46 protein-coding genes (1 of these 46 running past the window's edge) are annotated in these 57,671 nt (G+C 70.0%); 23 read left to right on the plus strand and 23 right to left on the minus strand.

Annotation, left to right across the window (positions count from 1 at the left end; genetic code table 11):
- Positions 1-579: 579 nt before the first annotated feature.
- Positions 580-2,595 carry a M23 family metallopeptidase gene (locus ACS5Q7_RS22855; protein WP_478341562.1) on the plus strand — a complete coding sequence of 672 codons (2,016 nt, stop codon included), beginning with the start codon at positions 580-582 and terminating at the stop codon, positions 2,593-2,595.
- A gap of 6 nt (positions 2,596-2,601) precedes the next feature.
- Here ACS5Q7_RS22855 and gluQRS read toward each other — a convergent pair whose 3' ends face one another.
- Positions 2,602-3,456, minus strand: coding sequence for a tRNA glutamyl-Q(34) synthetase GluQRS (gene gluQRS / locus ACS5Q7_RS22860; protein ID WP_478341563.1), 855 nt, complete (start codon positions 3,454-3,456; stop codon positions 2,602-2,604).
- Positions 3,453-3,725, minus strand: a complete 273-nt coding sequence (locus ACS5Q7_RS22865) for a hypothetical protein (protein WP_478341564.1) — start codon at positions 3,723-3,725, stop codon at positions 3,453-3,455. Before ACS5Q7_RS22865 ends, gluQRS begins: the two co-directional genes overlap by 4 nt.
- A 373-nt stretch (positions 3,726-4,098) precedes the next feature.
- Here ACS5Q7_RS22865 and ACS5Q7_RS22870 point away from each other — a divergent pair, with 373 nt between their 5' ends.
- From ACS5Q7_RS22870 to ACS5Q7_RS22880, 3 genes are all read left to right on the plus strand, one after another.
- Positions 4,099-4,599 carry a Ros/MucR family transcriptional regulator gene (locus ACS5Q7_RS22870; RefSeq protein WP_478341565.1) on the plus strand — a complete coding sequence of 167 codons (501 nt, stop codon included), beginning with the start codon at positions 4,099-4,101 and terminating at the stop codon, positions 4,597-4,599.
- A gap of 119 nt (positions 4,600-4,718) precedes the next feature.
- Positions 4,719-6,161 carry a Do family serine endopeptidase gene (locus ACS5Q7_RS22875; RefSeq protein WP_478341566.1) on the plus strand — a complete coding sequence of 481 codons (1,443 nt, stop codon included), beginning with the start codon at positions 4,719-4,721 and terminating at the stop codon, positions 6,159-6,161.
- Positions 6,162-6,213: 52 nt separating this feature from the next.
- Complete coding sequence (locus ACS5Q7_RS22880; RefSeq protein ID WP_478341567.1) at positions 6,214-7,548, plus strand: replication-associated recombination protein A; 1,335 nt, start codon at positions 6,214-6,216, stop codon at positions 7,546-7,548.
- A 12-nt stretch (positions 7,549-7,560) separates the two neighbouring features.
- Here ACS5Q7_RS22880 and ACS5Q7_RS22885 read toward each other — a convergent pair whose 3' ends face one another.
- The 7 genes from ACS5Q7_RS22885 to ACS5Q7_RS22915 form a co-directional block, all read right to left on the minus strand.
- Positions 7,561-8,148 (minus strand): PadR family transcriptional regulator, encoded by a 588-nt coding sequence (locus ACS5Q7_RS22885; protein ID WP_478341568.1) that lies wholly within the window; start codon positions 8,146-8,148, stop codon positions 7,561-7,563.
- A gap of 74 nt (positions 8,149-8,222) precedes the next feature.
- Entirely contained in the window at positions 8,223-8,360 is a 138-nt protein-coding gene (locus ACS5Q7_RS22890; RefSeq protein ID WP_478341569.1) for a hypothetical protein, read from the minus strand.
- Positions 8,361-8,425: 65 nt separating this feature from the next.
- Positions 8,426-9,844 (minus strand): methylenetetrahydrofolate--tRNA-(uracil(54)-C(5))-methyltransferase (FADH(2)-oxidizing) TrmFO, encoded by a 1,419-nt coding sequence (trmFO, locus tag ACS5Q7_RS22895; protein ID WP_478341570.1) that lies wholly within the window; start codon positions 9,842-9,844, stop codon positions 8,426-8,428.
- 82 nt (positions 9,845-9,926) lie between these two features.
- Complete coding sequence (locus tag ACS5Q7_RS22900) at positions 9,927-10,073, minus strand: DUF1127 domain-containing protein (RefSeq protein WP_478341571.1); 147 nt, start codon at positions 10,071-10,073, stop codon at positions 9,927-9,929.
- Positions 10,074-10,343: 270 nt separating this feature from the next.
- Positions 10,344-10,625: a GCG_CRPN prefix-to-repeats domain-containing protein gene (locus ACS5Q7_RS22905; RefSeq protein WP_478341572.1), complete on the minus strand. Its 282-nt coding sequence runs from the start codon at positions 10,623-10,625 to the stop codon at positions 10,344-10,346.
- Between the two features lie 138 nt (positions 10,626-10,763).
- On the minus strand, positions 10,764-11,732 hold the full coding sequence (locus ACS5Q7_RS22910; RefSeq protein ID WP_478341573.1) for a S1C family serine protease: 969 nt from the start codon (positions 11,730-11,732) through the stop codon (positions 10,764-10,766).
- 218 nt (positions 11,733-11,950) lie between these two features.
- Complete coding sequence (locus ACS5Q7_RS22915) at positions 11,951-12,952, minus strand: transporter family protein (RefSeq protein WP_478341574.1); 1,002 nt, start codon at positions 12,950-12,952, stop codon at positions 11,951-11,953.
- Between ACS5Q7_RS22915 and ACS5Q7_RS22920 the strand changes: the two genes are divergently transcribed.
- On the plus strand, positions 12,912-13,226 hold the full coding sequence (locus ACS5Q7_RS22920; RefSeq protein ID WP_478341619.1) for a hypothetical protein: 315 nt from the start codon (positions 12,912-12,914) through the stop codon (positions 13,224-13,226). The two genes, ACS5Q7_RS22915 and ACS5Q7_RS22920, sit on opposite strands and share 41 nt — an antisense overlap.
- A gap of 201 nt (positions 13,227-13,427) precedes the next feature.
- On the opposite strand, the gene uvrA is transcribed toward ACS5Q7_RS22920, so the two are convergent.
- On the minus strand, positions 13,428-16,526 hold the full coding sequence (gene uvrA / locus ACS5Q7_RS22925) for an excinuclease ABC subunit UvrA (protein WP_478341575.1): 3,099 nt from the start codon (positions 16,524-16,526) through the stop codon (positions 13,428-13,430).
- Between the two features lie 265 nt (positions 16,527-16,791).
- Here uvrA and ACS5Q7_RS22930 point away from each other — a divergent pair, with 265 nt between their 5' ends.
- Positions 16,792-17,946, plus strand: coding sequence for an MFS transporter (locus ACS5Q7_RS22930; protein ID WP_478341576.1), 1,155 nt, complete (start codon positions 16,792-16,794; stop codon positions 17,944-17,946).
- Between the two features lie 9 nt (positions 17,947-17,955).
- Here the strand turns inward: ACS5Q7_RS22930 and ACS5Q7_RS22935 are convergent, their stop codons facing one another.
- On the minus strand, positions 17,956-18,975 hold the full coding sequence (locus tag ACS5Q7_RS22935; protein WP_478341577.1) for a zinc-binding alcohol dehydrogenase family protein: 1,020 nt from the start codon (positions 18,973-18,975) through the stop codon (positions 17,956-17,958).
- A 97-nt stretch (positions 18,976-19,072) separates the two neighbouring features.
- On the opposite strand from ACS5Q7_RS22935, the gene ACS5Q7_RS22940 reads away from it, so the two are divergent.
- The 5 genes from ACS5Q7_RS22940 (at position 19,073) to ACS5Q7_RS22960 (ending at position 28,668) form a co-directional block, all read left to right on the plus strand.
- Positions 19,073-19,432 (plus strand): winged helix-turn-helix transcriptional regulator, encoded by a 360-nt coding sequence (locus ACS5Q7_RS22940; protein ID WP_478341578.1) that lies wholly within the window; start codon positions 19,073-19,075, stop codon positions 19,430-19,432.
- Positions 19,433-19,529: 97 nt separating this feature from the next.
- Positions 19,530-21,587 (plus strand): methyl-accepting chemotaxis protein, encoded by a 2,058-nt coding sequence (locus ACS5Q7_RS22945; RefSeq protein ID WP_478341579.1) that lies wholly within the window; start codon positions 19,530-19,532, stop codon positions 21,585-21,587.
- A gap of 246 nt (positions 21,588-21,833) precedes the next feature.
- Positions 21,834-23,774 carry an autotransporter assembly complex protein TamA gene (locus ACS5Q7_RS22950; RefSeq protein WP_478341614.1) on the plus strand — a complete coding sequence of 647 codons (1,941 nt, stop codon included), beginning with the start codon at positions 21,834-21,836 and terminating at the stop codon, positions 23,772-23,774.
- A 188-nt stretch (positions 23,775-23,962) separates the two neighbouring features.
- Positions 23,963-28,261, plus strand: coding sequence for a translocation/assembly module TamB domain-containing protein (locus tag ACS5Q7_RS22955; protein WP_478341580.1), 4,299 nt, complete (start codon positions 23,963-23,965; stop codon positions 28,259-28,261).
- An 89-nt stretch (positions 28,262-28,350) separates the two neighbouring features.
- Entirely contained in the window at positions 28,351-28,668 is a 318-nt protein-coding gene (locus ACS5Q7_RS22960) for an HPr family phosphocarrier protein (protein ID WP_478341581.1), read from the plus strand.
- A gap of 197 nt (positions 28,669-28,865) precedes the next feature.
- On the opposite strand, the gene ACS5Q7_RS22965 is transcribed toward ACS5Q7_RS22960, so the two are convergent.
- The 4 genes from ACS5Q7_RS22965 to ACS5Q7_RS22980 form a co-directional block, all read right to left on the minus strand.
- The gene (locus ACS5Q7_RS22965) at positions 28,866-29,567 is read right to left on the minus strand and encodes an endonuclease III domain-containing protein (protein ID WP_478341582.1); all 702 of its coding nucleotides are present in this window, start codon (positions 29,565-29,567) and stop codon (positions 28,866-28,868) included.
- Positions 29,568-29,600: 33 nt separating this feature from the next.
- Complete coding sequence (locus ACS5Q7_RS22970) at positions 29,601-29,834, minus strand: hypothetical protein (RefSeq protein ID WP_478341583.1); 234 nt, start codon at positions 29,832-29,834, stop codon at positions 29,601-29,603.
- Positions 29,835-29,933: 99 nt separating this feature from the next.
- Positions 29,934-31,028: a CobW family GTP-binding protein gene (locus ACS5Q7_RS22975; RefSeq protein WP_478341584.1), complete on the minus strand. Its 1,095-nt coding sequence runs from the start codon at positions 31,026-31,028 to the stop codon at positions 29,934-29,936.
- Positions 31,029-31,046: 18 nt separating this feature from the next.
- Positions 31,047-32,528: a D-alanyl-D-alanine carboxypeptidase family protein gene (locus tag ACS5Q7_RS22980; protein ID WP_478341585.1), complete on the minus strand. Its 1,482-nt coding sequence runs from the start codon at positions 32,526-32,528 to the stop codon at positions 31,047-31,049.
- 280 nt (positions 32,529-32,808) lie between these two features.
- Here ACS5Q7_RS22980 and queE point away from each other — a divergent pair, with 280 nt between their 5' ends.
- From queE to rfbA, 5 genes are all read left to right on the plus strand, one after another.
- Positions 32,809-33,441, plus strand: a complete 633-nt coding sequence (gene queE / locus ACS5Q7_RS22985) for a 7-carboxy-7-deazaguanine synthase (protein WP_478341586.1) — start codon at positions 32,809-32,811, stop codon at positions 33,439-33,441.
- Between the two features lie 106 nt (positions 33,442-33,547).
- Positions 33,548-34,099, plus strand: coding sequence for a dTDP-4-dehydrorhamnose 3,5-epimerase (gene rfbC / locus ACS5Q7_RS22990; protein ID WP_478341587.1), 552 nt, complete (start codon positions 33,548-33,550; stop codon positions 34,097-34,099).
- Between the two features lie 120 nt (positions 34,100-34,219).
- The gene (gene rfbB, locus ACS5Q7_RS22995) at positions 34,220-35,269 is read left to right on the plus strand and encodes a dTDP-glucose 4,6-dehydratase (RefSeq protein WP_478341588.1); all 1,050 of its coding nucleotides are present in this window, start codon (positions 34,220-34,222) and stop codon (positions 35,267-35,269) included.
- Entirely contained in the window at positions 35,269-36,159 is an 891-nt protein-coding gene (rfbD, locus tag ACS5Q7_RS23000) for a dTDP-4-dehydrorhamnose reductase (RefSeq protein ID WP_478341589.1), read from the plus strand. Before rfbB ends, rfbD begins: the two co-directional genes overlap by 1 nt.
- A 24-nt stretch (positions 36,160-36,183) precedes the next feature.
- The gene (rfbA, locus tag ACS5Q7_RS23005; RefSeq protein ID WP_478341590.1) at positions 36,184-37,083 is read left to right on the plus strand and encodes a glucose-1-phosphate thymidylyltransferase RfbA; all 900 of its coding nucleotides are present in this window, start codon (positions 36,184-36,186) and stop codon (positions 37,081-37,083) included.
- Positions 37,084-37,092: 9 nt separating this feature from the next.
- Here the strand turns inward: rfbA and ACS5Q7_RS23010 are convergent, their stop codons facing one another.
- Positions 37,093-37,356 carry a hypothetical protein gene (locus tag ACS5Q7_RS23010; RefSeq protein WP_478341591.1) on the minus strand — a complete coding sequence of 88 codons (264 nt, stop codon included), beginning with the start codon at positions 37,354-37,356 and terminating at the stop codon, positions 37,093-37,095.
- Positions 37,357-37,529: 173 nt separating this feature from the next.
- Between ACS5Q7_RS23010 and ACS5Q7_RS23015 the strand changes: the two genes are divergently transcribed.
- Genes ACS5Q7_RS23015 through ACS5Q7_RS23025 form a run of 3 tightly spaced genes read left to right on the plus strand, consistent with a single transcriptional unit; the run spans position 37,530 to position 40,816 of the window.
- Complete coding sequence (locus tag ACS5Q7_RS23015; RefSeq protein ID WP_478341592.1) at positions 37,530-38,624, plus strand: OpgC family protein; 1,095 nt, start codon at positions 37,530-37,532, stop codon at positions 38,622-38,624.
- Positions 38,621-39,421, plus strand: a complete 801-nt coding sequence (locus ACS5Q7_RS23020) for an SGNH/GDSL hydrolase family protein (RefSeq protein WP_478341593.1) — start codon at positions 38,621-38,623, stop codon at positions 39,419-39,421. Before ACS5Q7_RS23015 ends, ACS5Q7_RS23020 begins: the two co-directional genes overlap by 4 nt.
- A gap of 48 nt (positions 39,422-39,469) precedes the next feature.
- Positions 39,470-40,816, plus strand: a complete 1,347-nt coding sequence (locus tag ACS5Q7_RS23025; RefSeq protein WP_478341594.1) for a lipopolysaccharide biosynthesis protein — start codon at positions 39,470-39,472, stop codon at positions 40,814-40,816.
- Here ACS5Q7_RS23025 and ACS5Q7_RS23030 read toward each other — a convergent pair.
- Positions 40,813-43,134, minus strand: a complete 2,322-nt coding sequence (locus tag ACS5Q7_RS23030; RefSeq protein WP_478341595.1) for a PAS domain-containing sensor histidine kinase — start codon at positions 43,132-43,134, stop codon at positions 40,813-40,815. The genes ACS5Q7_RS23025 and ACS5Q7_RS23030 overlap by 4 nt on opposite strands.
- 177 nt (positions 43,135-43,311) lie before the next feature.
- Positions 43,312-45,921, minus strand: coding sequence for an aminopeptidase N (gene pepN / locus ACS5Q7_RS23035; protein WP_478341596.1), 2,610 nt, complete (start codon positions 45,919-45,921; stop codon positions 43,312-43,314).
- A 152-nt stretch (positions 45,922-46,073) separates the two neighbouring features.
- Between pepN and ACS5Q7_RS23040 the strand changes: the two genes are divergently transcribed.
- Entirely contained in the window at positions 46,074-49,364 is a 3,291-nt protein-coding gene (locus tag ACS5Q7_RS23040; protein WP_478341597.1) for a TRCF domain-containing protein, read from the plus strand.
- Between the two features lie 8 nt (positions 49,365-49,372).
- Here ACS5Q7_RS23040 and ACS5Q7_RS23045 read toward each other — a convergent pair whose 3' ends face one another.
- The 5 genes from ACS5Q7_RS23045 to ACS5Q7_RS23065 form a co-directional block, all read right to left on the minus strand.
- Positions 49,373-49,621, minus strand: a complete 249-nt coding sequence (locus tag ACS5Q7_RS23045; protein WP_478341598.1) for a PilZ domain-containing protein — start codon at positions 49,619-49,621, stop codon at positions 49,373-49,375.
- Between the two features lie 240 nt (positions 49,622-49,861).
- Positions 49,862-51,208 (minus strand): ATP-binding response regulator, encoded by a 1,347-nt coding sequence (locus ACS5Q7_RS23050; protein WP_478341615.1) that lies wholly within the window; start codon positions 51,206-51,208, stop codon positions 49,862-49,864.
- 11 nt (positions 51,209-51,219) lie between these two features.
- Positions 51,220-52,389, minus strand: a complete 1,170-nt coding sequence (locus ACS5Q7_RS23055) for an FIST N-terminal domain-containing protein (RefSeq protein ID WP_478341599.1) — start codon at positions 52,387-52,389, stop codon at positions 51,220-51,222.
- Positions 52,390-52,508: 119 nt separating this feature from the next.
- Positions 52,509-53,489, minus strand: coding sequence for a YVTN family beta-propeller repeat protein (locus ACS5Q7_RS23060; RefSeq protein ID WP_478341616.1), 981 nt, complete (start codon positions 53,487-53,489; stop codon positions 52,509-52,511).
- A gap of 97 nt (positions 53,490-53,586) precedes the next feature.
- Positions 53,587-54,804 carry an ABC transporter substrate-binding protein gene (locus ACS5Q7_RS23065; RefSeq protein ID WP_478341600.1) on the minus strand — a complete coding sequence of 406 codons (1,218 nt, stop codon included), beginning with the start codon at positions 54,802-54,804 and terminating at the stop codon, positions 53,587-53,589.
- A 244-nt stretch (positions 54,805-55,048) separates the two neighbouring features.
- Here ACS5Q7_RS23065 and pedF point away from each other — a divergent pair, with 244 nt between their 5' ends.
- The 3 genes from pedF to ACS5Q7_RS23080 all read left to right on the plus strand — a co-directional run.
- The gene (pedF, locus tag ACS5Q7_RS23070; RefSeq protein WP_478341601.1) at positions 55,049-55,474 is read left to right on the plus strand and encodes a cytochrome c-550 PedF; all 426 of its coding nucleotides are present in this window, start codon (positions 55,049-55,051) and stop codon (positions 55,472-55,474) included.
- A gap of 10 nt (positions 55,475-55,484) precedes the next feature.
- Positions 55,485-56,345, plus strand: coding sequence for a substrate-binding periplasmic protein (locus tag ACS5Q7_RS23075; protein ID WP_478341602.1), 861 nt, complete (start codon positions 55,485-55,487; stop codon positions 56,343-56,345).
- Between the two features lie 227 nt (positions 56,346-56,572).
- On the plus strand, positions 56,573-57,671 hold the 5' portion of the coding sequence (locus ACS5Q7_RS23080) for a PQQ-dependent methanol/ethanol family dehydrogenase (RefSeq protein WP_478341603.1). Its footprint extends 707 nt past the window's final position; 1,099 of the gene's 1,806 nt are visible here — the first part of the coding sequence; it begins with the start codon at positions 56,573-56,575; its stop codon lies off the right edge, out of view.

Genomic DNA, 57,671 nt, shown 5'->3' on the forward strand with positions numbered 1-57,671 from the left:
CAGCTGATCACGTATAAATCTCAGACGGAGCCTCACATCGAACGCAATCGCTTCACAGCGAAAGGTCCGGTGAGCTCAAAAGGAGATCCAACAGATCAGCGTCTCGTCTCTCACGATCCAGCATTACGCCAGATCCGCAAGGACAACCGAAAACGCCGTCCGCGTCTCCCTTCCTCAATATCACAATGTCAAAGAGCAGGATCGCCGGCTTGGCCGGACGACCTCACACCTAAAGGACAAAAACAGCAGTGCGTCCGGCGTTCGCCGGCCAACTCTGCCGCGATGTTCAGAAGGTGCGTCGTCAACCGGTCCGCTTCCGCGGCCGGCGCCGATGAGCAGGGGTATACGGACCGCTCCCCCGCCCGTCAATCGCAAAAATCGCCGGACCCGAAAAAATCTCGCCCTTCCTTGGAACCGGCGTGCATTTGGTGGGAGACGATACGCGCGGCCTGCGCCTCAATCTCGACAACCTGTCCTCCGACATGGTTCCTCTATCGAGGGCTACCCGCCGGCCAATGCCGGCCGCCATCCCAGACCGCCGCGACCGCGCCGACGGTGAACGTTCTGCAGGACCAGCGAGTGAAGCGCGAGCGATACAGGATCGACGGCGCGCTGCCCGTCGCACAGGGCGGCCCGGCCCCCCTCGATCTGTTCGGATCCGAGGCGACGCAGGTCGACCGGCGCACGGTGAACCTGCGCTGGCTCTGCGCCAGCTCTCTCACCGGCCTCACCGGGGCGGCATTGATCGCCGCCGCGCTCCACGTCTCCATACAGGGCGATCTGTCCTACGCGGCGATTCCCGACCAGCCGAGCGTCTTGCCGCGCCTTCAGCCGAACGAGGGCAGCGCCAACGTCGCGCACAAGGGCGACCGGCTGGTGCGCAACCCGATGGTGGCCTCCGCGCGTCAGAGCTTCCGCGCCCCGGTGACGGTGCGGCTCGGCGACCGCGAGATTATCAAGGCCAAGCCCTTCGTGCGGATCACGACGCCGCTCTCTCTAACAGTGGGCACCTACGCGTCCGACCTGCCGCGATTCGACCCGATGAAGTTCTCCTCGGACGAGCCCCAGGAACGCGCCGCCGACGCCGGCAACGACTCGCCCGGCGCGGAGGTGACCGTGGTGAAGCGCGACCTCGTCGGACTCGCGGTCGATCCCGCCGCGCCGGCCCTCAGCGATGACGACGTGATCGCGCAGGTCGAGGAGGAGCGTCGCCTCGCGGCAGAAGCCGGACGGCGCACGACCATTCCGATCGCGCCGCAGATCATGCTGTCTCGCACCTTGCAGCAGGCGGCCGGTGCCCTCGACGGAGCGCCCAAGGAGAACAATCCGTTCAAGGCGATCGAAGTGCTCGTCGTCCCCGAGAACGTCTCCAAGCTCGCGAAGACGGACCTGAAACCCAACGAACCGCCCCTGGTCGAGGAACGCGATCTCGCCCTGGCCAAGGGCGAGACGCTCGAAGCGACCCTCAAGAACACGGGCTTCGCCAATGACGAGCAGATCCGGGGGATCGTCGCGGCGCTCGGCGGAAAGACGAAGACGGCCGCCCTGTCCGAAGGCCAGCAGATGCGCGTGCAGATCGCGCCCGGCGCCAACCCGAGCAATGCGCGGCAGGTGACCCGCGTGGTGCTCTACGGCGAAACCGGCATCGAGGGCATCGCCGCGATCAACGACCGCGGCACCTTCGTCTCCGTCGCCCCCCCGACCGAGGACTTGACCGGGCAGAAGCCTCAGCCCCAGGCCGAGGCGACCGACGAGGAGGACGAGGATTCGGGCTCCGGGCCGCGCCTCTACCAGAGCTTGTACGAGACGGCGGGCCGGCACGACATTCCGCGCACCACCGTCGAGGATATCGTGCGGGTCTTCAGCTACGACCTCGATTTCCAGCGACGCGTCCAGAGCGGCGACGGGCTCGACGTCTTCTATACCTACGACGAGGAGAACTCCGGCGCCGACCGGCCGGACCTGCTCTATGCTGCGCTCACGCTGGGCGGCGAAACGCGCAAGGTGTTCCGCTTCCAATCGCCCGATGACGGCTCGATCGACTATCTCGACGAGCAGGGCCGGTCGTTGAAGAAGTTCCTCCTGCGCAAGCCCATCGCGGACGGCATCATGCGCTCGGGCTTCGGCTATCGCCGCCACCCCGTCCTCGGCTACGCCAAGCTGCATACCGGTGTCGACTGGTCCAACCCGATCGGCACGCCGATCATGGCCGCCGGCAACGGCCTCGTGATCCGTGCCGAGATGACCTCCGGCTACGGACGGCGCGTCGAGTTGCAGCACATCAACGGCTACGTCACGACCTACAATCACATGTCGCGGTTCGGTCGCGGCATCACCGAAGGCGTGCGCGTCCGCCAGGGCCAGATCATCGGCTATGTCGGCTCGACCGGCCTCTCGACGGGCGCCCACCTCCATTACGAAGTGATCATCAACGGCCATTTCGTGGATCCGATGAAGATCCGAGTGCCGCGCGGGCGCGAACTGGATGGCCGGCTCCTCGCCGACTTCCGCCGCCAGCGCGAGCAAATCGAGGCGACGATGCAGAAGGCCAAGAGCGCCACGGCGCTGGCCCAGCGCGACGCGGCGATCCGGTAAGGCGCCTCAGGCGAAGCCGAGCCGCGCGCGGATTTCCTCCGCGCTCACCCCGGCCTCGCGCAGCGATGCGAGGCTCGGCGACCCCCGCGACTTGGCGAGCTTGCGCCCCTCCTCATCCTGGATCAGCGCGTGATGCCGATAGTGCGGGGTCGGTAAGCCGAGCAGCCGTTGCAGCAGGACATGAAGCGCCGTCGCCGCTTCCAGATCCGCGCCACGCACCACGTGGGTGATGCCCTCCAGCGCATCGTCGTGCACGACGGCGAGGTGGTAGCTCGTCGGCACGTCGCGACGGGCGATCACGGCGTCGCCCCAGGGTGAAGGATCGGCCGGCAGCCAGCGCTCGCCGCTTTCATCGAACGTCACGAAGCCGAGGGGGCCTTCCTTCGATGCGGAGGGGAGGCTGCGCGAAAGGGCGAGCCGCCACGTATGCGGTTCACCGGCCTCGCATCGGGCGGAGGCCTCCCTCGGGTGCAGGTCGCGACACGTGCCGGGATAGAGCGGTGCGCCGTCCGGATCGGAGGCCACGGCGCGCGCACGGATGTCGCTCCGCGAGCAAAAGCAGGGATAGGCCCAGCCCGCCGCAATGAGTCGATCCCGCGCTGAACGAAATTCGCTCATATGCGCCGATTGGCGACGCACCGGCTCGGGATAAGAGAGACCGAGCCACGCGAGATCGGCCAGGATCGCCTCGGTGAATGCGGGCTTCGAGCGCGCCGGGTCGATATCCTCGATGCGCAACCGGCAGATCCCACCGAGATCGGTCGCGATCTTTTCATTGAGCAGGGCCGAATAGGCGTGGCCGAGATGCAGCCGACCGTTCGGGCTCGGCGCGAATCGCAGAACCGGCGACGCCGTGCTCACCCGTCGTTGCGGATCAGGCACCGCTCGACACCGGGCTCGCAGGCGATGCCCGGCAGGGAGCAGGCCACATTGTCCGGCCAGCGCTTGCAGACCTGGCAGCCGTCCGTCCATTCGACGCAGGTCGGATCGTCCGCCACCTTGCGCGGGCCGGAGCCGTGACCGCCCGGTGCCAGGGCACCGACCAGCACGGTCATGAGCGTCACGGCGACGATGCCGACGAGGGCGAGGCGCTCGCCCGATGAAAGCGAAGGGTGGGGCTTCTGCGACATGCCGCCTTGTTCGCGTGGGTTGGTCCGTCCTGTCAACGCGATCACGGCTTCGGCACCGCAAAGCACGACAACCTAGCAATTTGTAAAACTTTTTTCGGCCATTGGTACATAACGGCTCACGAAAGCAAGCTAGCATTCAATTCAAATGCTATATCATCTGTGCTGTTTTAGCATTACCGAAAAAACAACATGATACCATCGATCCAATACGCAGATCAGGGCATGTCTCGCGCCGAAGTGACATCCAAGACGTCAAATTTTTGAGTTGCAACGTCGAAATAGCGCGACTGTGAATTGTGCTAATCGCTTGAGCGCGGTATACGCTCATCCATGGAGCTTTTCAGGTCATTCTCCCGCAACATGGATTGGGTCGATGTCTTCTACGTTCGATGATCGCCTTCTGTCGCTGACCGCTGAAGTCGTCACGGCTTATGTCAGCAACAACCACATTCAGCCTTCGGACCTTCCCGAGGTGCTGACCAACGTTTACAGGGTGATGTGGGACATCGAGAGCAAGCGGCGGCCGATCGAGCTTCCGCCGAGGCTGACTCAACAGGAGATCGAGCGGTCGATCACGAAGGACTTCCTGATCTCGTTCGAGGACGGCAAGCCCTACAAGACCCTGCGCCGCCACCTCGCGATGCACGGTCTGACCCCCGACGAATACCGCGCCAAGTGGGGCCTCGACGCCAGCTATCCGATGACCTCGCCCTCGTATTCCGAGCGTCGCTCGGAGCTCGCCCGGGCCCTCGGCCTCGGCAAGATGCACCGCGTGCCCTCGGCGCAGCGCGGCGCGCAGGCGGCGGTGGCGCAGGCCATCGCGGCCCAGGCCGTTGCCGGCTCCCGCGCCAAGCGCAAGGTCGCCGCTGAGTGAGGGAAAGACGGGCGCTTCGGCGAAGGTGTCGCGCGCCTGCCTTAATCGGCTCCGATAGGCTCCATGCAAAGGCTCCCGCTCGGTTCGGCCGGCGGGGGCGCCCGCATTCGGAGCCCTGTATGACGACCCGCCTGCCCCTCGCCGTGCTCTTCGCCGTGATCCTCGGCGGCACCGCCTCCGCGCAGATGGCGCGGACCGAGCCGCAGGACAGCGCGGGCAAACAGGTGCCGCTGAGCCGGGGCGAAGTGCAATTGTCCTTCGCGCCGGTGGTAAAGCGGGCGGCCCCCTCGGTGGTGAACGTCTACGCCTCGCACGTCGACAAGCGCTCCAACGCGCGCACCAGCGCGATGGAAGAGTTCATGCGCCGCTTCTTCGGCGAACCGGATGGCGGGCGCGGCCCCCGGGGCGACCGGGCGCAGAAATCCCTCGGCTCGGGCGTGCTGGTGGACGGCTCGGGGCTCGTCATCACCAACGCCCACGTCATCGACAACATGAACGAGGTGCGCGTCGCCCTGTCCGACAGGCGGGAGTTCGAGGCGTCCATCGTCCTGCGCGACAGCCGCACCGACCTCGCGGTCCTGCGCATCAAGGAGCCGCCGGGCGGCCTGAATCCGATGCCGTTCGGCGATGCCGACAAGCTCGAGGTCGGCGACTTCGTGATGGCGATCGGTAATCCCTTCGGCGTCGGCCAGACGGTGACGCAGGGCATCGTCTCGGCGCTGGCGCGCACGCAGGTCGGCTCGGCCGACTACCAGTACTTCATCCAGACCGATGCCGCGATCAATCCGGGCAATTCCGGTGGCGCGCTCGTCAACCTCCAGGGCCAATTGGTCGGCATCAATACGGCGATCTACTCGCAATCCGGCGGAAGCCACGGGATCGGGTTCGCCATCCCCGTCAGCATGGTCAAGGCCGTGGTCATGGCCGCCAAGGACGGGCTGACGGTGGTGCACCGGCCCTGGCTCGGCGCGCGGATCCAGAGCGTCTCGCCCGACATCGCCGACAGCATGGGCCTCGACCATCCGACCGGCGTGCTGGTGGCGAGCCTCCAGCCCAAGAGCCCGGCGGAGGAGGCGGGGTTGAAGCGCGGCGACCTGATCCTCTCGGTGGATGGCCAGGTGGTCGATGACCCCGAGGCGTTCGGCTACCGTTACGCCTTGAAGGGAATCACCGGCCAGACGAAGCTCGGCATCCTGCGTGGCACGACCCGCCAGACGGTGAACGTGAAGCTTACCCCGGCGCCGGAAACGCGCCCGCGCGATTCGCTGAAGGTGCGCACCCGCTCGCCCTTCCTCGGGGCGAGCTTCGTGAACACCTCGCCCGCCGTCGCGGAAGACCTTCAGGTCGATTTCACGGTCGACGGCGTCGCCGTCGAATCCGTCGACGAGGGCTCCTTCGCCGCCCGCGCCGGGCTTCAGAAGGGCGACGTGGTGGTCGCGGTGAACGGCATGCCGATCGCCACGACCAAGGATCTCGACCGGGTCACCCGCGCCATGCCGGGCTCCTGGGAGATCGTCATCAACCGCAACGGCGAGGTGATGACCTCGATCTTCAGCGGTTGAGGATTCCCGGCGGGCGCTTGCATCGGCCGGGGCGGGCGGTGTTGATGCCGGGATGCCAGATCTGTTCGGATCCTCCGAGCCCGCCCCCGCCGAGCTTGCTCACGACAGCGGGACCAACCGACCTCTCGCCGACAGGCTGCGACCGCGCTCCCTCGACGAGGTCGTCGGCCAGGAGCACCTGACCGGGGAGGGCGGCGCGCTCACCCGCCTGCTGCGCGGGCGCAACCTCGGTTCGCTGATCTTCTGGGGGCCGCCGGGCACGGGCAAGACCACGGTGGCGCGGCTTCTCGCCTCCGCCACCGACCTGCATTTCGAGCAGATCTCGGCGATCTTCTCGGGCGTGCCGGACCTGCGCAAGGTGTTCGAGGCCGCCCGCAAGCGGCGGGCGCAGGGACAGGCGACCCTGCTCTTCGTGGATGAGATCCACCGCTTCAACCGCGCCCAGCTCGATGCCTTCCTGCCGGTGATGGAGGACGGCACCGTCACGCTGATCGGCGCCACCACCGAGAACCCGTCCTTCGAGTTGAACGCGGCGCTCCTCTCCCGCGCCCGCGTCCTGCTGTTCCGCGCCCTCGATCCGGGGGCGATCGCGAGGCTGCTGGCACGGGCCGAAGACCTGACGGGACAAGCCCTGCCGCTGACGGAGGAGGCGAGGGGGGTTCTCGTCCGCATGGCGGATGGCGATGGCCGCGCGGCGCTGACATTGGCCGAGGAGGTCTGGCGCTCGGCGGCGCCGGGCGAGACCTTCGACGCCGAAGCGCTGCAGCGGATCGTGCAGCGGCGCGCGCCGGTCTACGACAAGGCGCAGGAAGGGCACTACAACCTGATTTCCGCGCTCCACAAGACGGTGCGCGGTTCGGACCCCGATGCGGCCCTCTACTACCTGTGCCGGATGCTCGACGCGGGCGAGGACCGGCTGTTCATCGCCCGGCGGCTCGTGCGCATGGCGGTGGAGGATATCGGCCTCGCCGACCCGCAGGCCCTGGTGATCGCCAACGCGGCCAAGGACGCGTTCGACTTTCTCGGCAGCCCCGAGGGCGAGCTGGCCCTGGCCCAGGCGGCGATCTATCTCGCCTGCGCGCCGAAATCGAACGCGGTCTACACGGCCTATAAGGCGGCGACGCGCCTCGCGACGGAGGCCGGTTCCCTGCCGCCGCCGCGGGTGATCCTCAACGCGCCGACCAAGCTGATGAAGAAGGTCGGCTACGGCGAGGGCTACCGCTACGACCACGACGAGCCCGACGCCTTCTCGGGCCAGGATTACTGGCCCGAGGCGCTCGGCCGGCAGCATCTCTACGCGCCGACCGAGCGGGGCTACGAGACCCGCCTCGCCGACCGCCTCGCCCGCTGGGAGGAGATGCGCCGGGCGAGGCGCGAGGAAGGCTAGGGCCGCGACGGGTCAGGCGCGCTCGATGGCCAGCGTCGCCTCTTCCAGCGCCTTGGTGATCGCCGCCGCCTGATCGTCGTCGAGGGGACCGCGCGACAGGCGCATGTGCAGGGCGAATTTCAGCCCTTCCTTGGCGCGCATCACCGAGGGGGGCGGGCCGTCGCCCTTGGCGGCGAGCGCCTCCTCCATCCGCGCCAGGATCGCGTCCACCGCGTGGCGGTTGGCGGACAGGTGCGCCTCGCCCTCCGGCGTGATCGTGTGCAGGCGCTTGGTGCCTTCGCCCTGGCTGACCGTGACGAGGCCCATCTCCTCCAGCAGGGTCAGGGTCGGGTAGACCGTGCCGGGGCTCGGGCTGTAGGCGCCGCCGACCCGCTCCTCGATGGCCTTGATGATCTCGTAGCCGTGCCGGGGCTTCTCCGCGATCAGGTGCAGGATCACGAGGCGCAGATCGCCATGGGCGAAGAACCGGGCGAGGTCGCCCCGCCCGCCACGGCCATGCCGCCCGCCGGGGCCGCGCCCGAAATGACCGCCCGGCCCGTGATCGGGACCACGGCCGTGACGGCTGTGAGAGAGAACGCGTTCGTCGAAATAGGGATGCATGGTTGTCGACTCAGTTTCGATGTATCTAAATTTGAGATATATCGAAACCGTATCGAGCGCAAGGGACGATCGGTTCAGTCGCGTTCGGAGAGGGAGGCGAAGGCGGCGGCGAGGGCGTCGGCCTGTGCTTCGCTGAGATCGCTGATGCAGAGATGGTCGCCGACGAAGAGCGTCCACACACCGTCGTAGGTCGCTACCTTGCGGATCCGCATGGTCGGAACTCCGGCTCTGGCCGGAGAAACAACGCGGAGCAGGACCCCGCGTTGCAACGCGCTCGCTACTCGGCCGCCGCCTGGACCGGCAGGCCACCGGCCATCCAGGCGGCGAGGTCGTCCCGTGCCCGGTCGGTGAGGGCGCGCTTCTTCAGGACGGCCTTCTCCGGCCCGCGCAGGCGGCGCCCGGCCTCGCCGCGCGGCATCCGCTCGAGGGGCGGAAACAGACCGAAATTGACGTTCATCGGCTGGAACGAGCGCGGCCCGCCGCCCCCCTCCTCGGCGGACACGTGCCCGCCGGTGATGTGGGCGATGAGCGCGCCCAGTGCCGTGGTCTGCGGCAGGGGAGCGAGCGGCGCGCTCGCCGCGTCGGCCACGGCAAAGCGCCCGGCCATCAGGCCCACGGCGGCGCTCTCGACATAGCCCTCGCAGCCGGTGATCTGACCGGCGAAGCGCAAGGCGGGCCGTGCCTTCAGGCGCAGGGTCGCGTCGAGGAGGCGCGGGCTGTCGAGATAGGTGTTGCGGTGCAGGCCGCCGAGCCGGGCGAACTCGGCCTTCTCCAGGCCGGGAATGGTGCGGAAGATCCGCACCTGCTCGGAATAGGTCAGCTTCGTCTGGAAGCCGACCATGTTGTACAGCGTGCCCAGCGCGTTGTCCTGCCGGAGCTGGACGATGGCACAGGGCTTCCGGTCCGGGGCGCGGGGATTGGTGAGGCCGACCGGCTTCATCGGCCCGTGGCGCAGGGTCTCGGGGCCACGCTCCGCCATCACCTCGATGGGCAGGCACCCGTCGAAATAGGGCGTGCCCTCCCATTGCTTGAAGCCGATCTTTTCGCCGCCGATCAGGGCCGCGATGAAGGCGTCGTACTGCTCCCGGTCCATCGGGCAGTTGAGATAGTCGGCGCCGGTGCCCCCCGGCCCCGGCTTGTCGTAGCGCGACTGGAACCACGCGACGTCCATGTCGATGGACTCGCGGTGGACGATGGGCGCGATGGCGTCGAAGAAGGCCAGCGACTCGGCACCCGTGAGGGCGCGGATGCCTTCGGCGAGATCGGGGGCGGTGAGGGGGCCGGTCGCGACGATGCACGGACCCCATTCCTCCGGCGGAAGTCCGGCGACCTCCTCGCGCACCACGGTGACGTTGGGGTGGTCCTCCAGCGCGGCCGTGACGGCGGCGGAGAAGCCCTCGCGGTCCACTGCGAGCGCCCCGCCCGCCGGAACCTGATGCGCGTCGGCCGCCCGCATGATCAGCGAGCCGAGGCTGCGCATCTCCTGATGCAGCAGGCCGACGGCGTTGCCGTGCGCGTCGTCCGAGCGGAAGGAGTTAGAGCAGACGAGCTCCGCCAACCCCTCGCCCTGATGCGCCTCCGTGCGGCGCACGGGCCGCATCTCGTGGATCACGGCGTGGTGGCCGGCTTCGGCGACCTGCCAGGCGGCTTCGGACCCGGCGAGCCCGCCGCCGACGATATGGATGGTGTGCGTCATGCCCGAAAATAACGGAGGGCCGCCCCCCGGATCAACAGGGGACGGCCCTTTGCCTCGTCAAGCGGGCCTGAGCCCGGCGCGATCAGGAGCGAGCGATGCCCGGGATGTCGGTGCGGGTGATGCCGAGGTCGGCAAGGTCGCGATCCGACAGGCGCGAGAGCTGGGACACCGTATCGCGATAGCGGAGGTAGGCGCGGACACGGGACAGAACGCTGCGAGCGGCAGACATGGTACTCTTGGCCTCTTATGAGGCAGGCGATGCCGAACGGAGTGGCATCCCTGCCTGTTGTTGGTGCAATGCACATATAGTCCCGTTGCGCTGCATCGTCAGAGCTAAGGTCAAGCATCTGCCCTGCATCTGAGGCATGGCCAGCTTAAGAACTGGGCAACCATACCGGGTGTTCATTCTGTGGGCGCATGCGTCGGCCTGCCCCGGACATGCGAAAGGCGCCCCGCCGGCCAGCGGGACGCCTTTCACTATTCGCAACTGCGAAGCGGCTCAGTAGAACGGGCGGGCCCCGTAATAGCCGTAGGGCCGGTAGATCGGCCGGGGCCGGGCATAGCCATAGCCGTAGACCGGAACCGGGCGTCTCCAATAGGGGCGCGGGCCGTAACCCCAGTTCGGGCGGCAGACGCCCCAGGGGTTCGGGTGGAAGCCGGGGCCGCAGCCGCCGGCGGCCTGAGCCGAGCCCGCGAAGCCGAGACCGCCGGCCACCAGGGCGGCGGCGAGCAGGACCGGCTTGACGACAGCTTTGCTGCGAATGGCGCTCACGATTGCCATGAGAGAATCTCCATCGTCTCCCGACGCCCAGGCGCCGGTTCGAGGGGGAGAATCGGCCCGGCGACCTGAACGGACCCTGAGATTACGGTTGTAGAATTTGCAGGGTCGAGGCGTTTTCGCGGCAGAGTTGCGATGCCCTCAATGGACCGAGGGCGTCCGCAGGAAGGCGTGACGATCCCCCGAGACGATGTTGAGCAGGACCGTCCGCCCGTCCCGCCGAATCGTCAGCGGGATCCGCGCCCCGGCCTCGCCCAGCGCCCAGATCGAGCGGAACATGGCGGCGAGGTCCGAGATCGGCTCGCCCGCCACTGCCGTGACCACGTCGCCGCCCTGCAAGCCCGCGCCCTCGGCGGGCCCGCCATCGGCGAGGCCCATGATGACGATGCCGTCCTCGCTCTCGGTGGCATAGAGGCCGAGCCAGGGGCGGGGCGCCCCGTCGACGCGGCCGCGCATGCGGAGATCGTCGAGGATCGGCGGCAGCAGATCGATGGGCACGACCATGTTGATCGCGCGGCCCGCCGCGCTGCCACCTTGCTGCAATTGCAGCGAGCCGATGCCGAGGAGGTCGCCCTTCGGCCCGATCAGCGCCGTGCCTCCCCAATGGGGGTGCGAGGGCGCGGTGAACAGCGCCTCGTCGAGGACGTATTCCCAGTAGCCCGCGAATTCCTGGCGGGCGATCACCTCGACGGCGACACAATGAGAGCGCCCGCCCCCGCCCGCCAGCACCGCCCGGTCGCCGATCTTGAGGGAGGCCGAGCGGCCGAGACGCAGGACGGGGGTGCCGAGGTCGCCCAGGGCCTGGACAAGGCCGAAGCCCGTCGCCGCATCGAAGCCGAGGACATGGCCCGGCACGGACCGGCCCTCGCGGGTGGTCAGCCACACGCTCTCTGCCTCCATGACGAGATAGCCGACGGTGAGGACGAGCCCGTCCTCACCGATCACCACGGCGTTGCCCGCGCGCTCGGTGCCCAGCGTCTCCGCGGTGAAGCCGTCCTCCGGCACCCGGCTCGACAGGGACACCACGGCGCCGATGGCACGGTCGAGGTCGTAGGTGTAATCGGCGGCCTTCGGCTGAACCTGAACCGGGATCTTGCGTTCGCCCTGCATGGTCGGCGTCCCTTGGCCTCGCACAGCCGGCGGGCGCCGTATCGGCCACCCGCGTGATTCCTGAAGGATATCTAACTAGGCGATCCGAAGCCGCCCGACACCCGGTGCGGCGGCAGGTCTGGGTCGCCGAAACGACGAACGCCCGGCCTCCATGAGGAGACCGGGCGTCTGCGAGAGCGGAGGATGCGGCGCGCGGAGCGCCGCAACCGGGACCGATCTCAGTACTTGCGGACGAGCGGGGCCGGGACCGGCGAAGCGGCGGCCGGGCTGTACAGCGGGATGATGAAGCGGATCCAGCCGTCGGTCGAGTAGTCGGAGCGGCCGGCGCGGAACGCGGTGGCCGTACCGGGGATCGTGGCGCCGGTCACGACGTCGCGGGCGACGTAGGCCTGGACCTTGAACACCTTGAAGTCGTAGCCGACGAGACCGCCGAGGGCGAAGCGGCCGCGGTTGCCGGCCGCCGCGCTGAACGGGCTGATGTCGAAGTTGTAGGTGCCGTAACCGACGGCGCCGATCTCGAAGTTGCCGAAGGTCTTCGTGGCCGTGAGGTCGAAGTTCAGGGCGTCCGAGAGGCGGATCGGGCCGATGGCGGCGCCGACCGGACCACCGAAGCGGCCGGGCGAGTCGTAGATGTTGGCCGTCAGGTTGGCGGTGATGTTCCAGCCGTCACCCGTGTAGCTGCCGGCGACGCCGAAGCGGTAGGTGTTGGAGGAGAGCTGCGGCAGGATCGGGGTGCCGATCGGACGGCCGGCAGCGTTGAACTGGCCAGCGTAGAGCGAGCCACGGTCACCATCGAGCTCGTTCAGGTAGACACCGCCGAGCAAGCTGACGCCGAAGTTGCCGCCGAGGTCGAACGCCCAGATGCCGCCGATGAACGTACCGACGTTGATCGAGATGTCCTTGTTGGCCTGGCCAGCCGGGTTGCGGGTGAAGGCGAACACGGTCGGGGGAGCCACGAGGAGCTCGATGCGGCCGCCGAACGGAACCAGCGGGGTCGACCACACGAGGACCGGGATGTTGACGGCCGTATCGGCGTCGTTCCGGCCGTCGGTGCGGCGGTAGGTGAAGGTGTTGATCGCGTACACGCCCTCGGGAAGCGGCGCGCCGACCGCGAGGCCGACCTGCTCACCCGGAACGGTGGTGCTCTGCGCGTGAGCGATCGTAGACGTCATTCCGACCGTGAGCGCGACCGCGCCGGCCGCGAGCCAGTTCTTCATCATTATATCGGTCCTTCCCAAGGTCTCTGGCTTCCGTCCCGCTTTCGGCATTACCGTGCCGGTCGTCTCCGCCTATGCGGTCGCCGTTCGTTTCAATGCCGAGCGCCCCCACGGAGCCGCCCCGTCTCAACGTCTGGGACTATTCTACAAAGGACCTCGGAAAGACAGAGCAATGCTTGCCGGTTTGGCACGTCGAGCCGAACCGTTGCGCAAAAGTCGCATTTTTGCCGCGTTGCAACACATGGTCAAAACGGCGCGTTCGGAAAAATATCGTTGAATGGTCAAGCTGTTGTCCCGGTCCGAGACGGGACGAACCGGCAAACGCCGCGCCCCGATCCAGCGGCGCCGCGAGCCCCGGACACCCGTAGCCGGGGCATCTTTTTGGATTGCCTAAGCCCGAAACGCCCGATGCCGGGGCCGAATCATGGCGCGTCGTCAGGCGCTTCGCCTACGGAAGCGGCAAAAATTGCCGATCCGCTCAGCCGGCAGCCTTGCGTCGAGGCGCGGGCTTGGCCGCGCGGCGTTCCAGAACCTCGCGCAGGAAGCGCCCGGTGTGACTCGCGGGTGAGGCGGCGATCGTTTCCGGCACGCCCACGGCGACGACCTCGCCGCCGCCGTCGCCACCCTCCGGCCCCATGTCGATGACCCAATCGGCCGTCTTGATGACTTCGAGATTATGCTCGATGACGACGACAGTATTTCCCTGGTCGACCAGCTCGTGCAGTACTTCCATGAGCTTGGCGACATCGTGGAAGTGTAGCCCAGTCGTGGGCTCGTCCAGAATGTACAAAGTGCGGCCCGTGGCGCGCTTGGACAGCTCCTTCGACAGCTTCACCCGCTGCGCCTCGCCGCCCGACAGGGTGGTCGCCTGCTGGCCGACGCGGACGTAATGCAGGCCGACGCGCTTCAGCGTCTCCATCTTGTCGCGGATCGAGGGCACCGCCTTGAACAGCTCCGCCGCTTCCTCGACCGTCATGTCGAGGATGTCGGCGATCGATTTCTCGCGGTACTTCACCTCGAGCGTCTCGCGGTCGTAGCGCTTGCCCTTGCAGACGTCACAGGTGACGTAGACGTCCGGCAGGAAGTGCATCTCGATCTTGATGACACCGTCGCCGGAGCAGGCCTCGCAGCGCCCGCCCTTAACGTTGAAGGAGAAGCGGCCCGGCTGGTAGCCCCGCGCCTTGGCCTCGGGCAGGCCGGCGAACCAATCGCGGATCGGCGTGAAGGCGCCGATATAGGTGGCGGGGTTCGAGCGCGGGGTGCGCCCGATCGGCGACTGGTCGATGTCGATGACCTTGTCGAGGTGCTCCAGCCCCTCGATCCGGTCGTAGGGCGCCGGGTGCTCCACCGCCCCGTTCAGCTTCTTGGCCACCGCCTTGTAGAGCGTGTCGATCACGAGGGTCGACTTGCCGCCGCCGGACACCCCCGTCACGCAGGTGAAGGTGCCCAGCGGAATCGCGATGTCCACGTCCTTCAAGTTGTTGCCGCGCGCACCGAACACCTGAAGCGTACCCTTGCGGCCCTTCCGCCGTGCGGTCGGCATCCGCACCGCCATCTCGCCGGTCAGGTACTTGGCGGTGAGCGAGGCGGGGTTCGCCAGCACCTCGGCGGGCGTGCCCTGGGCGATGATCTCGCCGCCGTGGATGCCCGCGCCGGGGCCGACATCGACCACGTAATCGGCCTGGAGAATGGCGTCCTCGTCGTGCTCCACGACGATCACCGAGTTGCCGAGGTCGCGCAGGCGCTTCAGCGTGCCGAGCAGACGCTCGTTGTCCCGCTGGTGCAGGCCGATGGAGGGCTCGTCGAGCACGTAGAGAACGCCGGTCAGGCCGGAGCCGATCTGGCTCGCGAGGCGGATGCGCTGGCTCTCGCCGCCGGACAGCGAACCGGAGCCGCGCGCCAGCGTCAGGTATTCCAGGCCGACATCCATCAGGAAGCTCAAGCGGTCGCGGATCTCCTTGAGGATGCGGACCGCGATCTCGTTCTGCTTGGCCGTCAGCTTCTCCGGCAGGTCGGCGAACCATTGGTGCGCCTTGCTGACCGACAGGTCAGTGACGTCGCCGATGTCGTGCATCGCGACCTTCACCGCCAGCGCCTCGGGCTTGAGGCGCTTGCCGAGGCAGGCGGCGCAGGGCGTCTCGCTCATGAAGCGGCCGATCTCCTCGCGCACGGCGTCGGAATCGCTCTCCTTGTAGCGGCGCTCCAGGTTCGGGATCACGCCCTCGAAGGGCTTGTTGACCGAATACCGGCGCAGGCCATCGTCGTAATAGAAGCGGATCGCCTCGCGGCCGGACCCGTATAGCACCACGGCGCGGTCGGCGTCCCTCAGCTTGCCCCAGGGGGTACTGGTCTCGAAGCCGAAATGGGCGGAAAGGGCATCGAGCGTCTGCCCGTAATACGGCGAGGTCGATTTCGCCCAGGGCGCCACCGCCCCGCGCTTCAGGCTCAAGGCCGGATCGGAGATGACCAGTTCGGCGTCGATCCGCATCTCGTGGCCGATGCCGCCGCAGGTCGGGCAGGCGCCGAACGGGTTGTTGAACGAGAAAAGCCGCGGCTCGATCTCGGCGATGGTGAAGCCGGAGACCGGGCAGGCGAAGCGCGACGAGAAGGTGATGGACTGCGCCTCCTCCCCCTCGGCCACGTCGGCGTAGACGATCTCGGCGATGCCGTCGGCGAGGTCGAGGGCGGTCTCAAAGGAATCGGCCAGCCGCGAGGCGATGTCGTCACGCACGACGATGCGGTCCACCACCACGTCGATGTCGTGCTTCAGCTTCTTGTCGAGCTTGGGCGCGTCGTCGATGGCGTAGAACTCGCCGTCGATCCGCAGGCGCTGGAAGCCCTTCTTCTGGAACTCGGCGATCTCCTTGCGGTACTCGCCCTTCCGGCCGCGCACCACGGGGGCGAGCAGGTAGAGCCGCGTCTTCTCCGGCAGGGTCAGCACCCGGTCGACCATCTGCTGGACGGTCTGGCTCTCGATGGGCAGGCCGGTAGCCGGCGAATAGGGGATGCCGACCCGCGCCCAGAGCAGGCGCATGTAATCGTAGATCTCGGTGACGGTGCCCACCGTCGAGCGCGGGTTCTTCGAGGTGGTCTTCTGCTCGATGGAAATGGCCGGCGAGAGCCCGTCGATCTGATCGACATCGGGCTTCGACATCATCTCCAGGAACTGGCGGGCATAGGCCGAGAGCGATTCGACGTAGCGGCGCTGCCCCTCGGCGTAGATCGTGTCGAAGGCGAGCGACGACTTGCCCGAGCCCGAGAGGCCGGTGAACACCACCAGCCGGTCGCGGGGGATCGTCAGGTCGACGTTCTTCAGATTGTGCTCGCGGGCGCCGCGCACGGAGATGACGCGCTGGTCCCGCGCCGCCGGGCCGGCCGAATCGAACAGCTTCTCCAGCTTGGCATCGATGGACGCTTCGGCCTTGGCCGCGGCGCGCGGAGGCGCCTTCGCGGTGGCCTTCACCGTCGACTTATCCGTCACTTTGGCTGTCACCTTGGCGCCGGCCTTGCCGGCGGCGGGACGGGGGCTCGCGGGTTCGGCGGCCTGCTTCTGGGCTCCGGCACGGGCTCTGGCCATGAGGGCGGCGGTCTTTCGAGGCGTCGACGCGGATGGGGAGGCGTCCGGTGAACCGGCCGCGGCACCGGCTCATGTCGATCCCCGCTGGCCGATGGCAAGGTGCGACGGTCCATTCGCGGACCCGCCCCCGCGTCAGCTTGCTAGAACGAAATGAGTACGCGGGCAACCGGCCCCGCGCAGGGCAGGCTGGCGCCGGCCTGCCTTGCGGCCAAGCGCGGGCCGCCCCAGAGGTATGGCTCCGCCACCCGATTGCCGACACCTGCCGATGCAGATTCTCGCCGCGACCGAGCCGCGCGCCACCCTGACCCGCGACGGCGCGTGGTCCACCCGCCTCCTGTTCCTCATCGTCGGCCTCGGCACCGCCGCCTGGGCGCCGCTGGTCCCGCATGTGAAGGCGCAGGCCGGTTTGAGCGAGGCGCAACTCGGCCTCCTGCTGCTCTGCCTCGGCATCGGCTCCATCGCGGCGATGCCCCTCGCGGGCGGGGCGGCGGCGCGGTTCGGCCTGCGGCCGGTGGTGCTCTTCGGCACGGGCGCGATCGCGCTGCCGCTGCCGATCCTCGCGAACGCCGATTCGGCGTGGCTGTTCGCGCCCTGCCTGCTCCTGTTCGGCGCGGGGATGGGTGCGGTCGATTGCGCCATGAATCTCCAGGCCGTCGCGGTGGAGAAGGCGAGGGGACGCCCGATGATGTCGGGCTTCCACGGGCTCTACAGCCTCGGCAGCCTCGTCGGAGCGCTGGCGGCGGGGGCTTTGCTCTTCGCCGGGCTCGGGATCGGCACCACGACCCTGCTCGCGGTCGCCGCCATCGCCGTGATGTTCGCAGCCTCCTGGCCCGGCATCCTGGCGCGGGCCGCCACGGCGGGCGGCCCCGCCTTCGCCCTTCCGCGCGGGATCGTCCTCGTCATCGGCATCCTGTGCTGCATCACCTTCCTCACGGAGGGATCGGTGCTCGATTGGAGCGCCGTGTTCCTGTCGCAGGACAGAGGCGTCGATGCCGCGCGGGCGACGCTCGGCTACGCTGCCTTCTCGGTGACGATGACGGCCGGCCGTCTCGCGGGGGACGGGATCGTCGCATGGCTCGGGCGGAGGCGCGTCCTCGTCCTCGGCGGGCTCTGCGCCGCCGCCGGCCTCGCCCTCACGGTCCTCGTCCCGGCCTGGGAGGCGGCGCTGGCCGGCTACGCCCTGGTCGGGGCGGGCTGCGCCAACATCGTGCCCGTGCTGTTCACCGCCGCCGGACGCCAGACGGCGATGCCCCCGAGCGTCGCCGTGCCGGCCGTGACCACCTTCGGCTATGCCGGGGTGCTCGCCGGCCCGGCGCTGATCGGCTTCGTCGCCCAGGGGACGAGCCTGCCGACCGCCTTCATGACGGTCGCGGTGCTGCTGGTCGGCGTCGCGGCGGCGGGGCGGGTGCTGCGCCTGTAAGGCCCCGGCCTAATCCGAAAAGCCTTCGAGCACGATCTTGCCCTTGGCCCGGCCGGATTCGATCAGGGCGTGGGCCCGCCGGAGGTTGTCCGCATCGATGCGCCCGTAATGCTCACCCAGGGTGGTGCGCAGGCGTCCCTCGTCCACGAGCCGCGCGACCTCGTTCAGGAGCCGCCCCTGCTCGGCGATGTCGGCGGTGGCGAACATCGAGCGGGTGAACATGAACTCCCAGTGCAGGGACAGGCTCTTCCGCTTCAGCACCGAGATATCCAGGCTCTCGGGATCGTCGATCAGGGCGAAGCGCCCCTGCGGCGCGATCAGTCCGGCGATCTCGGTGAGATGCAGGTCGGTGTTGGTGGTCGAGAAGACGAGGCCCGGCGCGCCGATCCCGAGGGCCGCCACCTCGGCGGCCAGCGGCTTGCCGTGGTCCACGACATGGTGCGCCCCGAGATCCCGGCACCATTGCGCCGTCTCCGGCCGCGAGGCGGTGGCGATCACCGTCAGGTCGGTGAGCTGCCGGGCGAGCTGGATCGCGATGGACCCGACTCCGCCCGCCCCGCCGACGATGAGCAGCGCATGGGCCGCGCCGGGCACGGGCCTGCCCGTGTCGAGCCGGTCGAACAGGGTCTCCCAGGCGGTGATCGCCGTGAGCGGCAGGGCGGCGGCCTGCGCCCAATCGAGGCTCGTCGGCTTGCGCCCGACGATCCGGGCATCGACGCAGTGAAACTCGGAATTGGTCCCCGGTCGGCCGAGATCGCCGGCATAGAACACCGCGTCGCCGGCCGCGAATTCCGTCACCTCCGCGCCGGTCGCGACGACGGTGCCGGCGGCGTCCCATCCGAGCACCTTGGCGCCGCCGGCCTCCGGCTCGGCCCGGCGCCGGACCTTGGTGTCCACCGGGTTCACCGAGATCGCCTCGACCTTCACCAGCAGGTCGCGCGGTCCCGGCTCGGGCTCCGGCAGGTCGAGGTCGATTAGCGCCTCGTCCTGGGTGATCAGCAGGGACTTCCGGTATCCGACGGCGCGCATCGCGACCTCCTCGTATCGAGGCCCGCGTGATGCCGCCGCTCTTCCCGGCGCGCAAGTACGCACATAAAAGGCCACTAGTGTCGAAAAGGATACCGTCATGGCCCGAACCCGCCACCACAGCGGCGATTGCAGCCCCGGCTGCGCCGTGGAAGCCACGCTCCGGCTCATCGACGGCAAGTGGAAGGGCGTGATCCTCTACCACCTGCTAGAGGGGACGATGCGGTTCAGCGAACTCCGGCGCCGGCTGACGAGCGTCACCCAGCGGATGCTGACGAACCAGCTCCGGGAAATGGAGGCGGACGGGCTGATCGCGCGGAAGGTGTACGCCCAAGTACCTCCCAAGGTTGAGTATAGCCTCACCGAGCGCGGCCGCTCGCTGCAACCTGTCATTTGCGCATTGAAAGCTTGGGGCGATTTGCACACCGGCGATGCAGAATCTCTTCGCCCTGCTGCTTAATCAAGCAATTTGCCTCCACATAAGCTCCGCATCGGAAACGATAATTTTATCAAGCTTGTCGAGTATTGGACAAACGAACACTATCCCTGGCTGAGTTATGATGTTCCTCGCGACGCTCCATTCCCGCATCCTGGCCGTCGCGCTGGCGCCGTGCCTTGCCTTCGCGGGGGCCGCCGGGGTCTCGATCTCCCATCAGTGGGAACGGCGTGCCGAGATGGTGCAGGTCGAGGATTACGTCGGCCTCTCCTCGCGGATCAGCGCCTTCGTCCACGAGGCACAGCGGGAACGGGGCGCCTCCAGCCTGTTCCTGGCGGCCAAGGGCACGCAGTTCGGCCAGGAAATGGCGGCGCAGCGGGTCCGCACCGACGCGGCGCTCGGCGGCCTGCGGGAAGCGGTCTTGACGGGGGGCTTCGCGGCGATGGGCGGGACACCCGCCGCCAGCGCCAAGGATTTCGCGGACAGGCTCGGCGGCCTCGCCGCGCAGCGCAAGGCGATCGATGCCCTGTCGATCCCAGCGCCGCAAGCCGCCGTCTATTATACCGGCATGATCGGCTCGGGCCTCGGCCTCGTCCGCGCCATGGGCGGCGCCATGGACGAGGCCTCGATCGCGGCCCGCGCCCAATCCTACGCAGCGTTCCTGATGATGAAGGAGGCCGCCGGCCAGGAGCGCGCCGCCGCGTCAGCCGTGTTCGCCTCCGGCCAGTACGACCTCGCGGCCCTACGCCGGCTCGCGACCCTCGCGGCAGATCAGGCGAGCTACACAAAGCTGTTCCGCTCCGCCGCCGCGCCGACGCAGGCCGGCGCCCTCGACGCGGCCGAGGGAAGCGGCCCCTCCCGCGAGGTCGCGCGGCTGCGCGAATCCCTTCTCTCCCTCGCTCCGGGCGAAACCCCGGCCTTCCGCGACGCGCCGGGCTGGTTCAAGCTCGCGACGCAGCGCATCGACGCGCTGAAGGGTGTCGAGGACCAGCTGACCGGCGAACTGATCGGGCAGGCGCGGTCCCTGCGCGCCGATGCGGAGCGGCTGCTGTGGCTCTGGATCGGCGGGGCGCTCGCGCTGCTCGCGGCCTCGGCCGGCATCGCCGTGGCCCTCGGCACCGCGATCAGCCGCCCGCTCACCCGCCTCGCGCATGCCCTCACCGTCATCGGCCGGGGCGAGGGCGAGGGCGATGCGGTGGTGCTGCCGGCTGGCGGCCCGCGCGAGTTGCAGGCGATCACCGGCGCGGCTTTCGCCTTCCGCGAGAGCGTCGCGGAGCGCCGCACCGCACGGGCGGCGCAGGAGCGGATGGCCCTGGAACACGCCGCCGCCCAGCGCGAGACGGCCAAGCTCCTCGCCGACGATTTCGAGGGACAGGTCGGCAGCATCGTGGAGGCGGTCTCGGCCTCGGCGAGCCAACTCGAATCCTCGGCGCTGGGCATGGCCAAGGCCGCCCGCGACACGACCGGGCTGAGCCGCGCGGTCGCCAGCGCCTCGGCCTCGGCGGCGGGTTCGGCCGATGCGGTCGCCGCCGCGACGGAGGAACTGTCGGTGTCGGTGCACGAGATCGCCTCGCAGGTCGGCGCCTCGGCCAACCTCGCCGCCACCGCCCAGCGCGACGCGGACGGCGCGGCGGCGGAGGTGCGCCGCCTCGCGGAGGCCGCCGCCAGCATCGGCGAGATCGTCGGGATGATCTCCAGCGTCGCCGCGCAGACCAACCTGCTGGCCCTGAACGCCACCATCGAGGCCGCCCGCGCGGGCGAGGCGGGCAGGGGGTTCGCGGTGGTCGCGGCGGAGGTGAAGGAACTCGCCGCCCAGACCACCCGCGCCACCGACGACATCTCGGTCAAGGTCGCGGAGATCACGGGGGCGACGGCGGCCTCGGTGCGCTCCATCGGCGGCATCGCGACCGTGGTCCGCGACCTCGCCCGGATCGGCTCGGACATCGCCGCCATGGTCGAGGAGCAGGGCGCCGCCACCGCCGAGATCGCCCGTACCACCGCGCAGACCTCGCAGGACACCCGCGCCGTCTCGGGCCATGTCGCGGGGGTCGATGCCGCTGCCGCGACTGCGAGCCTCGGTTCGGATCAGGTGCTCACCGCCGCGAGCGATCTGTCGCGTCAGGCGGGGGCCCTGCGCGGAGCGGTCGCAGGCTTCCTCACACAGGTAAGGGCGGCGTGAGTCGTCCTCTCGCCACAGAGTCGACTCATTTCGGGCATGGTCTGACAGGCCGGGGCCGTGCCATCGCGCGGTGATCGGTTTAGAGGTAAGAACGCGCCCCTGGCGAGGCGCTGAGCGAGACGTGGGGGCGTCGAGCATGAATCGGAACGCGTACGGCCAAACCGATCGCAGCCTGGCCTGACGGCTGCGATTCGCTTGGTGTTCCTTCGACGTCCGTTCTCCCTGCCGCAGGGGGCTGCCCGCGCGGTGCTGATCGCCTGGGCGGCGAGTGCTGCCGGCCTTCTGCTGCCGGAGCCCGCCCGCGCCTTCGACCTGTTCGGCCTGTTCGGTTCCGAGCCGGAGCCGCCGGCCCCGAGCCCGACCGCTCTGCCCTATGCGGCCAAGATCACCGGCACCGACGATTCCGACGTCCTGACCGCCGTGCAGGACGCCTCCGCCCTGTACCGCCTGCGCCAGGAAGCGCCCCCGGACGGGGAGGGGCTGGTGCGCCGCGCCGAGGCGGACATCCTCAAGCTCGCCGACGTCCTCTCGGGCTACGGCTACTATCAGGGCCGGATCGAGATTCGCATCGACGGCGTGCCCGTCGCCCCCGGCCGGACCGAGGCGGCAGTGCGCGCCGCCGAGGCGTGGCGCAACCGCGGCCTCGTGCCGGTGAAGGTCGCCGTCGATCTCGGGCCGCTCTACACCCTGCGCCGGATCGCCGTGCGCGACCGGGCCGGGCGGCCCTTCCCGGAGGAGGTGCTGCCGCCGCGCCTCACGCGCGTCGATGACGACGTGCCGGCCCGCTCCGCGACCGTGCTCGCCCGCGAGGCGGCCATCGTCGACAATTTTCGCGCGCAGGGGCACCCCTTCGCCAAGGTGGTGGACCGCGACCCCGTGGTGGACGATTCCGCCCACGTCATGGACGTGACCTTCACCCTCGATCCGGGGCCGAAGGCCGGGATCGGGACGGTGAGCGTCCGGGGCGCGGAGGGCATGGACCCGGCCACGATCCGCTCCTTCATCTATGCGGAGCCGGGCGATCCGTATTCGCCGCAGGCCGTGTCGGCGATTCGCCGTTCGGTGGCGCGCCTCGAAGGCATCGGCGCCGTGCGGGTGCGCGAGGGGACCGAACTCGACGCGGACGGCAACCTGCCGCTCTTCGTGGAGGTCAGCGAGCGCGAGAAGAACCTGATCGGCGTCTCGGCGCGCTACTCGACGGTCGATGGGCCGGGGGTGCGGGCCTATTACGCCAACCGCAACCTGTTCGGCGGCGGCGAGACCTTCCGCCTCGACGCCGATCTCTATTATCTCGGCCTCGGCTACGACCCGTTCGCGCAGCAGCGCAAGCAGGCGGGCATCGGCACCAACGGCCTCGGCGGGCGCCTCTCAGCGACCTACGTGCAGCCCGCCCTCTGGGGCACCCGCAACGATTTCCTGGCGAACGCCTTCGTCACCCGCGAGGTGCAGCAGAGCTACCTCGTGGACGGCGGCGGCGTCTCCGGCGCGATCCGCCACCGGTTCTCGGACACGTTCTCGGCGCAGATCGGCCTCGACGCGCAGGCGGGCCGCTCGCAGGACGCGCTGGGCACGGTGAACTACCGGCTGATCGGCGTGCCGGCCTCCGTCACCTACGATTCCACCGACAGCCTCCTCGACCCGACCAAGGGCTTCCGGGCCATCGCGTCGCTCGCCGCCTATCCCGGCGGCCTCTCCGATCCCGGCATCCTCGTCGCGAAGGCGCAGGGCTCGACCTATTATTCGCTGGACGACGAATCCCGCTTCATCCTCGCCGGCCGCGTCGGCTTCGGCTCGGTCTCGGGGGCGAAGCTCGGGGAGATCCCGGACAATTTCCGCTTCTTCGCGGGCGGCGGCGGCTCGGTGCGCGGCTACCCCTACCGGACGCTCGGCCCCATCGGCCCGTTCAACCTGCCCATCGGCGGGCGCAGCCTGCTCGAAGCCTCCATCGAGGCACGGATCAAGGTGACGGACACGATCGGCGTGGTGCCGTTCTTCGACGCGGGCACGGCCTTCGCCTCGTCGCTGCCGAACTTCGATGAGACCATCCGCAAGTCGGTCGGCATCGGCCTGCGCTACTACACCGGCATCGGCCCGATCCGCGCCGACCTCGCCTTCCCCCTCGACGCCTACAAGGGCGGCCATGTCCGCCCCGCCGTCCTGTATCTCAGCCTCGGGCAGGCGTTCTGATGGCCTTCTTCACGCACGCTGCCTCTCCCTCCCCCCCGTGCGGGGGAGGGTACCCTGCGAAGCAGGGGGGGAGAGGGGAGCGACGGCTCAGGAGAGATCACGCGGCGCGCCACATCCTGAACCGTCGCTCCCCTCTCCCGACCCCGGCTGACGCCGGGGCCACCCTCCCCCGCAGAGGGGGGAGGGGGATGGCGATACTGATTCTTCTCCTCTGCCTCGTCACCCTCGCGCCGCTCGCGCCCCGCGCGGAGGACGGCGACAAATCCGTCCTCGGCGGGCTTCTCTCGAAGGCGCTCTCCACCCCCGCCTCCCGCGTCACCATCGGCGCCGTGGACGGTGCGCTCTCCTCGGACGCGACCATCCGCGACGTGGCGGTGAGCGACCGCGCGGGAATCTGGCTCAAGCTCGACAAGGCGCGGATCTCCTGGCGGCGTCTCGCGCTCCTGTCGGGCCGGCTGGAGGTCGACACCCTGGAAATCGGCCGGCTGGAGGTGCTGCGGCGCCCGCTTCCCGGCCCGACGCCGGAGGAGGCCAAGCCCGACGGCAAGTTGCTGCCGGACCTGCCGGTGAAGGTCGAGATCAAGGGCTTCAAGCTCGCGGAACTGGTGCTCGGCGAGGAGATCGCCGGCCAGCCTGCCCGGCTCTCGGCTCAGGGCAGCGCGAAGCTCGGCGCGGCGAGCGAGGGGCTGGACCTTCGCGCCGAGGCCAAGCGACTCGACGCGGCCGGGTTCTTCGGCCTGACCCTCGCCTACGTCCCGAACGGCGACAAGCTCGAATTGAAGGCCAGCCTGCTGGAGGAGGCGGGCGGCCTGCTCTCCAAGGCCGCTTCGATCCCCGGCGCGCCGCCCATCGCCTTCGACCTCGACGGCAAGGGCACCCTCGACGCCTGGAACGCCACCCTCGACTTCACCGCCGGCCCGGAGATCGGCGCCAAGGGCGGCGCGAAGATCTCGCGCATCGGCGCCGAGCGGCGGCTCTCCCTCGATCTCGCCGCGCGCATCGAGGGGCTGGTGCCCGGCCCGGCCGCCTCGGTCTTCGCCGGCACGACCAAGCTCGACGGCGGTCTCTCCTTCGCGGATAGCGGCGCCTTCCGCATCGACCGGCTGGACCTCGCCTCCCGCACCGCGCGGCTGTCGGCCGCCGGCGGCATCACCGCCGACCGGATCGCCGACCTGACCCTTCAGGCCCGCGCCCTGCCGACCGAGGGCGAGGTGACGAAGGCGGGCGAGTCCGAGATCGCCAAGCTCGTCTTCGACGGCAGCCTCAAGGGCCCGCTGACCACCCCGACCGTGCGCGGCAAGCTCGACGCCGCCGGCATCCGCAGCCGCGATTCCGACCTCGACAAGGTGGCCGCGACCCTCTCCGTCGAGCCGGAGGGCGACCCGAAGGCCGGGCGCTTCGCCATCATGGCCGATGGCGATGCCGAGGGCTTGCGCCTCGCCGACCCGGCGCTGCGCCGCGCCATCGGCTCGGCGGCGAAGCTCACCCTGCGCGCCAGCGCCGGCCCGGACGGGGTGATCGACGTGTCGCGCCTCTCTGCCATCTCCGACACCGCGCAGGCCTCCTATGTCGGGCGGCTCGGCCAGAACGTGCTGGCCGGGACGCTCCAGGCATCGCTCCCCGACCTCGCCGCCTTCTCCGGCCTCGCCGGGCGGGGTCTCGCGGGGAGCGTCGAGGCTAAGGCACGGCTCTCGGGCGATCCGGCCCGCAAGGCGCTCGCCGCCGATCTCACCGTCACCGGCTCCGGCCTCGCCACCGGCAGCGGCCCGGCCGACCGCCTCCTCGGCCGGGGGCCGACCCTCACCGGCCGGGTCTCGCGGACCTATGACGGCTACGGCTTCGACCATCTCCGCCTCGAAGGCGCGGGCCTGCTGGCCACGCTGCAGGGGCAGGCGACGGCCGCCGCCGCGGATGTGGCCGCCCGGGTCGACCTGAAGAGCCTCACCGACCTCGATGCGCGCTTCACCGGCCGCGCCGCCCTCGACGCGCGGCTGACCGGCTCCCTGGAAAAGCCCGACCTCGCCGCCACGCTCACCGCCCCCTCGGCCAGTGCCGACGGGCGACCGATCCGCAACCTCGCCATCGAGGCAGCTCTAAAAGACGCGACCGGCGCGGCGGACGGCACCGTGAAACTCTCCGGCGACGTGGGCGGCAAGCCCCTCTCCGGCGGGGCGCATGTCGCCCGCGCCGCGCTGCCGGCCGGGACCGATTGGGTGCTCGACCGGCTTGCCCTCACCCTCGGCTCGGTGGTGATCGAGGGCAATGCGGCGCTGGCCGAGGCGACGCAGCTCGCCGCCGGCACCCTCGCCGTGCGGGCGGGGAACCTCGACGACCTTTCGCCGCTCAGCCCCGAACCTCTCGCCGGACGCCTCGACGCCACCGTCACCCTCACCCGCGACGGCGGACGCCAGGGCGCGGCGATCCGCGCGACCGGCGCGAACCTCCGCTACGGCGACACGGCGCTGGCGCGGCTCGACGCCGACCTGCGCGGCGCCGACATCCGCGCCCGGCCGGTCCTCGACGGGCATCTCGATGCCGACCGGGTCGTGGCCGCCGGCCAGATCATCGACACGCTGCGCCTCGCCGCCACCGGCACCGCGAGCGCCAGCGACGTGGTGCTCACCGCCCGCGCGCGCGGCTTCGCCCTCGATGGCGCCGCCCGGCTGATCCCCGCCGACGCGACGCGGATCGAGATCGCCCGGCTCTCGGCCGCGCGCGGCGCCGACCGCTTCGCCCTGACGGGTCCGGCCACGATCACCCTCACTGACGGCGGGGCGGTGATCGACGGCCTGTCCATCGCCGCCGGCTCGGGCCGCGTGCAGGTCTCCGGCCGGGCCGGACAGAACCTCGACCTCAAGGTCGCGATCCGCGCGCTGCCCCTGTCCCTCGCCCGCATCGCCTCGCCCGACCTCGCCCTGTCGGGCACCCTCGACGGCGAGGCGGACGTCCACGGCCCGGCGAGCCGGCCGGAGGGGCGATACGCCCTCAAGGTCGCGCGCCTCGTCGCGCCGCAGACCCGCAGTGCCGGCCTGCCGCCCATTGAGGCCGAGGCGCAGGGCACGCTCTCGGGCGGACAGGCCAGCCTCGACGGGCGCGTGAGCGCCGGGCGCGGCATGGCGCTGACGCTCTCCGGCTCGCTCCCCATCGAGCCCGGCGGTCCCCTCAACCTGCGCGGCAAGGGCACCCTGGACGCGGCGCTCGCCAATTCCATGCTGAGCGCCACCGGCCAGAGCGTCGGCGGCAGGGTCGCCATCGACGGCGGCGTCACCGGCACCCTCGCCGCGCCCCGCGCCGAGGGCAGCGCCACCCTGTCGGGGGGCAGCTTCACCGATCCGCTGAACGGCATCCGCTTTACCGCCATCGAGGGCCGCGTCACCGGGCGGGGCGACAGCCTCGTCGTGGAACGCCTCACCGCCTCGACCCGCAACGGCGGACGGGTCGCCGCCTCGGGCAAGGTCAGCCTCGACCCGGCCGGGGGCTTCCCCGGCGCCTTCCGCCTCACCGCCGAGCGGGCGGAACTGGTCTCCAGTTCCCTCATGACGGCGGTGGCCGGGCTCGACCTGTCGCTCTCCGGCCCGCTCGCCCGCACGCCGAAGATCACCGGCCGGGTGGACGTCGCCTCCATCGACGTCGCGGTGCCCGACCGGCTGCCCGCCACGGCCCGGCCGCTGCCGGGCGTGCGCCACGTCAACACCCCGCCGGAGTTGCGCGCCCGCCTCGCCAAGCGCGCCGAGGCGAAGGCCGTCCGGGGGCGGGGGCGCGGCAAGGCTGCCGCCCCCTTCGATGCCACCCTCGACGTCTCGGTCGATGCGCCGAGCCATATCTTCGTGCGCGGCCGGGGCATCGATGCCGAACTCGGCGGATCGCTGCGGGTGACGGGCTCCTCGCGCGATCCCCGCGCCAACGGCGAATTCTCCATGCGCCGGGGCCGGTTCGACCTCGTGGGCCAGCGCCTCGATTTCGACCGGGGGCGCATCACCTTCGCCGGCAGCCTGACGACCCCCGATCTCGACTTCTCGGCCCAGACCAAGGCCGGCGACGTCACAGCCCGCGTGGCCGTCTCCGGCCCGGCCGACGCGCCGCAATTCGCCCTGACCTCGGACCCGTCCCTGCCGCAGGACGAGATCCTGTCGCGCCTGCTGTTCAAGAAGGCGGCGGGCGGTCTCTCGCCGTTCCAGGCGCTGCAACTCGCCCAGGCGGTGGCGCAGCTCTCCGGCGGCTCGGCGGGGCCGGATGTGTTCGAGCAGGCCCGCAAGGGGCTCGGCCTCGACAGCCTCGACGTCTCGACCGGGGCAAGCGGCGGCCCGGCGCTCGGCGCCTCGCGCTACATCTCCGACCGGGTGAGCATCGGCGTGAAGGCCGGCGCCAAGCCCGCCGACACCGCCGTGGGCGTCGATGTCGACGTGACCCGGCGGATCAAGCTCAAGGGCGAGGCGGGCAGCGACGGCCGCACCAGCCTCGGGGTCGGCGCGGAATACGAATGGTAGCCCTTCCCCCGGCGATTTGCGTGCTCCGGGATCGACTTGGCCGGCTCATGGTCTAGTCTTCCCCCGGCCGGACGACCGCAGCGAGACCGATGGACGACCTCTACGAGAACGACGACAACCCTTCGGTGCCGGAGGGCGGCTTCCTGCGGAAGCTGCCGATCATCAACCGGCGCGGCCTTCATGCGCGGGCCTCCGCGAAATTCGTGCAGACGGTCGAGCGGTACGATGCCACCGTCACCGTCACCCGCGCGGGCGAGACCGTGGGCGGTCGCTCGATCATGGGCCTGCTGACGCTGGGCGCGGCCATGGGCACCCGCATCGCCGTCACCGCCGTGGGCGAGGACGCGCAGGCGTGCCTGGACGCCATCGAGGCGCTGCTCGCCAACCGGTTCGGCGAGGACGAGTAGCGCCCGTCAGGGCCCGGCTGGAAAGCGACACTTGTCCCTTTCGCCCCCTCATCCTGAGGTGCCGGTGCGCAGCGGCGGCCTCGAAGGAGGGCTCCAGGGATCGCGGAGCCTTCTGGAGCCCTCCTTCGAGGCCCGCTGACGCGGGCACCTCAGGATGAGGTCTTGAGTGGGATAAGGGAGGCTTTCCAGTCAGACTTTCAGGCGCTCTTCTCCGGCCACGTGCAGAGATCGGCGACGGGGCAGCGCGGGCAGGCGGGCTTGCGCGCCGTGCAGGTGTCGCGCCCGTGCCGGAACAGCCAGATGTGGGCGCCGTCCTTGTAGGCGTCGGGCACCAGGGCGGCGAGGCCGTCCGCCACCGCATCGACGGCGCGGCCGGGCGCCAGGGGGATGCGGTTCGAGACCCGGAAGACATGGGTGTCGACGGCGATCACCTTTTCTCCGAAGGCGAAGTTGGCCGTGACCTCGGCAGATTTCCGGCCGATCCCCGGCAGGCGCTGCAAGTCGGCCGCTGTGCGGGGCACCTGCCCGCCGAACTCGCTGGCCAGCGCGGCGCAGAGCTTCAGGATCGCCCGCGTCTTCGACGGGCCGAGGCCGACCGGGCGGACGATCGTCAGGATCGCATCCTCACCCAGCGCCAGGAGCGCGTCCGGCGTGCCGGCCTTCGCGAACAGCGCGTCCGAGACGCGGGCGACGGTCGGGCCGGTGGATTGCGCCGAGAGCAGCACGCTCACCAGCAGCCGGAACGGATCCTCGACTGCGAGACCGGCCTTCGGGTCGGGATCGGCTTGCGCCAGGCGGGCCATCACCGCCTCGACCCGCCCGACCTCGCCGGCCGGAATCGTGTCACGGGATCGCGGGGCGCGGCTGCGCTTCAGGCCATGGATGATGTCGCTCGCCATCGGGCGGAGGTAGGGCGCCCTGGCCCGTGCCGCTCAGGCTGCGACGTCGGGGCGCCAGCCCTCGGGCCGCACGCCGATCAGCGCCCCCTCGGGGATGGGGCGGCGGCTCGGCGCGAATGTCGGCGGGCGGCTGGGCGCGGCCTCGGCTCGAAGAGCGGCGAGCCGCTGCCGCAGGGCGGCGCCGACGGCTGCGAGCCGCGCCCGGCCGGGCTTGGCGCCGGGGGCCGGCTCCCTGAGGCCGCCCTGGATCACGGTGAAGCGTCGCACCATCGTCTGTCCCGCCCTGAAGCGTAGGGTCCCGTTTCGGGACGCTCCGGCGCCGTCGAGGCGCCCTTTGCCCCGTGAGGTTCAAGGACGATGCCGCGCTCAGCCGCCGGGAATGGCGAGGGGGTTGTCGGTCAGGGCGGCGGCGTCGGGGGCATCGAGGCGGGGCCGCCCGAGGAAGGCGTCCCACAGGCGCTGGACGAAGGCCGGGTCGAGATCGGCGAGGATCAGGACGAGGCGCGAGGTCCGGTCGGGATCGGGCCAGGCGGACAGGGTCACGGGGGCGTGGACCACGTGCTGCACCCCATGCACGACGAGGGGCCGGTCGGGATCGTCGGCGAGCGCGACGAGGCCCTTCATGCGCAGGATCTTGGGCCCGTGGCCCGAGCGCAGCAGGTCGAGGAACATCTCGAAGGCCGGGCGCGGTATCGGCTTCTCGCTCGTCAGGCAGATCGCCCGGATCGCGGCGTCGTGCCGGTTCACGTCGAGGCCGGATTGCGGCTCATCCGCGAGGGCGGCGGCGCCGAGCCACGCCTTCACGTCCTCGCCCTTGCCGTCGAGCCCGAACAGGCCGCCGAGCAGGTCGTCGGGGGGCGTGTCGGCCGGCAGGACCGGCGCGGCCGGATTGAGGGCAGCGAGCCGGGTGCGCAGCTCCGTCGTGTCGGGGGCGAGGTCTTCCTTGGTGAGAACCAGCCGGTCGGCCACCGCCGCCTGCCGCATGGCCTCGGGATGGGCGTCGAGGGTCGCCACGCCGTGCACGGCATCGACCACCGTCACCACCGCCTGAAGCCGGTACCGCATCACCAGATACGGATAGTAGATCAGCGCGTGCAGGATCGGGGCGGGGTCGGCGAGGCCGGTCGTCTCGATCACCACCCGGCGGAACGGCGTGATGCGGCCGTTGTCGCGCTGGCGGAGAAGGTCTTCCAGGGTGGCGATCAGGTCGCCGCGCACGGTGCAGCACAGGCAGCCCGCGCCGAGGAGCACCATGTCCTCGTCCACCGTCTCGATGAGCAGGTGGTCGAGGCCGATCTCGCCGAACTCGTTGACGATCACCACCGTGTCGGCGAGCGACGGATCGCCGAGCCAGCGGTTGAGCAGGGTCGTCTTCCCCGCCCCGAGGAAGCCCGTGAGCACCGTGAGCGGGATCGGCTCGGGGCGGCGGGGATCGGGCGGCGGCGGGGCGGGAAGCGACATGACGAGGAGGCTGTTAGCCTACTCGTCGGCTTTGGCGGAAGCCTTCTTGGCGGGCTTGCCGGCCGGCTTGGCCGCGGGCTTGGCTGCGACCGGCTTGTGGGTGGCGGCCGGCTTGTGGGCGCCCTTCGCCTTCACCAGACCCTTGCCGGGCTTGGCTTCCGGCATCCCCGCCGTCTCGGATGCGGTGTAGGCGCTCGCCGAATGCGGGAGCGACGTCCCGGCCGCCGTCTTGCTGGCGGCCTTCGCGGCGCGGGCCTGGGCGGCGGCCTCCTTCACAGCCTGACGCTTGGCGAGCGCCGCCTCGCGCTTGGCCTTGGCGGCTTCGAGCCGCGCGGCGCGGACATTCGCGGCGGCGGCCTGGGCCTCGGCGGCCTGCTGGGCGAGGATCTGCTGGCCCTCGGCGGGATCGCGGCCGATCCAGACGGCGACGGGCTGCAGTGGCGCGCGGGGCGGCAGAGTGCGGGCGCGCATCGCGGGGCTGGAGAAGGCCGCCAGCGCCAGGGACGGCGAGGAGGCCGCCGTGCCGCCGACGAGCTGGGCGGCGGTGGTGGCGTTAGGGGAGGCCGTCACCGCGCCGGGGCCCTCGTCGATCGCCGGGACCTTCTTGCCGCCGCAGACATAGGGGCGCATGTCCGGCGGCGCGCCGAGTGCGGAAGCCGGCAGGGCGTCGAGCCCCGGCCCGCCGCTGCCGTCGCGGGCGAAGCCGTAATCGAACAGGTCGGCGGTCTTTACGTCGCGCTCGCGGGCGCTCGGCTGGCCCATGACGATGGCGACGATGCGCCGCCCGCCCCGCGTGGCGGTCGCCACCACGTTGAAGCCGCCGGAGCAGATGAAGCCGGTCTTCATCCCGTCCGTGCCGGGATAGCGGCCGAGCAGGCCGTTATGGTTCGGGATAACCGCCCCGCCGAACTGGATCGCCGAGATCGAGAACAGGTCGTGGTCGTCGGGGAAGTCGCGGATCAGGGCGCGGGCGAGCACCGCCATGTCGCGGGCCGAGGTCCATTGGCGCGGATCGGGCAGGCCGTTGGGGTTGGTCCACCGGCTGTCCTGCATGCCGATCCGGTGGGCGGTGTCGTTCATCATCGAGGCGAAGCCGTCGACCGTGCCGCCGAGGCTCTCGCCGATGGCGTAGGCCACGTCGTTGGCCGACTTCACCATGATGATCTTGAGGGCGTTGCCGAGGGTCAGCTGCGTGCCCGGCTTGAAGCCCATCTTCGAGGGCGGCTCTGCCGCCGCGTTCGGCGAGATGGTGATCAGCGTGTCCATCGAGGCCCGCCCCTGGCGGACGAGATCGAGGGCCACGTAGGTCGTCATCAGCTTGGTGATCGAGGCGGGATACCAGGGATCGGTCGGCGCCTGGGAGTAGATCACCCGGCCGGAATCGACATCCGCCAGAAGGATCGGCACCGTCACGGCACTCGCCGCCCCGCCGAGACCCGCGAAAAGGGCGGCGGCGCCGGCGGCGCGGGCCAGGAGACGGCCAATTGTATGATTGAGCATCGGACCTGTCTCGTCGTGAGCCGGCCTTGGCCGCTCACACCGGAGGAAAACGCGCGTCGAACATGCCTTCAACGCACGCTCCATGGCGATACGATGGCGGCCAGGCCCCCTGTGTGAACCGGGGACGTGCGAAGCAGGTGGTATGGTAAAGGCAGCACGTCCGCGCGGGGTGCGGGGTTGCGCGCGCCCGTCGCCGTGGCGCAACACGCATCCGGCGCTGGATCGGCGTCTGTCAAACCATCGGCCGAGGGCCGGCAACGGGCAGGGTTCGGGGATACGGGTGTCTTACGCGGTCAAGGAAATCTTCCACACGCTGCAGGGGGAGGGCGCCCAGGCCGGGCGCGCCGCCGTGTTCTGCCGCTTCAGCGGGTGCAATCTGTGGTCGGGGCGCGAGGAAGATCGCGCGACGGCCGCATGCCGCTTCTGCGATACGGATTTCGTCGGCATGGACGGGGAGGGGGGCGGTCGCTTTCCCGACGCGGCGGCGCTCGCCACCGCCATCGCCGCGACGTGGGAGGGCGGTCCCCACAACCGTTACGTCGTGTTCACGGGGGGCGAGCCCCTGCTCCAGCTCGACGCCGCCCTGATCGAGGCGGTCCACGGACACGGCTTCGAGATCGCCATCGAGACCAACGGCACCCTGCCCGCCCCGGCGGGGATCGACTGGATCTGCGTCAGCCCCAAGGGCGGCAACGCGCTGGTTCAGCAGCGGGGCGACGAACTCAAGCTCGTCTTCCCCCAGGTGGAGGCGAAACCCGAGGCCTTTGCGGACCTCCCGTTCCGGCACCGATTCCTACAACCCATGGATGGAGTTGACGCCGTCGCGAACACGCAGGCGGCGATTGCGTATTGCCGGGCCGACGCGCGCTGGCGCCTCTCGCTCCAGACGCACAAAATGATCGGGATTCCCTGAGGGGCCGATACCGCAACGCAAACTTTCACGCGTCGAAGCCTTGACACGGTGGGGTTCACCCCGGCATCGCCCCGGCTGAAAGTCATCCCGAGCGCCGAGGTTCCCCGTGAAGGTGATCGACACGCCTATTCCGGCCGTGAAGCGCATCGTTCCGAAGCGGTTCGGCGACGCGCGCGGCTGGTTCGCGGAAACTTTCAGAGCCGATGTTCTTGAACAGGCCGGAATTAGCGCCCCGTTCGTGCAGGATAACCAGTCCTTCTCGGCACCGCAGGGCACGGTGAGGGGGCTGCATTTCCAGATACCTCCGCAGCCTCAGGCCAAGTTGATCCGCGTCCTTTCCGGCGCGATCCTCGACGTTGCAGTCGACATCCGGCCCGATTCCCCGACCTACCGCCAGCACGTCGCCGTGCGGCTCGATGCCGACGGCGGCGAGCAGCTGTTCATCCCGCACGGCTTCGCGCACGGCTTTTGCACCCTGACGCCGGATGTCATGGTCGCCTATAAAGTCGATTCCTATTACAGTCCGGCTCACGACCGGGGCATCCGCTGGAACGATCCCGAGATCGGAATCGCGTGGCCCGTCAGTGAGGCCGATGCCGTGCTCTCGGACAAGGACCGGAATGCCCCCTGTCTCGGTGAAGCCGGCAAGCTGTTCTAATCAGCGCTCATCACGCCGGCCGCACCGAACAGAGGCGCAACACTGATCTCCACGCGGCATTGCGCCTGAATGCCGTCGTTTTGCCATGCAACGCGGATTTGGTCCGAGAGGGAATATTCGATGCGGATCCTCGTCACCGGCGGCTGCGGCTTCATCGGGTCCGCCCTGGTCCTGCACCTCGTGCAGGACCTCGGACACGAGGTCGCCACCCTCGACGCCCTGACTTATGCGGCCAACCCGATCTCGCTGAAGCCCCTGGAGGCCAGCGGTCGTCACAGGCTCATCGAGGCCGACATCTGCGACCGCGACGCGGTGCGGGCGGCCTTCAAGGAGTTCGCGCCTCAGGCGGTGATGCATCTGGCCGCCGAGAGCCATGTCGATCGCTCGATCACCGATCCGGGCGCATTCGTGCGGACCAACGTCATCGGCACGCAAACGATGCTCGACGCGGCGCGGGAGCGTTACGAGGGGTTGTCCGGCGTCGACCGCGAGGCCTTCCGCTTCCTCCACGTCTCCACCGACGAGGTCTACGGCTCGCTGCCGCCGGGCGGCTTCTTCACCGAAGAGAGCCGCTACGATCCGCGCTCGCCCTATTCCGCCTCGAAGGCGGCCTCCGACCATCTCGCCCGCGCATGGCACGAGACCTACGGCTTGCCGGTGCTGGTGACGAACTGCTCGAACAATTACGGGCCGCGTCACTTTCCCGAGAAACTGATTCCGCTGATGATCCTCAACGCCTTGGAGGGCAAGAACCTGCCCGTCTACGGCGACGGCCTGAACGAGCGCGACTGGATCCACGTGGAAGACCACGCCAAGGGCCTCGTCGCCGTGCTGGAGCGCGGGCGGATCGGCGAGACCTATCTGCTCGGCGGGCGCGCCGTGCGCAACAACCTCGCCGTGGTGAAGGGCCTGTGTGCCGCATTCGACCGGCTGCGCCCGGAGGCCGGGCCGCACGAGCGGCTGATCACCTTCGTCGCCGACCGTCCGGGCCACGACCGGCGCTACGCCATCGACTGCACCAAGGCCGAGCGCGAACTCGGCTGGGCGCCGCAGAAGACCTTCGAAGCGGCCTTGGAAGAGACCGTGGCGTGGTACCTCGCCAACGAAGCGTGGTGGCGGCCGATCCGCGAGGGCCGCTATCAGGGCCAACGCCTCGGGCTCGCCGGCTGATGAATATCCTCGTCCTCGGCGGTGCCGGCCAAGTCGGCACCGAGCTCCAGGCCAATGCCTGGCCCGTCGGCGTGCGCGTCCACGCCCCGTCCCGCGATGCCCTCGACATCACCGATCCCGCCGCGATCGCCGCCGCGCTCGATGAGCGTGACTACGCGGCGGTCATCAACACGGCCGCCTACACGGCGGTCGACAAGGCCGAGTCCGACGTGACCGCCGCGTGGCGCCTGAACGCGCTTGCCCCGGCGATCCTCGCGGAGGCGACGAAGGCGAAGGGGATCCCCCTCGTCCATGTCTCGACGGATTACGTCTTCGCCGGCCTGAAGGCCGAGGGCGCCTACACGCCGGACGAGCCGGTCGATCCGCGCAGCGTCTACGGCGCAAGCAAGGCGGCGGGCGAGTTCGCGGTGCGCACCGGCAATCCCCGCCACGCGATCCTGCGCACGGCCTGGGTGGTCAGCCCGCACCGGGGCAACTTCGTGAAGACGATGCTCCGCCTCGCCGCAGAGCGCGACAGACTCACCGTGGTGGACGACCAGCACGGTTGCCCGACGAGCGCGACCGACCTCGCCGCCGCCCTGGCGACCGTCGCCCTGCGCATGGCCCAGGACCACGCCGCACCGACCGGCACGTTCCACTGCGTGAACGACGGCTCGACCACATGGTACGGCTTCGCGCAGGCGATCGTGGCGGGCGGGGCTCGGCGTGGCGGTCGCGAGGTGCCGGTGGAAGGCATCCCGACATCCGCCTACCCGACGCCCGCCCGGCGCCCGTCGAATTCGCGCCTGTCGACCGATAGCCTGAGGGAGGCCTACGGCATCCGTCCGCGACCGTGGCAGGACGCCCTGGACGACATCCTGGACAGGCTCGCCGGACCCGCCCGGGCCTGAACCGCGAAAGAAGGAACCCATGCGATGAAGGGCATCATCCTCGCCGGAGGCTCCGGTACGCGGCTCCATCCGGCGACGCTGTCGATCAACAAGCAGCTCCTGCCGGTCTACGACAAGCCGATGATCTACTACCCGGTCTCGGTGCTGATGCTGGCCGGCATCCGCGAGATTTTGATCATCTCATCGCCGGAGCACCTGGACAATTACAAGCGCCTGTTCGGGACCGGCGAGCAGTTCGGCCTGTCCTTCACCTACGCGGTGCAGCCCCGGCCGGAGGGCCTCGCCCAGGCCTTCATCATCGGGCGGGACTTCGTCGGCGACGACGACGTGGCGCTGATCCTCGGCGACAACCTGTTCTTCGGCGCCGGCATGGCCGACCTGCTGAAGCGCGCCGTGGATCGCAGGCAGGGCGCGACGGTCTTCGCCTACCACGTCGAGAATCCCCAGGCCTACGGCGTGGTGAGCCTCGATGCGCACGGCAAGGCCACGAAGATCGTGGAGAAGCCGGAGAACCCGGAATCGACCTGGGCGGTCACCGGCCTCTATTTCTACGACAATCAGGTGCTGGACATCGCCGCCGCCGTGACGCCCTCTCCACGGGGAGAGCTCGAAATCACCAGCGTGAACGAGGCCTATCTCGAGCGCGGCGAGCTCTACGTCGAGAAGATGAGCCGCGGCTATGCGTGGCTCGATACGGGAACCCACGACAGCCTGCTCGAAGCCTCGGAATTCGTGCGCACGATCCAGCACCGGCAGGGGCTTCAGGTCGCCTGCCTGGAGGAGATCGCCTACGTCCAGGGATTCATCAACCGCGAGCAATTGATCGCGCGCGGCAAGCTGTTCTCGAAGACGTCCTACGGCAAGAACCTGCTGCGGCTCGCGGACGAGCCTCAGACGCGGGACGAGGCCCCCCTCATCCTCTGATACGGGCGCTCACTTCGGGCCGCAGCCGATGCAGATGCCCTGGGTGATCTTGTCGTCGACTTTCTGCTCCTGGGTCCGCCGCTCGCGGTTGTCCCCCGCGGTGGCGGCGCCCGCATCGCCACCGGCCGGCGGCATGGTCCGCCCGACCGCGCTGGTGTGAGGCGCCGTCACAGTGCTGGTCGGCCCGCCGCCGGTGCCGGTGCTCGCCTGGGCGAGGGCGGCGGCCGAGCCGCCGGCCCAGAGGGCGAGGGAGATCAAAACAGCGTGACGCATCGGCGGGCTCCTTCGCGTCGGTAACGCGACCGTCGTCCAGCGGTTCGATCGCGCGCGAGGGAAATTCGCGGCCCCGAACCTCATCGATCCCTCGGCGGATCCGGGTTTCCAGCGGCGTTCCGGCGCCCTACAGAGACCCGGACCCGACGACCAGCCCCGGAGCCGACGCCCCCATGCGGGAGCCCAATGCGATCGATTTCTGGCGCGGCTTCGCCCTGATCACGATCTTCATCAACCACATCCCCGGCAACACGTTCGAGCGCTACACCTTCTCGCAATACGGCATCTCGGACGCGGCCGAGCTGTTCGTGTTCCTGGCGGGGTGGTCGATCGGGATCGCCACGCGTGCCCGCGACGGCACGCCCGAGCCCCGCTGGCGCAGCGTGGTGCGGATGCTGGCGCGTACCGTCGAGGTCTACCGGGCACAGATCACGGTGATGCTGCTGGCGCTGGCGATCATCGCCGGAGCGGCGCTGCTCCTCGACAACCCGCTGATCCTCGAATGGCACAACGCGGGCAACTTCTTCGCGGACCCGATCCAGTCGGTCTGCGGCATGGCGCTGCTCACCTACCAGCTCGGCTTCTTCAACATCCTGCCGCTCTACGTGGTGCTGATCGGGATCGCACCGGTCATCGTGGTGATCGGCCGGGCGAGCCGCGTGCTGGCGCTCGGCCTCTCGTTCGCGCTCTACCTCGCGAGCCTGATCCTCGATTGGAACCTACCCTCCTGGCCGGGGGAGGGGACGTGGTTCTTCGATCCGTTCTGCTGGCAGCTTCTGCTGACGCTGGGCTTCGTGCTGCAGGATTGGAACCGCACCTCCCCCGCCTTCGGGCGCTGGGCGCGGCGGCTGATGCCCCTCGGGATCGTCATCGTGATCGTCGGCATCACCCTGTCGGTACTGGACATCCGGCCCGATCCGCTGATGGTCCCAGAGCCCCGGTTGTTATTCACGTTCGAGAAAAGCTACCTGACTCCGGCCAGACTGGTGCATTTCCTCGGGGTATTGTTGGCGTTTTCGCCACTCTACGCATTGATTGCGCCGCGAATCGGCCGGATCGTCGGATTCCTGTCGGGCCTGGGCAGGAACTCCCTGGCCGTCTTCTCGATGGGGTCGCTGTTGAGCCTGATCGGCCAGCTCGTCCGCTTCCAGACCGGGGGTGGGTTGCTGATCGACATGGCGGTTGCCGGCTGCGGTCTCGTCGCGTTGGGAATTACCGCATGGTTCGTCGAATGGCGTTCCCGCAGAGCCCCGAAGCCGCGTTCATGAAAAGGATCGTGTTCGCCCTCGGCCTGGGCATCCTCCCCGCCGCCGCGCAGGAGCCGGGCATGCCCGTGCCGTCGCTCGAATGCCGGGTGCCGGGCTCGCAGCTCTACAGCGTCGCCGGCCTCGCGGCCTCGAAGGCGGCCCTGGAAGAGCGGCACGTGCTGCGCATCCTGGCGATCGGCGGCTCCTCGGCGCCGGGCGCCTCGGCCTCGTATCCCGTGAAGCTCGAAGCCGCGCTCGAACAGGCGATGCCGCATGTCGACGTGATCATCGACCATCGCGGCCTGCCGGGTGAGATCGCGGCGGGGGCCGCCGAACGGCTGCGCACCCTGGTGGCCGATGCCGATCCGGATCTCGTCGTCTGGCAGGTCGGCACGCACGACGCCATCGCCCGGGTCGACCCCGCCGCCTTCGCCGAGGCGCTCGACGAATCCGTGGCATGGCTCAAATCCCACGGGATCGACGTGGTGCTGGTCGATCCGCTCTACACGGCGAGCGTCGCGACCGACACGGATTACAACCGCATCGTGGACGGCGTGCGCGACGTCGCCACCCGCGAGGGCGTGCCGCTGGTGCGCCGCTTCGAGGCCCTGCGCTACCTCGCGGCCCGAACCGAGAAGGGCGAAGGCCACATCCTCGGGCGGCAGTTCCGCCTGAACGATCTCGGCCTGCGCTGCATGGCCGAGCACGTCGCCTTGACGATCTCGGCCTCGCTCGCCCGCACCCCGACCCCGGCGCCGGCGCCCAAGCCGCCGAAGGAAACGCCCGCCTTAACCGAGCCGCAACGCGCCCCCGGCTAGACCGGATTGACGCGCCCGCGTTCGGCCGGGCGTGGGACGGAGCGCATCGTGGCGGCGACGATCCTGCCCGCACCGGCCCTGCGGCGGCTGCGCCTGCTGCGGGAGGGTTTCGGCGGGGGCGCCTCGGCGGTCTTCGCCATCCGCATCGCGGCGGCGGGCTTCGCCTATGCCGGTCAGGTCCTCGCCGCCCGGCTGCTCGGCTTCGACGCCTACGGCATCTTCGCCACGGTTTGGGTCTGGACGGCGCTGATCGGCCATACGCTGACCCTCGGCCTCGCCCAGAGCGCCAGCCGGTTCCTGCCGGAGGATCAGGCCAGGGGTGACATCGCCCACGCCCGCGGATTCCTGCGGGCAGGCGCCTTCGTCACGGGAGGCATCGCCCTCTCGGCCGGCGGCCTCGGCTTCACCCTGCTGCTCCTCGAACCCGATCTGCTGCCCGCGCCCTATCGCGTGCCGGCGATGATCGCCGCCGCGATCCTGCCGGTCTTCGCCATGCAGGATTATTGCGAGGGGGTCGCCCGCAGCCAGAACTGGCTCGGGCTCGCCATCGCGCCGCCTTACCTCCTGCGGCAATCGGCGATGATGGGCTTCATGGTGGCCGCGTCCCTCCTCGGGGCGCCGCCGGTCGCCGAGACCGCCATGGCCTGCATGTTCGCCGCCGCATCGGTGGCGACCGTTCTCCAGGCGAGGCTGCTCGCCGCGCGTCTCAGGGCCGAACTGCCCGTAGCCGCCCACCGCTACCGCTGGCGGCGCTGGCTCGGAACCGCCCTGCCGATCGCGGGCATCGATCTCGCCACCGCCGGGTTCAGCTTCGTCGACGTGATCGTCCTCGGCGCCCTGGCGAGCCCGTCCGAGATCGGCCTCTACTTCGCCGCCACCCGGATCCAGCAGATCGCCGCCTTCGTCCAATACGCCGTGAGTGCCGCCGCCCTCCGGCATTACAGCGCCGCGCAGGCGCTGGGCGACCGCCCGCGCCTGCTGGCCCTCGTTCGGCGCCAGGGACGCCTCACCGCCGGGGCGACCCTCCTGGTCGGGATGGGGCTGCTCGCCGTGAGCCCGCTGCTCTTCGCGCTGTTCGGAGCCTCCGCCTCCGAGGGCGTGCCGCTGCTCGCGATCCTGGTCGCGGGGGGCATCGGCGCGAGCCTGTTCGGGCCGGGCGCGGACCTCCTCACGATGCTCGGCGGCGAACGCCTCTGCGCGGCGCTGACCGGAGCGGCCGTGGCGGCGGCGGTGATCCTGTGCCTGATCCTCGTGCCGCTGTGGGGTCCCCTCGGCGCGGCCATCGCGATGGCGGGCGCCTCGATCGCCCGCGCTGCCGCGCTATCGCTCGCCGCCGACGCGCTGCATCGCCTCCCCACGCCGATCTGGGCAGCGAAGGGCGCCTCGCCGGATTAGGCCGCCTTGCGCCCCGGAATCCCGCCCGCCGCCTCGCGCCCGGCGGCCTCGGCGACCTTCTCGAGGCGCTGAGGGGTCGGGGCCGGCAGGCGCAGCAGCACGACGGTGCCGACATTCTCCTCGGACCGGATCCGCAGGCCGCCGCCATGGAGTTCGGCGGTGGAGCGGGCGATGGCGAGGCCGAGGCCGGAACCCTTGTGGCGGCTGGTGATCTGCGTCTCGACCTTGGTGAAGGGCTGGCCGAGCCGGGGCAGGGCCGCGCGGGGGATGCCCATGCCGCTATCGGCCACGAAGACATGGACATGCTCGCCCGCCCGGCGGACGCGCACTTCGACCCGCCCGCCCGGGCCGGTGAACTTCACGGCGTTCTCGAGGATGCCGAGGAGGATGCGGTGGATGCCGCGCACGTCGGCGAGAAGGTCCGTGCCCGCCCGGACATCGACGTGGATCTGCACGTCCTTGCGCTCGGCCTCGGGGGCGACCGCCTCGACGGCGTCGGCCACCGCCTGATCGGCGGGAAGGGCGCGGGGCTTGAGCCGCACGCGGCGGGCCTCCAGGCGGGCCATGTCGAGGATGTCGTCGATCATCGTGAGCAGGTGGCCCCCGCTCAGGCGGATGTCGCGGGCATATTCGCCGTAGCGCGGCACGCCGATGGGGCCGAGAACCTCGTTCTCCATCACGTCGGCGAAGCCGATGATGGCGTTGAGCGGCGTGCGCAGTTCGTGGCTCATGTTGGCCAGGAACTCGGATTTCGATTGGTTGGCCGATTCGGCCACCGCCTTCTGGTCGAGATAGCGCTCGGCGAGGTCGGCGAGCTGCTGGGTCTGCACCTCGAGGGTCCGCCGCGACCGTTTGAGATCGGTGACCGTCTCGATCAACTCGCGCTCGGACGCCACGAGCTGTTCCTGCTGGCGCTTGAGGCTGGTGATGTCCGTGCCGACCGAGACGTAGCCGCCGTCCCGCGTCCGCCGCTCGCTGATCTGCAACCATCGCCCGTCGGCGAGTTCCGCCTCGAAGGTGCGGGCGGTGGCCATGCCGATTTCCGGCGTCTCCCGGCGGATCTGGGGCAGGGCGCCCCGGCTCATCACGTCGATGTAGCGGCGGCCGGGCTGCGCGTCCTCGGCGCTGAGGGCGTGGAGGTGGCGGAACTTGGAATTGCACAGGACGAGGCGGTTGCCCTGGTCCCACACCACGAAGGCTTCCGAGATCGCCTCGACCGCGTCGCGCAGGCGCATGTCGTTGGCGGCGTTGGTCTCTTCCAGGGCGCGCTGCTGGCTGATGTCGACGGCGATGCCGACGAGGTGGCGCCCGCCATCGAACCCGTCCGCCACCACCTCGGCGCGGGCGCGCAGCCAGACATAGGCGCCGTCCGCCCCGCGCACGCGGAAGGCATGGTCCACATGTGTCTGGTTGGCAGCCACCGCGCGGGCGAGGCTGTAGAGGTCGCCATCGTCCGGATGGACCAGGGCGTTGACGGTGCCGAAGGCGAGGTAGGGCTGCTCGCGGCGGTAGCCGAGGAGCGTGTACATCGAATCGGACCAGTAGATCCGTCCCCTGGCGATATCCCAGTCCCACAGGCCGCAATCGCTGCGGCGGAGCGCTGTTTCGAGGCGGAGGCGGAGCTGTTCGCAGGCCCGGTCGGCCAGCGTGGCCTGACGCGTCTGCAAGCCGTAGGCGACGCCGACCCCGACGATGACGAGGATCGCCGCGCCGACGAGCACGATCTGGTCGCGGGTTCGCGCGCCCCAGCCGATCATCAGCGGATCGAGGGGCTGAAGCACCGCGATCTGCCCCTTGCCCCCCGGCAGGTTGTGCACCGCGGCCAGCGCCCGCTCGCCCCCCGGCAGGTCGATGAGCACCGCCCCGGCGCGCTCGCCGAGCACCGAGAGCGGTTCGCTGGGGCCGAGGATGTCGGTCAGGGTTTCCATCGCCGCCGGCAACGGCGGGTGGGCGACGGCGATGCGCGCGTCGGGGGCGAGCAGGACGAGGCGGCGGCCGGAATGGCGCCCGTCCTCGGGGAGCAGGGCGCGGAGGTCGGCCCGGCCGACCTCGGCCGTGCGCAGGGCATGGGCGGCGAGGCGGGCGAAGCCCTCCACCTCGGCCTCGGCCCCGGACAGGATCTCGGCCCGCTGTCCACGGATGTGGATCGCGGCCAGGGCGACGAGGCAGGCCAGGAAGATCGACAGCGCACCGGGTACGGCATAGCGCAACCAGCGCTCCGCCCTCTGCAAACGCGGATCCCGGCTGCGGACGGGCCAGACCGCCGACAGAGTCGAGTCCGCACGCGCGGAGAGGGAAGCGGAAACCGCCTCCGGCATGGCCGAACCTCACCCTCGGAGAATCGATCCGGCCGGGGCGCTGGCGCCCTGCGAATCTGACTGAATACAATCATCTGCGCAGGGTGTTTGTCCACCGCTTTTTTACCATTCCTCCTTGACTCGGCGGCTGCCGAACATGCCCTCAGAGAATCGCGTTAATGCAATCACAACAAGTGGTTAGCCGTCTTTCAGTGTCCGGCCGAGAATGTCCGCGACGTCCCTGGACAAACCCGGAACGGCCTTGATCCGGTTAAGCATTTCGGCGGCTACCGCGCGGCGGTTTTTTTCGAGGCGGCGCCACGATCCGAAGGCCGTCAGGAGCCTCGCCGCAACCTGAGGATTGGCAGAATCGAGGCTCTTCACAGTTTCGGCAACGAGGGCGAAGCCGGCCCCGTCGATTCGCGCGAACTGCGTCGGGTTCGCCATGCTGAAGCTGCCGATGAGCGCGCGGACCCGATTCGGGTTGGTCATCGAGAAGGCCGGGTGAGCCTTCAGCCGCTCGATCCGCGCCAGGGTCTCGGGTTCGGGAATGGTGGCCTGGATGGCGAACCACTTGTCGAGGACGAGGGGTTCGTTCGCGTAGCGCGCCCCAAAGGCGTCGAGGGCGGCTTCCCGCGCCGGGCCGGGAATCTGCGCGAAGGTGGCGAGGGCGGCGAGCCGGTCGGTCATGTTGCCGGCCGCGTCGAGGCGCCGGGCGGCCAGCGCCGCGCCGGCCTCGGGATCGCCCGCCGCGATCAGGTCGAGGGCGGCGTTGCGGAGCGACCGACGGCCGGCGGAGGCCGCATCGGGGCTGTAGGACGCCCCGTCCGCCGGGGCGAGGGCGGTGTCGATCCGTTCCAGGCGCGGGCGCAGGGCCCGGCCGAGATGGGCGCGCAACGCGTGCCGCGCCCGGTGGATCGCGTCGGGATCGACGTCGGCCGACAGCGAATCGGCCGCCTCGCCCTCCGTCGGCAAGGCGAGGACGAGGGCGGCGAAGGCCGGGTCGGCCAGCGCCTCCCCGTCGAGGAACGTGCCGAGCGCCGCCGCGAACGCACCCGCGCGGGTGGGGTCGGGATCGAGGATCAACCGCATCGCGACGTCCTGCGCCGCTTGCCAGCGATTGAACGGGTCGCTGTCGCGGGCGAGCAGCCGCAGGCGCTCCTCGTCGGTCAGCGCGAGATCGAGGCGCACGGGCGCCGAGAAGTCTCGCATCAGCGATGGGACCGGCGCCTCGGTGACGTTCTCGAACCTCAGTTCGGCCTCAGGCGTGGCCAGGACGAACACGCCCTCCGTCACCGCCGCGCAGGTCGCGTCGGTCAGCGGGCCGGAGGCGCCGACGAGGCCGAGCGCCACCGGGATGACGAGGGGTGGGCCTTCCTCCGGCAGATGCTGGGCGAGGTGGAGCGTATAGGTGCGGGCGGCGGCATCGTAGGTGCCGCTCGCCGCGAGGCGGGGCGTGCCGGGGCGCTCGTACCAGCGGGCGAAGGCCGAGAGGTCGCGCCCGGTCACGGCGGCGAAGGCGGCGAGGAAATCCTCGACGGTGGCCGCGCGACCGTCATTCTCCGCGAAGTAGCGGTCCATGCCGGCGCGGAAAGCGGGACCGCCGATCAGGGTGCGCAGCATCCGCACGATCTCGGCGCCCTTGTCGTAGACCGTCGCCGTGTAGAAGTTGTTGATCTCGGCATAGGCGTTCGGCCGCACGGGATGGCGTAGCGGGCCGGCATCCTCGGGGAATTGCCGGGCGCGCAGGGAGCGGACCTCGCCGATCCGGTGGACCGGCCGGGAGCGCATGTCGGAGGAGAATTCCTGATCGCGGAAGACTGTCAGGCCCTCCTTCAGGCACAACTGGAACCAATCCCGGCAAGTGACGCGATTGCCGGACCAATTGTGGAAATACTCGTGGGCGATGATTGCCTCGATGGCGGCGTAATCCGCGTCGGTCGCCGTCTCGGGCACGGCGAGCACGTACTTGTCGTTGAAGACGTTGAGACCCTTGTTCTCCATCGCGCCCATGTTGAAGGCGGAGACGGCGACGACGTTGAACACATCGAGGTCGTAGGCCCGGCCGAAGGCGCGCTCGTCCCACTCCATCGAGCGGATTACAGCGTCGAGGGCGTAGCCCGCGCGGTCCTCCTTGCCGGGCTCGACATAGACGGCGCAGGTGACGTTGCGCCCCTCCATCGTGCGGAACGCCGTCTCGACCTTGCCGAGGCGTCCGCCGACGACGGCGAAGAGATAGGCCGGCTTCGGGTGCGGATCGTGCCAGACGGCGTAGTGCCGGTCCTCGCCCACCGGGCCGGATTCGACCGGGTTGCCGTTGCCCAGCAGCACCGGGGCCTCCTCGCGGTTCGCCTCGATCCGCGTGGTGTAGACCGCCATCACGTCCGGCCGGTCGAGGAAGTAGGTGATGCGCCGGAATCCGTCCGCCTCGCACTGGGTGCAGTAGACGCCGTCCGTCCGGTAGAGGCCCATCAGCTTGGTGTTGGCCGTGGGATCGACCTGTGTGACGATCCGCAGGACGAAGGGACGCCGGGGCGGCCGGTGCAGGGTCAGGCCCGAGGGCGAGACGGCCATGGCCTCGGGCGGAACGGCGGTCCCGTCGAGGTCGAGGGCCACCAGCGTCAGGTCGTCGCCGTCGAGATGGAGCGGCGCCTCCGCATCGCCGGCCGGGTTCGGCCGCAGGGCGAGTTCCGCCGTGATCCGCGTCGCGTGCGCATCGAGCCGGATATCGAGGTCGACGCGGTCGATCAGGAAGGCGCTCGGGCGGTAATCCTCCAGGCGGATCAGCGGCGGCGTCTCTGTGCGCATACGAAGCACTCCGGGCAACGACAGGCCCCCGTTCTGGCGCCTCGGTGGCCCGAGCGCAACGCGCCTGCGGCGGTGCGTCCGTTGTGGATGGAGGGGACCCGGTAGGCCCCTGCCGCGTTGCCGGGCACAAGGGTGATGCGTGCGGGACCGGTATGGCCAATTCAGGGGTGCGGCGTCGGGCGACGGTGGCGGAACGCGGCCAGGAGGATGTGCCGCTCGTCCCCACGGGGGCACTCGCCGTGTCGCTCCTCGAACTCGCGGAGGAGGGCGGCCCGATCGTGCACGTGGCCCGCGACGGGCGGCGCCTCGATGAACTCGCCGCGACGCTCCGCGTGCTCCAGCCCGGCCTCGCGGTCGGCATCTTTCCGGAATGGGATTGCCTCCCGTTCGACCACGCCTCGCCCTCGCGGGCGACGATGGGCGCGCGCACCGCGCTGTTGCGCTGGCTGACCGATGCGCAAGCGCGGCCCTCGATCATCCTCACCACCGGCCCGGCCATGGCGCAGCGTCTGCCGCCGCCCGACACCTGGGAAGGCGCGCGCGTCACCTTCGCCGTGGGCGACACGATCGACGTCGCCGCCGTCACCGCCGAGTTGCAGCGCCTCGGCTACGTCCTCGACGAGCGGGTGGACGAGCCGGGCGAGGTCGCCATGCGCGGGCGGACTCTGGAAGTCTTCCCCGCCGCCGCTCCGCGCCCCTGCCGGGTGGAGCACGACAAGGGCCGCGTCACCGCGATCCGCTCCTACGATCCGGTCACGCAGCGCTCGGTGGCCGAAACCCGCGACCTGCTCGTCGACCCGGCCACCGAGATCCTGCTGAAGCGCGATGCCGAGGAACGGCTGGTGCCCTTCACCGGCCAGGAGCACGGCCTTCCGCGCTATTACAAGACACTCGTGACGCTCATCGACTACCTGCCCGAGGCCCGCCTCGTGGTGGAGGAGGGGACCGAGAGCCGTCTCGGCGCCTTCTTCGAGCAGGTGGAGGAGGGGCGGGAAGCCGCGAGCCGTGGGCGCCGCTCGGCCAAGGCCGTGGACGGGCTCTATCTCACGCCGAAGGAGTGGGCGGCGCTGGCCAAGGGCCATGCGCTGGCCGGGGCGACCGAGGACGCCGCCAGCGACGCGGCGGTGCCGGTCTTCGCCCGCGACAAGCGCCCCGGCGCCGCGATGGCGAAGTTCCTGCGCGAGCGTTTGACGGCGGGCGACCGTATCGTCCTCGCCGGCCCGAAATCGCCCCTGCGCCGCCTCGTACGCCGGGCTTCCGAGGTGGCCGAGGGGCCGATCCGGCTGATCGATTCGTGGGCCGAGACGGCCCGCGCCGCACCCGGCGCCCTGCTGGCGCTCGAGGCGCCGCTGAAGGCGGGCTTCCGCCTCGCCGGCACGACGGTGATCGCGGCGGCGGACTTCCTCGGACCGTCCGCCGCGCCGGTCGGCACGGCGGGTCCGACCCTGCCGCTGGGCGATGTCGAGCTGCGGCCGGGCGACGTGGCGGTCGACCGCGACCGGGGGCTGTGCGTGTTCGAGGGTCTCGAATCCGTCTCGACCACGGACGCGACGGAGGCGCTGCGCCTGCGCTTCGCCGACGACGCGGTGCTGATGGTGCCGGTGGATCAGGCCGAGCGGATCTGGCGCTACGGCTCGGAGCCGGAGGCCGTGACCCTCGACAAGCTCGACGGCAACACCTGGGCGCGCCGACGGCTCGAAGCCGAGGCGACCCTCGCCCGCACCGCCCGCACCCTCCTCGAAGCCGCGAAGGCGCGGCGGGAGGCCGGCGCGGCGAAGCTCGTGCCCCCGGCGAACGAATTGGAGCGCTTCGCGGCGGGCTTCGGGTTCTCGCCGACACCGGATCAGGCGCAAGCCGTGGAGGCGATCCTCGCCGATCTCGCCTCCGGCGAGCCGATGGACCGGCTGGTCTGCGGCGATGTCGGATTCGGCAAGACCGAGGTGGCGCTGCGGGCGCTCGCCGCCGCGATCTTCGCCGGCAAGCAGGCGGTGCTGATCGCCCCGACCACCGTACTCGCCCGCCAGCACGCCGCGACCCTGGAGCGCCGCTTCGGCCGGTTCGGTATCGAGGTCGGGCATCTCTCGCGCCTCGTCTCGCCCGCCGAGGCGAAGCGGGTGAAGCAGGGTCTCGCCGACGGCTCGATCCGCCTCGCGGTCGGCACCCATGCCCTGGCCGCCAAGAGTGTCGCCTATGCCGATCTCGGCCTGACGGTGATCGACGAGGAGCAGCGCTTCGGCGCCAAGATGAAGGCCGACCTGCGCCGCCTCGCGGCGGGGGGCCATGTCCTCACGCTGACGGCGACGCCGATCCCGCGCACGCTGCAATCGGCGCTGGTCGGCCTGCAGAGCCTCAGCGTGCTCGCGACCCCGCCCGCCCTGCGCCAGCCGGTGCGCACCGTCGTCACCGCCTTCGAGGACGAGACCCTGCGCGAGGCGCTGGTGCGCGAGCACCGGAGGGGCGGCCAGAGCTTCGTCGTCTGCCCGCGTATCGAGGACATCGCGCCCCTGCGGGAACGTCTGGCGAAGCTCGTCCCTGGTCTCGACATCGCGGTCGCCCACGGCGACCTGAAGGCGGCTGAGATGGACGAGACCATGGTCCGGTTCGCGGAAGGCTTGGGGGACGTGCTGCTGGCGACCGCGATCATCGAGAGCGGCCTCGACGTGCCCCGCGCCAACACCATGCTCGTCTGGGACGCCGCCCGGTTCGGCCTCGCGCAGTTGCACCAGCTGCGCGGGCGGGTCGGGCGCGGCCAGCGTCGCGGCGTCGTCTATCTGCTGAGCGATCCCGCCGCCCCGCCGAACCCGGCCGCCGAGCAGCGCCTGCGCGCCTTGGAGGCCATGGACCGCCTCGGCGCGGGCTTCGCCATCAGCGCCCGCGATCTCGACCTGCGCGGGGCGGGCGACCTCGTTGGTGAGGATCAGGCGGGCCATGCCAAGCTCGTCGGGCTCGGCCTCTACCGGCACCTGCTCGAACTCGCGCTCATGCAGGCCAAGGGCCTGCCCGCCGAGGATTGGATGCCCGACCTCGTGCTGGGCATCGCCGCCACGATCCCCGAATCCTACGTGCCGGAGCCGGAAATCCGCCTCGACCTCTACACCCGCGTGCTGCGCTTGCGGGAGGCGGAGGCCATCGAGGCCCTGGCGGCCGAGGTGGAGGACCGTTTCGGCGAACCGCCGGAGCCGGTCGCCGCGCTGTTCGCGCTCGGCCGGCTGCGGGCCACCTGCCGCCAGCTCGGGATCGCCCGGCTGAAGGGGGGACCGCAGGGCATCGCCGCCGAGTTCCGGCCCGGCTGCCGGCCGGGGCCGATGGCAGCCGCCGACGACCTCGTGCTCAAGGAGAACCGGATCGTCCTGCGGCGCCCCTGCGAGGAGCCGGCCCTGCGCGCCGAGATGGCCGCGGAACTGCTGGACCGCATCCGCGAGGCGCGGGAGCGGTCCCGCTGAGGGGCGGCTCAGGCCGCCTGCAATTGGGCGCCGATCTCTTCGCCTCTCCGCCACACCAGGCGGCAGATGTAGAAGGCCGGCGCGTGCTCGATCTCGAGCAGGAAGGTGTCGGGGATCAGATCCGCCTCCGGCAGCGTGACCCGGACGCCGACATCCGAGCGGTCGTAGACGAGGCAGGAGAGGGAGCGGTGTTCATCGAGGCAGATGCGCCCAGGGACATCGACTCGGGTACGGGGTAACGAGCGGCGTTCGATCATGGCGAACCTCGACTGAGGCCCATACCCTCTCACGGACGCGTACAGGCTACGTAAGACCTTTCGTTCAAATTGTCCGTATCGGGCCGGATAGGGCCGCGGATCGAACACGCGCCGTCATTGCGAGGCGGAGCCGAAGCAATCCAGAGCACGACCTTTCCGGACAGGGCGGCGCCGGCTGGATTGCTTCGCTTCGCTCGCAATGACGCCGGCGACGGCCGGAGCCCCCGAGCCGAAAAGGTGTCACGCCAGCAGGTAGGCCAGGAGCGCCCGCAACTGCGCCGGCTTCACCGGCTTCAGCATCAGTTCGGCCTGCGCTTCCACGACGCGGCGGCCGACCTCGACGCCGTAATCGGCGGTGGCGACGATGACCGGCGTCACCCAGCCCCGTGCGTCCCGCAGGTGATCGACCACATCGAGGCCGCAGGCCCCGTCGGACAGGTGATAATCGATGATCATCACGTCCGGCCGCTTCATCCCGTTGCGCAGGGAGTCGATCACGCCGGAGAGGGCACGGTGGCTCTCCACCTCGGCGTCCCAGCCGCGCAGCAGCCGTTCCAGCGCCTCGGCGGTGGAGGCGTCGTTCTCGATCACCAGCACTCGCGCCCCGGTCAGCGTCGTGGCGACCGGCACCGGATGCGCGGGCGCGTCCGGTGCCGATGGCGCGAGCGGGATCTCGACGCTCATCCGCGTGCCGCGCCCGACGCGGGAATGCAGATGGATGGGGTGGCCCAGGGCCGAGGCCATGCGCTGCACGATGGAAAGGCCGAGCCCCAGCCCCGGCCCGCCGGCATCCTCGCCGTCGCCCGTGCCCCGGTAGAATTCCTCGAAGACGAGGTCGCGCTCGTCCTCCGGGATGCCCCGGCCGGAATCGACCACGTCGATCCGGCACAGGCTGCCCCGGCGGCGCACGCCGATCAGCACCCCGCCCGATTCCGTGTAGCGCACGGCGTTGGAGACGAGGTTCTGCAGGATCCGCTGCATCAGCGCCGCGTCGGTGGCCACCACGGCGTCGCAGGCGCGGGTGAGCAGGCGCAGGCCCTTGCGCTCGGCGAAGGGCCGGAAGCTCGCCTCGATATGCGCCACGAGATCCGCGAGCCGCACCGGCTTGATCACCGGCCGCACCGCGCCCGCATCGAGCTTCGAGATGTCGATGAGGGCCTTGATCAGGTCCTCGATGGTCTGGAGACCGCGCTCCACCTGCCCGGCGACGGTCTGCGCCTCCGGGCCGGGGGCGAGGTCGGCCAGTGCCGACAGGGAGAGCCGGGCCGCGTTGAGGGGCTGGAGCAGGTCGTGGCTCGCGGCGGCGAGGAAGCGCGTCTTGGAGCGGTTGGCGGTCTCGGCCTCGTCCTTGGCCGCCTGCAAAGCCGAATTCGAGGTTTCCAGGCTCTTCATCAGGGAGGTCAGTTCCTCCGTGCGCGAGCGAACGCGGCCTTCGAGCATGATCGCGGTCTGGAACAGGGCATAGGCCCCGCCCTGCTGGTCCATGGTCCGCTCGACATGGGCCATGAGGGCGGCGTTGATGCGCTCCAGCTTCTCGATCCGGCGCGCCAGGGCCTCGCGGCTCTCGCCCTCCGCTTCCGCGACCATGGCCGTCCCGCTCACGCCGGATGGTTCCGGCCGATGGCGATGCCGGTGAAGGTCTGATTCAGGTGCATCGAGCGGTATTGCTCGCCGTAGGTCTCGAACCCGACCACGCCGTAGCGGCTGTAGAGGTCCGAGATGCGGTGGCGGCATTGCCGGCTCTCGGCATCGAGACGGCGCAGCACGCAATCGAAGCCGATCACGAGGTCGAGGCCGCCCAAGGTCTCGTCCAGGCCGGAGAGTTCGGCCCGCGTCGCCTCCACGATGTCGTGCGGCTCGGCCAGCGTCAGCACCGCGCCCTCGCTGATGGCGCAGAACAGGGTGAGCGACCCGTCCGGCTCCACCCGGCTGATCGACCGGCAATAATATTCACCCCCGACCTTCACCGCGAGGGGATAGGCGGCAAAGCTCATCGGCGTCAGGTGCTCGGGATCGAGCCCCACCGCCTTGGCGTATTCCCGCGCCGCCGGCTCGGCGTTGAGTTCGTAGACCCGCCGATGCTCCTCGGAGGCGGCGGTCACGACGAACTTGCGCTGGGTCGGGGCGAAGTTGTCGCTCTTGAAGATGCGGATCGGGAAATCCGTCTCAACGAGGATCAGCACCGCCGCGTTGGTATGGATCGCCCCGTCATGGATCAGCACCGTGCCGGCGAAGGCGAGGTCGTCCCCCGCCGAGCCGCCGACCAGGGGGATGCCGTCGAGGGCCCAGGCCACGGCCGAGACCACCGTCTCCTCCGCGTTGGAGAGCGCATCGATGAGCGAGAGGGCGAACTGGCTGCCCGGCACCGGCGCGACCCGGATCTGGTCGAGCTGCCGGCGCAGGCTGCGCACGGCGGTGGCGGTGCGGGCGACATCCAGGCAATCGATCCGGGTGAGCACGTCGCTGACGAGGCGGAAGCCCTGGCGCGGGAAGGCGATGGCGACGAGGCCGCGGTCGATGGCGCCGGCCGGGCTGATCCCGCCCGACGAGCTGCAGCCGAGCAGCGTCACGCCGGGGAAATGCGCGCCCACCGCCGCGACGAGATCCCCCGCGTCGTAGGCGGGCGAGAAGAAGACGAGCAGGTGGCCGATCGGCTCACGGTCGAGCAACGCCGCGACGGAGGCCACGGCCTCGCGCACGTCGGACGCCTCGGTCCAGGCAGACTGGATCCCGCAGAGATGCGAACGCATCCGCGTTCCATCGATCACGGCGCCACTCCCGCTCGGGGCCGCTCTCACCCGGCGGCCCTCGTGGGAGGAACTATATGTCCGCAACGGGGATTGTGGCAAACCGCGCCATCCGTCCGTCCCGCCCCATCGCCGCCCGGTCATTTCCCGGCTTCGGCCTCGCCGCGCGCGGGGGAGGGGCGGATGGCGGCCCCCCAGGGGAAGCGCCCGACCTTCACCGTCTTGATCGCCTTGAGCGAGGGCACGTCGATCACGGTCACGTCCCCCGAGACGCCGTTCGTGGTGACGAGCCTGTCCTGTTCCGGATTGATCGCGATGTGCCAGACCCGCCGCCCGACGAGGATGTAGCTCTTCACCTCGAAGGTCTTGGCATCCACCACCGCCACCCGGTCGGAGGGACCCAGCGCCACGAAGGCGAGGCGCCCGTCGTCGGTGAGGCCGATCCCCACCGGCTGGATCCGGTCCGAGGCGACGCCCTTGATCTCGAAGGGGATCGTCTTCACCACCTTGCGGGTCGCCACATCAATGACGGCGACCGTGCCGCCGATCTCGGAGGAGACCCACAGGGTCTTGCCGTCCTTCGAGAATTCCGCGTGGCGCGGGCGCTGGTCCACCTGCGTCGCATCGATGGCGGTGAGCGTCGCCACGTCGATCCAGTGGACCATGTTCGTGGTTTCGGAGGTCGTCACCGCGATCCGGCCGTCCGGGCTGACGGCCATGCCCTCGGGCTCGATGCCGACGTCGATCTGCGCCTTCACATGCTTGGTTTCGACATCGACCACCGTCGTCGTGGCGTTGTTCTCGTTGGCGATGAACAGGGTGCGCCCGTCGGGCGAGAGGGCGAATTGCTCCGGGTCCTCGCCGGAGGGCAGGTCGGTGAGGAGCTTGCCGCTGTCGGGGTCGATGACTTGCACGGAATCGGAATCGCTGGCGCAGACGAAGAGGCGCGTACCGTCCTTCGAGAACACCACGCCGCGCGGGCGCCGGCCCACGGGGAAGGTGCGCGTCACCGCGTAGGTCCCGGTGTCGATCACCGAGACCGTGTTGTCGCGCTCGTTGGTGACGTAGATCTCGGCGGCCCGTGCGGGCGCGATGGTGAGAAGAAGCGCCATCGCCGTCATTGCGAGCAGAGCGAAGCAATCCAGTCGCGCGGCGGCCTGAAACGTCCCGCTGCCCTGGGTCGCTTCGCTGCGCTCGCGATGACGCTGTCCGATCATGTCATCCTCCGAAGGCCTTGCAGGCGCTCTCGGGCCGGTCGAGACCCAGCGTGTCGAGTTCGGTGGCGCGGTGGAGGAAACCCTCGACCGGCGCCGTGCCGACCACCGCCCCGGGCCAGAGCAGGTAGAGGGGCTGCCGCAACTGCCCGTTCCAGGCGCGGAAGCTGAGCGCCCGCCCCTTGAAGCCGCCGACCTCGAAGGCGGGATCGAGCATCAGCGCGGCGATGGCGGCCGGATCGGCGGATCTGAGCTTTACCGCCGCCTCGCCCACCGCGTGGACGGCCATCCAGCCCGCCCAATCGACGGGGCTCATGGTCCGCCCGGCGAGCTTGCGGAACCGCTGCTGCAATTGCGCGGCGGCCCAGGCCTCCACCGCCCGGCCCCAGGCGGCGGGGGAGAGGCCCTGCGTGCCCACCACCGGGCGCGGGGATTCGGTGTTGTAGACGAGGTTCGTGCCGAACTCGCCCGCCTCGTCGGCCACCGCGACCACGTCGTGCTCGGGCCCGCGCGTGGCGAGGGCGAATTCCCGCAGCGCGCTGTCGCGCAGATCCGCGCCCCGCGCGTCGAACTTCGTCTCCGCGACGACCCGCGCCCCGAACTTCCGGGCGCTGCGCTTCAGGGATTCCGCGTAGAGCCCGTCCGCCGTGTCCGGCCCGGAAACGAGGAGGATGCGCGTCCAGCGCTTGAACACCAGCAACTGGACGAGGGCATCCGTCAGCATCGCCCGCGAGGGGATGACGTGCAGCACCCGCTTGCGGCACTCGGCATCGCGCAGGGCGGTGTCGGTGGCGCCGACATTGAGGAGCACGAGGTCCTTCGCCTCGGGGGCGTCGGCCAGGGAAAGGAGGTCGGCGGCGGGGGCGTTGACCACCACGAATTTCGGCCGGTCCTTGCCGGCAAGCAGTTCGGCCAGGGCGGCGCGGATGTCGCCGCCGGGCTCCACCACCTTGCTCGCCAGGGAGAGGGAGAGGCCGACGAACCGCCCCGTGGCGTTCGCGTCGCGCAGGCCGAGTTCGGCGCCCTTCAGCCCCTCGTCGGCGGGAACCGGATCCTCGTTGTTCAGGGGGTTCGGCCGCTCGATCCGCCGCTCGAGATAGGCGACGCCTACCGGCTCGGCTGCAAGCGCCACTTGCATGGCCAGGAGGCCGGCCGCGAGGAGCCCGGCGCTCCAGCGCGCAAGTCTCCGTCCCCGGCTCCAGGCCTCGGTCGCCGTCCGCATCCGGCTGTTCTCGTTTCCACCCGTCGGATCGTTGTTGAATCCTGGCATAGAGCCGGCATTCGCCTGGGGAAATAGGACCAAGGTGTGGGCTCGACATGGTTTGCGTAGCTGCAAGTCAACTCTTGGAAGTCAGCCCTTGGACCAAAGCACAATGGGTTCGTGTGCCCCGTCTTGATAGCCTTCCTTCAAACAGCCGCCCGAACGGACGGCGGATGACGGCCGATGGCCGCTACGGAGGGAAACGATGTCGAGAAGGCTTGCGCTCGCGGGCGGCATGCTGGCCGCGCTCCTGGTGTCGAGCGGCGCCGTTTTCGGCCACGGGGACGTGCAGCCCCAGCCGGTCAACACGGACGGCCTGCCGCCCCTCGGCGACACGTGGCGCGACGAGAACCCCTATCGCGACAACGCGCACGCGGTGAAGATCGGCTCCTCCGCCTACAACCAGAATTGCGCCCGCTGCCACGGCCTCGAAGTGATCTCCGGCGGCCTCGCCCCCGACCTCCGCTACCTGGAGAAGGGCAAGGAGGGCGACGAGTGGTTCAAGGAGCGCGTCACCCACGGCGCGATCATCGACGGCATGACCAAGATGCCGGTCTTCGCGGGAGTGATCTCGCAGGAAGGCCTGTGGGCCATCCGCAGCTACATCGAATCCCAGCACGTCGACAATTGAGCGCGGCCGGATGACCCGCTCCCTGCGACGACGCTCCCTGCTGCTGGCGGCTTCCTGGCTGCTGGCGACCGCGCCCGCCTTCTCCCGTCCCCTCGACGCCGTGCGCGCGGACGGCACCCTGCGGGTCGCGCTCTACGACGACAACGCCCCCTTCTCCGCACTGAGGGACGGGAAGCCCACGGGCATCGAGGTCGACATCGCCCAGGCACTCGCGGACGCGCTGAAGCTGAAGCTCGACCTGCGCCTCGTGGATGCCGGCGAGAATTCGGACGGCGACCTGCGCCTCGCCCTGTGGCGCGGCGACCTCGCGGGCTCGGCCCTCTCGGACGTGATGCTGCACGTGCCGGCCGACCGCATCTTCGCCCAGCGCAACGAACAGGTCTTCACCACGCGTCCCTACCTGCAGCAGCGCCTCACCCTGGCCTGGCGAAAAGGCACGACGGAGGATTTCGAGACCCTCGGCGATGTCGGCGACACGCCCATCGACGTGGAGGGCAACAGCGCCTCCGACGCGATGCTGCTCACCGCCAATGGCGGCCAGCTTCGCAAGAACCTGAAGCACTTCAAGAGCTTCGATGAGGCGGCGAAGGCCTTCCTCGCCGGGGATGCGCCGATCCTGGCGGGCACCCGCTCCGAGATCGAGGGGGCGCTCGCCGGCTCCGGCACCGCCATGGACGGCATCGGCATCACGCAGGTGAAGCTCGCCGGGCCGATCAAGACCTCGTGGGAACTCTGCGGCGCGGTGAAGAGTGATTCGCGCGATCTCGGCTATGCGGTCGGCGATGCGATGACCGCGATGATCGATAACGGCACGATGAAGAGCATCTTCGCCAAGCATGGCGTGAGCTACGAACCGCCGACCGGATACTGACCGGCGGCATTCCATTGCCGAATGCTTGAACCCGGCGCCGTTCGGCAACGGGAACAAGCATGTCTTTTGCCGATACTCCATCTTTATGGTTGGATACGACCTCTAAGATTATACTTATGGCCAATAACTTGGCGCAGAGACTCATCATAATCTGATCGTCGCGGAAGGCCGGCCATCAAAAGGGGTCCGAACCCCATCGGCCAACGGAATTCACCGGAGGAGATGTCATGAGAATGCGCACGCAGTTTCTCGCGGCGGTCGGGCTCGCCGCCCTGGCCGCAGGCGCGGCAAGCCTGTCGGCTTCGGCCAAGGAGCCGGAGAAGGCCGCGGCCGCCTCGGGCGGCGGGGTGACCGAGCAGGACATCATCAACGACGCCAAGACCCCCGGCGACGTCGTCACCTACGGGCTCGGGCCGAAGGGCCAGCGCTACAGCCCGCTCAAGGCCATCGACAAGGAGACCGTGAAGACCCTCGTCCCGGCGTGGTCCTTCTCCTTCGGCGGCGAGAAGCAGCGCGGCCAGGAGAGCCAGGCGCTCGTGAAGGACGGCACGATCTACGTCACCGGCTCCTATTCGCGGCTCTACGCCATCGATTCGCACACTGGTGAGAAGAAGTGGGAATACAACGCCCGCCTGCCGGAGGGCATCCTGCCCTGCTGTGACGTCGTGAACCGCGGCGCCGCCCTCTACAAGGACAACATCTATTTCGGCACCCTCGATGCCAAGCTGGTGGCGCTGAACACCAAGACCGGCAAGGTCGCATGGCGCAAGGACATCGACGACTTCAAGTCCGGCTACAGCTACACCGCCGCGCCGATGATCGTGAAGGGCAAGATCATCACCGGCGTGTCGGGCGGCGAGTTCGGTGTGGTCGGCCGCATCGAGGCCCGCGACGCCGAGACCGGCGAGATCGTGTGGAAGCGCCCCGTCATCGAGGGCCATATGGGCGAGCTGAACGGCAAGCCCTCCACGATGACGGGCAAGACCAACGAGACCTGGCCCGGCGACATGTGGAAGTTCGGCGGCGGCGCCACCTGGCTTGGCGGCACCTATGACCCCGAACTCAACCTGATCTACGTCGGCACCGGCAACCCGGGCCCGTGGAACTCGTGGCTGCGTCCGGGCGACAACAAGTGGTCGGCCTCGCGCCTCGCCATCAACCCCGACAACGGCGAGATCGTGTGGGGCTTCCAGACCACGCCGCACGACGGCTGGGACTTCGACGGCGTGAACGAGTTCGTGCCGTTCGACATGCAGAAGGACGGCAAGACCATCAAGGCCGGCGGCACCGCCGACCGGAACGGCTTCTTCTACGTGCTGGACCGGA

It is taken from the genome of Methylobacterium sp. Gmos3, from assembly GCF_056430985.1.

Excerpts from the sequence above, each read along its gene's own strand:
- ACS5Q7_RS22865 (WP_478341564.1), bottom strand. The coding sequence starts at position 3,725 with ATGTCGCAGAAGCCCCACCCTTCGCTTTCATCGGGCGAGCGCCTCGCC.
- ACS5Q7_RS22870 (WP_478341565.1), top strand. The coding sequence starts at position 4,099 with ATGTCTTCTACGTTCGATGATCGCCTTCTGTCGCTGACCGCTGAAGTC.
- ACS5Q7_RS22875 (WP_478341566.1), top strand. The coding sequence starts at position 4,719 with ATGACGACCCGCCTGCCCCTCGCCGTGCTCTTCGCCGTGATCCTCGGC.
- ACS5Q7_RS22880 (WP_478341567.1), top strand. The coding sequence starts at position 6,214 with ATGCCAGATCTGTTCGGATCCTCCGAGCCCGCCCCCGCCGAGCTTGCT.
- ACS5Q7_RS22885 (WP_478341568.1), bottom strand. The coding sequence starts at position 8,148 with ATGCATCCCTATTTCGACGAACGCGTTCTCTCTCACAGCCGTCACGGC.
- ACS5Q7_RS22890 (WP_478341569.1), bottom strand. The coding sequence starts at position 8,360 with ATGCGGATCCGCAAGGTAGCGACCTACGACGGTGTGTGGACGCTCTTC.
- trmFO (WP_478341570.1), bottom strand. The coding sequence starts at position 9,844 with ATGACGCACACCATCCATATCGTCGGCGGCGGGCTCGCCGGGTCCGAA.
- ACS5Q7_RS22900 (WP_478341571.1), bottom strand. The coding sequence starts at position 10,073 with ATGTCTGCCGCTCGCAGCGTTCTGTCCCGTGTCCGCGCCTACCTCCGC.
- ACS5Q7_RS22905 (WP_478341572.1), bottom strand. The coding sequence starts at position 10,625 with ATGGCAATCGTGAGCGCCATTCGCAGCAAAGCTGTCGTCAAGCCGGTC.
- ACS5Q7_RS22910 (WP_478341573.1), bottom strand. The coding sequence starts at position 11,732 with ATGCAGGGCGAACGCAAGATCCCGGTTCAGGTTCAGCCGAAGGCCGCC.
- ACS5Q7_RS22915 (WP_478341574.1), bottom strand. The coding sequence starts at position 12,952 with ATGATGAAGAACTGGCTCGCGGCCGGCGCGGTCGCGCTCACGGTCGGA.
- uvrA (WP_478341575.1), bottom strand. The coding sequence starts at position 16,526 with ATGGCCAGAGCCCGTGCCGGAGCCCAGAAGCAGGCCGCCGAACCCGCG.
- ACS5Q7_RS22930 (WP_478341576.1), top strand. The coding sequence starts at position 16,792 with ATGCAGATTCTCGCCGCGACCGAGCCGCGCGCCACCCTGACCCGCGAC.
- ACS5Q7_RS22935 (WP_478341577.1), bottom strand. The coding sequence starts at position 18,975 with ATGCGCGCCGTCGGATACCGGAAGTCCCTGCTGATCACCCAGGACGAG.
- ACS5Q7_RS22940 (WP_478341578.1), top strand. The coding sequence starts at position 19,073 with ATGGCCCGAACCCGCCACCACAGCGGCGATTGCAGCCCCGGCTGCGCC.
- ACS5Q7_RS22945 (WP_478341579.1), top strand. The coding sequence starts at position 19,530 with ATGATGTTCCTCGCGACGCTCCATTCCCGCATCCTGGCCGTCGCGCTG.
- ACS5Q7_RS22955 (WP_478341580.1), top strand. The coding sequence starts at position 23,963 with ATGGCGATACTGATTCTTCTCCTCTGCCTCGTCACCCTCGCGCCGCTC.
- ACS5Q7_RS22960 (WP_478341581.1), top strand. The coding sequence starts at position 28,351 with ATGGACGACCTCTACGAGAACGACGACAACCCTTCGGTGCCGGAGGGC.
- ACS5Q7_RS22965 (WP_478341582.1), bottom strand. The coding sequence starts at position 29,567 with ATGGCGAGCGACATCATCCATGGCCTGAAGCGCAGCCGCGCCCCGCGA.
- ACS5Q7_RS22975 (WP_478341584.1), bottom strand. The coding sequence starts at position 31,028 with ATGTCGCTTCCCGCCCCGCCGCCGCCCGATCCCCGCCGCCCCGAGCCG.
- ACS5Q7_RS22980 (WP_478341585.1), bottom strand. The coding sequence starts at position 32,528 with ATGCTCAATCATACAATTGGCCGTCTCCTGGCCCGCGCCGCCGGCGCC.
- rfbB (WP_478341588.1), top strand. The coding sequence starts at position 34,220 with ATGCGGATCCTCGTCACCGGCGGCTGCGGCTTCATCGGGTCCGCCCTG.
- rfbD (WP_478341589.1), top strand. The coding sequence starts at position 35,269 with ATGAATATCCTCGTCCTCGGCGGTGCCGGCCAAGTCGGCACCGAGCTC.
- rfbA (WP_478341590.1), top strand. The coding sequence starts at position 36,184 with ATGAAGGGCATCATCCTCGCCGGAGGCTCCGGTACGCGGCTCCATCCG.
- ACS5Q7_RS23010 (WP_478341591.1), bottom strand. The coding sequence starts at position 37,356 with ATGCGTCACGCTGTTTTGATCTCCCTCGCCCTCTGGGCCGGCGGCTCG.
- ACS5Q7_RS23015 (WP_478341592.1), top strand. The coding sequence starts at position 37,530 with ATGCGGGAGCCCAATGCGATCGATTTCTGGCGCGGCTTCGCCCTGATC.
- ACS5Q7_RS23020 (WP_478341593.1), top strand. The coding sequence starts at position 38,621 with ATGAAAAGGATCGTGTTCGCCCTCGGCCTGGGCATCCTCCCCGCCGCC.
- ACS5Q7_RS23030 (WP_478341595.1), bottom strand. The coding sequence starts at position 43,134 with ATGCCGGAGGCGGTTTCCGCTTCCCTCTCCGCGCGTGCGGACTCGACT.
- pepN (WP_478341596.1), bottom strand. The coding sequence starts at position 45,921 with ATGCGCACAGAGACGCCGCCGCTGATCCGCCTGGAGGATTACCGCCCG.
- ACS5Q7_RS23040 (WP_478341597.1), top strand. The coding sequence starts at position 46,074 with ATGGCCAATTCAGGGGTGCGGCGTCGGGCGACGGTGGCGGAACGCGGC.
- ACS5Q7_RS23045 (WP_478341598.1), bottom strand. The coding sequence starts at position 49,621 with ATGATCGAACGCCGCTCGTTACCCCGTACCCGAGTCGATGTCCCTGGG.
- ACS5Q7_RS23050 (WP_478341615.1), bottom strand. The coding sequence starts at position 51,208 with ATGGTCGCGGAAGCGGAGGGCGAGAGCCGCGAGGCCCTGGCGCGCCGG.
- ACS5Q7_RS23060 (WP_478341616.1), bottom strand. The coding sequence starts at position 53,489 with ATGACGGCGATGGCGCTTCTTCTCACCATCGCGCCCGCACGGGCCGCC.
- ACS5Q7_RS23065 (WP_478341600.1), bottom strand. The coding sequence starts at position 54,804 with ATGCGGACGGCGACCGAGGCCTGGAGCCGGGGACGGAGACTTGCGCGC.
- pedF (WP_478341601.1), top strand. The coding sequence starts at position 55,049 with ATGTCGAGAAGGCTTGCGCTCGCGGGCGGCATGCTGGCCGCGCTCCTG.
- ACS5Q7_RS23075 (WP_478341602.1), top strand. The coding sequence starts at position 55,485 with ATGACCCGCTCCCTGCGACGACGCTCCCTGCTGCTGGCGGCTTCCTGG.